Below are 57,671 nucleotides of genomic sequence, written 5' to 3'. Positions count from 1 at the left end.
TCGTCGAAGATGAACCCCGGATTAGTGCTTTTATTGAAAAAGGACTAAAAGCCAATGGCTACACAGTCTCAGTAGTTCGGGATGGCGATGAAGCTTTACTTGTAGCCAATAGCAAAGATTTTGACCTCATGATTCTCGATATAGGGCTACCGCGACAAGACGGTTGGACGATATTATCAACATTGCGCGGTCAAGGAGAATATTTACCGATCGTCATTCTCACTGCTCGCGACGATGTGAATGATAAAGTAGCGGGACTAGAGGGAGGCGCTGATGACTATATGACCAAGCCATTTCGGTTTGAAGAATTGCTGGCGCGGGTGCGTTTGCGGTTACGCGACAAAACTCAGAGCGTTACGAAGGAGATTGCGGAACTCAAAGCAGGTAATCTTGTCCTAGATTTGCGGCTGCGACAAGTTAGAATTGGCGATCGCTCGATTGAACTTTCTGCAAAAGAATTTACGTTGAGCGAAACATTTCTGCGGCATCCCAATCAAGTCCTCAGCCGCGAGCAACTCCTCAGTGCTGTTTGGGGTTATGACTACGATCCTGGTTCTAATATTGTTGATGTTTATGTTGGCTATTTACGCAAAAAAATCAGTTCTCACCTGATTGAAACCGTCCGAGGTATGGGATACCGTTTCGTTAGTCAGCAGTGAACAGTTGTCAGTGTAGAGACGTTACATGTAACGTCTGTACATAGTTATCAGTTATCAGTCAATTCCGACCTACGACTTACCTGTTACTCTCATAAACTGTAAATTTAATTATGCGTTTAATTCTTAGCTCGATCGCCGCGATCGCTTTTCTGGCATTGCCTACAATTGTGGCAGCGCAATCTACCTCTCCTAACTCAGACAACAATCCTTCTTTTGAACTTCCACAACGCACTCCTAGAAATCCTAGCAGACCTGCCGAACCACCAGAACCACCAGAAGAATACAAAAAGAAAATTGAAGGCATTCAAGATTTAGTCAACAGTAATAAGCAGGTAAAAATAATTTGTGCCAACTATATGAACGATATAAAGTATCAGTTTCTCAGCAATAAGTTGCAAATTGATGTTGGTAATAATAGCTGTACTTTTACCATTATTAAAGAAGTCATTCAGCCACAACTAACTGAAGGTAAAATTAGAACATATGAATATACAGGCGATCGCGAAGGGATAATTGTTACGTTCTAGTTCAATGCCTTAAAAAAAAGTGCCTAGTGATTAGTGTCTGGTCGCTAGAAAAAACTCTAGCCGCTAGCGGCTCACAAATGACAAATAACTAAAAAGCTTATGAATTTTATATATAGTCCCATATGACCAAGCTAATTATTCAAATTCCTTGTTATAACGAAGCAGAAACTTTAGGAATTACTCTCTCAGCTTTGCCGCGTGAAATATCTGGAATTAGCTGTGTAGAATGGTTAGTTATTGATGATGGTAGCACGGATAAAACCCTTGCAGTTGCTAAAGATTTTGGGGTCGATCGCATAGTAAGGTTGAACCACAACCAAGGACTCGCAAAAGCTTTTATGGCAGGAATAGAAGCCTGTCTAATCGCAGGAGCAGATATTATTGTTAATACTGATGCAGATAATCAATATTGTGCTGATGATATTCCTAAATTAATTGCCCCCATTTTATTAGGTAGAGCAGAAATTGTCATTGGCACGCGACCAATTTATAAAATTAAACACTTTTCCCCAGCTAAAAAAACTTTACAAAAATTAGGAAGTTGGGTAGTACGCCTTGCTAGCAACACGAACATTCCCGACGCACCGAGTGGTTTTCGGGCAATTAGTCGAGAAGCAGCAATGCAATTAAATGTATTTAACGAATATACTTATACGCTAGAAACAATTATTCAAGCTGGACAAAAAGGTATTCCGATTACTGCCGTTCCAATTAGAACGAACAAATATCTTAGACCTTCACGTTTAGTTAAGAATATTCCAACTTACATCCAGCGATCGCTATTTACAATTTTACGCATTTTCATGACATATCAGCCCCTAAAATTCTTTACAATTTTAGGCAGCATTCCTTTTAGTTTGGGTACATTCCTGGGAATTCGATGGCTGATATTTTTTCTGGATGGCACGACTCGTACTCGGATTCCCAGTTTAATTTTAGCAGCAATTTTAATTATTATTGGCGTACAATTGTGGCTTTTTGGCTTAGTTGCCGATCTCTTAGCAGTCAATCGCAAAGTATTAGAAGAAATTCAATTGCGACAGCGAAGGGCGGATATTGAAGGGAGGCGGGAGCGCACGAGCAGTGACCAGTGACCAGTGACCAGTTATCAGTGACTAACACCAAACTAACAACTAACAACTAACAACCAATCACCAATTATCCGTGTCAAATAAAAACCTGTTTGCTAAAGAAGCGATCGCTCAAATTCCTAAAATTCTAACCCTAATGGATCGTAATGTTCACAGCCCTACTTATGGATGCTGCGATCGCAATTTTTGGCATTACAAAATTATTGATTTTCCGAGCGGGATGGCGCAAGAATTTGTCTTACCTCTCGCTTTAGCATACGATACAGATTTACCAAATAACCCTTTTTATCGGCAAAATATCATTCCTCAGTGGGTAGAAGCAGGAATTTTATATGCTGCTCGTAGCGCTCATAAAGATGGTTCCTGTGACGATTATTTTCCCTACGAACGAGCTGCTGGTGCAGCGGCTTTTTCTCTCCTTGCCTGTATTGATAGCTACACCCTATTAAAACTCAATAATCCTATTGCTCTGCAATTTTTTACTAAACGTGCTAATTGGTTAGCAAAACATCATGAAAGTGGTAGACTCACCAATCACCAAGCCTTGATTGTTTTGTGTTTTGAATTACTTTCAAACTTATTACAAACCTCTCAGTGGGATCGAGCAAAAGTTCAGCGTTTAGAACGAGTTTTAGCTTGGCAAAGTAGCGAAGGCTGGTTTCAAGAATATGAAGGTTGCGATCCTGGTTATCATACTTTAACTATTTCTTGTTTAGCGCGAATTTATCAACTTAAACCCGATATTCGCATCAAAGAGGCATTAATCAAAGCGGTTGAATTAGCTGCTCAGTTTGTCCATCCTGATGGTTCATACGGGGGAGAATATACTAGTCGTAATACATACAATTACTTCCCTCATGGTTTTGAATTAGTTGGACGATGGTTTCCCGATGCTTTAAGAATTAATGATGCTTTTTTGGTTGGATTAGCGAACGGTTTAGCACCTTGTTACAGTGACGACCATATTATCGGACATCATACTTGGAATTACTTGTTGGCTTGGCGTGATTTTGTGCCTCAGCGTCCTTTATCTCAATCTCGTCCCACAGGTAGAATTTGGCTGCCCGAAGCAAGAATTTTAATAGATCGACTCCCTAGTACGGGCGCACAGCCGTGCGCCCCTACCAACTCTCCAACGTATGAACTCTACTTAGCACTGAATAAGGGAGGTACGTTTAAACTATTTCGTAACAACCAGTTGATAGCTTCAGATACGCAGTTTTCACTTTTGGTTAAGGAAGGTAAAAAAATTAAGAATGCGGTTGGACATTTAGTAGGAAATTATGCGATCGCTCTAGAACAAAACAAAATTACAATTCAAGGACAGTTGGGATGGGCAAAACAAAAACAAATGACACCTACCAACTTGATATTATTACGAATAGTCATGCTGGGCTTTGGACGATTTTTTCCTAATTTGATTCGGAAGCTGTTACAAAAAGTGTTGATCGTTGGCAAGAAAGACGCACCATTTTGGTTTCAACGTCAACTGTTTTGGGAAAATGGTAAATTACAGATAATTGACGAACTAAAAGCTCAGAATTGGGAAAATGTTATAGCTGCTGATATTGGCTGCGATCGCACTTCAATTTATGTTGTTATGAGTCGAACTTTTCAAATTGGTCAGTTGCAACCTGAATGGAATTTAACTGAAGAAGTCAAACAACTCGCCCCAGGTGAATCGCTAAAATTAGAACGGTATTTTTAAAATTTATTTTTGATATATCGTCTCTACAAGAACAGGAGTTACGCACTTGAAATCTGAGATTTCGATTTCCCCTAGTTCCCTCCTTCTAAAAAGGGGGAACTCAAAGCCCCCTTTTTAAGGGGGTTGGGGGATCGACTGCGTAAGTTTTGAAGAAATTGAATATTTTTTAGTTCTAGATATGAAACGAATAATTTCTATTGTAGTTAGCTTAATAATTTTAGTAATTATTTATTGGAAAATCGATTTTACTAATCTCATCGAAATATTTCAAAACTCAAACATTTACTGGATGATAGTCAGTCTATGTATGGTTGTACCCATAACAACTATTACAGCATGGCGATTGCAGCAACTAGCTCCTAAACAAGCTCAATTAAGCTTTGGAGAAGCAAATAAATTAATTTTAGCTGCTAGCGTGCTGAATATGGTCTTACCTTCAAAGATGGGCGATATTGCTAAAGCTTATTTTATGCGGCAGCAAGGGCATTTGACTGGTTCTTTGTCTTTATCTTTAGTTGTTTTTGAGAAAACTTGCGATTTACTATCATTATTATTATGGTGTGTTTTGGGTTTAATTCTTTATCCTTATAAAAATTGGTTATTTTGGCTAATGACAGTAAGTGTGGGTTTGGGATTAACCCTTGGCTTACTCTTACTCAGTTCTCGTAAATTTGCCCAAATATTTTTTGTTTTCAGTAAAGCGATCGCAACCAAAAAACTGAAAGTTAAAATTCAAAAAATGCAGTTTTCTTGGGAGGAAATGCACAATTACTTTTGGCGCGATCGCGCCAATTTGTTAAAAATAGCCTTAACTTCTATTTTTATTTGGTTTTTACACCTATTACAAATTTGGTTTTTCATTCTGGCTCTCAAAGCCTGGACACCATTTTTAGCTAATCTCGCTCTCTCTCCATTAGCGATTTTAGCAGGATTATTACCACTGACGTTTGCTGGTGTTGGCACTCGTGATGCTGCATTAATTGCATTCTACCAACCATATTTTAATGCTTCTACGGCAGCTGCTTTAGGTTTACTTTGCACATCTCGCTACTTGCTACCTGCAATTGGTGGTTTACCTTTTTTGGGACAATATTTAACGACTGTACGCAACCTTTCTCAAGAGAAGTAAAAATGAGATTTTTCTCATCTTAAATTCACAAGTTTGTTACTTTTATAGAGTAGTCTTGCACCTGTGAAGAAAATTCATGTATATTCTATTGAGTGTTTCTAGTCGCAGGGATTGTGTTACAGATTATTAGCAATAATATTCGTACAAGCATATTTGTATTTGGTGCAACGCTGGCACTAACAAATAGCGTATTTGCCAGCGAATTGAAGCAAGAAAACACAGATTTAGAGCGAGCAAATAACTTATCTTCTAGTTTTAAGGAGAGCGCACCTTACGAAGCTAACAGTCTCGAGCGGATAACGCCTGTTTCCCAACTCGACAATATTAGCGCTCGCGATTGGCAGTGGCAAACATTAAAATTTCTTAGCCAACGCTATAATGTGACAATTGATTTTGATGGCGATCGCAGCTTCACACGTTATGAATTTGCCTCTACTTTAGATGCTGTTTTAACTGAAATTGCAAGACTAGTTAATATAGGTGATGCTGAACGAGTGAGTCAAGCAGATATTGCCAAATTGCAAAGATTGCAAACAGAATTTGCTGCTGAATTAGCTAATCTACAAACAAGACGAGTAGAAGGATTAGAAAGTCAAACTCAACAGCTTGAAGCACAACAATTTTCTACAACTACAACTCTTTCAGGTCAAGTTATATTTGCCGTCAGCAGTGCTTTTGGTGACGAAAAAGCCGATGGTAGTAGTGAAAAAGTAGATAGCAATTTGGTTTTGAGCGATCGCGTGCGACTGACTTTTAATACTAGTTTCATGGGGGAAGATCGTCTGAGGGTGCGCATACAAGCGAATAACTTCCCCGGAGTTGAAGATGCGACTGGGACAACAATGGCGCGGTTGGGATTTGAAGGGGATAGCGAGAATCAGTTTGAGTTAACTCGCATCGAGTACCGCTTTCCGGTTGGCGAACAAACTACAGTTTATGCTGGGGTCTTCGGTAGCGGAATAGATGACTTTGCCGATACAGTCAATTCTTTCCTCGATAGTAGCAGTCGGGGGGCAGTATCTCGCTTTGGCAGACGCAATCCGATATACAGACAAGGTTCGGGTACGGGAGTAGGTGTTGAATACGATTTGACTGAGAAGATTTCTCTGCAACTGGGTTATGTCGCTGAAGATGCTAACGAACCGGAATCTGGAATTGGTGGTAGTGCTTACGGCGCGATCGCGCAATTGTATTTTGAGTATAGCGATCGATTTGAGTTAGGTTTAACTTACATACATTCTTACAACCAGCTAGATACAGGTACGGGAAGCGAACTAGCCAACGATCCTTTTGATGAAAACAGCGATGCTATCCGAGCAAATTCTTATGGTGTTGCTACAACTTGGCAGATTAATCCTAAATTTGCGATCGGTGGATGGATGGGTTTGACAAATGCGACAGCCGCAGATTTACCAGGTAATCCAACCGCAGAAATTTTTAACTATGCTATCACCCTTGCCTTTCCTGACTTAGGGAAAGAAGGTAGCTTAGGTGGAATTGTTATCGGTCAACCACCAAAGGTTACTAACAGCGATCTCAGCACAGATTTTCAAGACCGCAATACAGCTTGGCATTTTGAAGCATTCTACCGCTTTAAATTCAGCGAACAAATTTCAATGACTCCAGGTTTCTTAGTCATTATCAATCCCGAACACGATAACAATAACGATACTTTATATGTTGGGACAATTCGTACTACTTTTGAATTCTAATTAAGAGTTCTAATTTAGACTACCGAACTACGAACGAGCTATAGCAATCCAAATTGATTTGTAAACGTTTCCCGTGTAGAGACGTTACATGTAACGTCTCTACACGGGCAATCGATTTCACGATTATCTAAGAGCGCTATATCTGTAGATTTGTTATAGATAAAAACTTCTCATATCCTGCTTGTAATTGGCGCTTACCGTCACGTTCGATAATACTGCCATGAGCCATAATGACTCGATCAAAATCCCAGCACAGAACTTTTTGAATTGACTGTTTTACCCGTTCTTTATCGCGAGAAGCAAGTTTTTCTAATAATGTTGGTTCCAACTGGCGATCGCCTCCTATAATTCTGAAAACTAATTGTGTTTGCCAAGGAAAACTAGCATCGACATGAAATGCTGTATCTGTCAATACCAAAGTTTGGCTTTCTCGATGCCAAAATACAATTTCATTTAATATTCCCGAATTGCCGATACCTATAGTTTGAAATCCCGCAAATAAAAGATATTCAACTTCATTCAAATCGCCGATTTTACCACATTCGCTAAGGATGCGATCGCTCTTTATATCTGGTCTTTTCAAGTCTAAACCTGGAGCAATCCAAATCTCGGCATTAGGATAAATCGACTTGAAGTTGTTGAGAAAAAGATGATGATAGCAATTTGGCGCGATAATTGTGGTGACGTGACCCAGTGCGTTAATTTGCTGAATAGTTGTTTCATCAACATCAATGGGAGAAATAATTATAAGTTCGCCATTGTCAAGGCGAATTACTGTCATTCTCGTTCCCACTTCTAGACCTAAAAACTTAAGTTGCCGTTCGCCAACCCAGATATTTCGATCGATTTCTCTCAGCATAAGCTTAGGGTGTGGGGTGTACTGAATGCCATAATTAGCGATCGCCCTTCTAAACGTGAGGAATCCTCATATTTGCATAATCTGAGAAATCCTCACGTTTGTCAAGAGAGACAGATAAACCCGACCGTACGATTATCGATCCATGACTTCCAGGCATTTACCGCAACAATCCCGTAGCAGAAAAAGATTTGAGCAAATTCTGCAAGCCGCCGCCGCAGTGTTTGCCGAAGTTGGCTATGAAGCAGCTTCTACGGAGGCGATCGCACAACGGGCAAATACTTCTATTGGCTCGCTTTATCGCTTTTTTCCAGATAAATCTGCGGTTTTATACGCCTTGGCAGAGAGATATGCCGAGCAAATGCGGGATTTATTTGTCACTAAGTTCAATTCCTCAACAGTAGATCGACCTCTGGCTCAGGTGGTCAGCGATACAGTCGAAGCGTTTGATGATTTTTTCACGACCGTACCAGGGGCGCAAGCAATTATGTTGCGATCGCGAGTTTCTCCTGAGTTACAGGCGGTGAATCAACGTGCCGATCGCGAAATTGTGGCACATTTAGAAGCTTTTTTTGCCTTGCGACAACCGCAGATGGAACCAGAACAACGCCAGCTAGCGGCTTTAGTCAGCGTAGAAATTACTGGAGCGTTACAGCTATTATCCCTTGCCCAAACAGAACGGTTACGACAGCAGATCGTGACTGAAACCAAACACATTTTAATTCGCTATCTTCAACCGCTTTTTCCCGATTGCGATCCGACAAATGAGAAAGTTGGGAGCTAATACTAAGGCGATCGCATAACCCAGATAAGCGCGATCGTCCTAATGCTAAATACTCCCATGTAGGATTATCATGAAGTCATTTGCAAGATAACTTAAGGAAACTTATCTGAGTGAATAAATGAAGAAATTTTTTATAATTTAGCAACAAAAAAGTAGGGTCAGTATTACCCACCCTACTAATAGCCAGTCACTGGTTACAAGTCGTAAGTCGTAAGTTGAAATTAACTGGTCACTGATAACTGATAACTAATAACTGATAACTGTTAAACAAAGCGATCGCCTTTACCACCTTTACGGCGAATGCCGATTACGGAAGGACGGGGTGGTCCATAAAGATCTCCAGCTAAATTGCTGGGCCAATTACTACCGCGTGGGACAGTTCTGTTTTGCGTAAACAGAGTTCCATCTAAATTCAGCATTTCAATGTCGCGATTGAGACTTTGAGGTGGATTGAAAGGAACGTTCTCCCCAGGGTGCTGCACGCAGATAATTAAGGTATCGCTGACAAAGGTAGGTCCTGTCATTTCGCAGCGCGGTGGACCGTAGGCAAAGGGTACGATCTGCCCTGCATTCTCACCATCTAGAGGAATGTAAAATAGCCAGTTATTACCGAAAACTCCAATTAAATCGGATGTTTGAATGTTGAGATCGGAGGACGCACCTTCTACCACAGCTCCAACTACTGTATGGTCGATGTTGAGTGGTTTTGCTGCTGCTCCTTCACCAAAACCGTTATGAGCGCCAGTGGACATATCCGTGACACCCCAAACGTTATTTTGGCTGTCGAAAGCAAGGTTATCCACGTTAGCAAAACCGTCTCCTGGCTCGGCTCCTGCTTCCCCACCTTTGGCTAAGCGTTCCCAACGGAAAGTTAGACCTGTATTATCGGAACTGTTTTCAGTAATCTTAAACAGTTCTCCTGAAGGCTGTCCGGCGTTGACATCTTTGCTGTACTTAGAGACAACAAATATCCGAGAATCTGGATAACCATCGCTACCTGGCGCACCATCGGTATAAGCGATGAAGACTTCCCTTGAATTGCGAGGATTGATTTCTAAATCTTCAGGACGAGCGGTAGGAGTACCACCAATCAAGTTAGCAGCTAAAAAGGCATCAACTAACACCGCGCCTTGACTGGTATAGAAATCTGAGAGTTTCTTACCTTGGTAGTCCTTTAAAGCCGTAGCTTCATTCTCAGTGGTGATGTTGTACTTACCACCGTCTTTTGTTTGTGCCGCAATGCCGTTGCGTCGCGGTAATGGTAGTAGTGCGTTGCGCGTTGCTTTACCCAAGGCTTGAATTTCCACCGAGCCAAGCGTGGAAGGGGAAATGGGATTGGTACTCGCACCAATCTCTAACGGTAGCCATTCACCCGTACCGTCAGGATTGTAACGAGCAGTGTAGAGCGTACCCGTCTCGAATAGTTCGCTATTTTTCTTGTCTTCAGGGGATTTGACCTTCCCTGCACTGACAAATTTATAGGTGTGTCCGCCACGGCGATCGTCACCCATATAGGCAACGAGTTTTTTGCCAGACTCCGCCACCATAGTGATATTCTCATGACGGAAGCGACCGAGAGCAGTATGTTTGCGCGATCGCCATTTGGGATCGGCGGGATCGATTTCGACCATCCAGCCGTATTTTTCCCCTACCATCCCGAATTCAGCTCCAGTCGTGCCTTCGGTGTATTCTGTCTGCGTACCGTTAGGTAGAACTGCTTCTGTAACTCCGACGAAGAACGCTTCACTAGCTTGGAAGTTCTCCTCTGCGGACACGATCGTTCCCCAAGGAGTCGTACCACCAGAACAGTTGTGTCCCGTACCGATGATTTTGCTCCCCAATCCATCGGTGTTGACGGCTTCAAACACGTCCTTAGCAGCCGTACCCGTACCGATGAGGTAGTTGAGATCGCCTTTCTGGTAGCTTTTTTCACCCCAGGATGTGACTTCTTTGTAAGCATCAGTGCGATCGCTATTGATTCCCAAGCCTGACAAGGTATGGATGCGACGGTTTTTCGGGTCTTTGACAACGCTGTAACGTCCGTCATTATCTTGACGAATTCTGACAATCGAGCCACCCATGTTGTAGAGAAACTCACCTAGCAGGGTGCGGTTTTTCTCGCTGATATTGATTCCTAAATAAGGGAAAGATTCGGAAAACCCTGCCAAGTCTTCTGGGGTTTCAGGCGCGAGCAGGGAAATGGGATAGGAAACGTATTCGTGATTCACCCACAAATAGCCGTCTTTAACAGCAATGCCGTCGTAGTGGATGCCATTACCAATGTCGTTCTCTTTTCCCCTAACTTTGGTTCCGTTAATTGGGACGAAGCCAGTGTAATCGCAGTTATAACCAAAATAATCGTCTGGGTTGGGGAAGACGCGATCGCCCCAGCCAACAATAACGTAACGTTCGTATTCTGGCGGTACGATGACATCATCGTACACAGTATATTTTGTCAATCTCGCATCTGCCGATGGTTGTAAAATTTCTCCTTTTTCACTGCCTGCTGGTAGGTAACTAGGCAGTTGTTGATAAATGGGTAACGGATGGGGCAATCGTACAGGGGTGAACGATAAAGCCTCAGCTGCTTGGGCAGCGTTAGAACCAGCACCAAACAGTTTATTCTCTAGCACGGGTGAGAAAGCAGCAGCACCAACACCCGCACCGAAGAAAACTAACAGCTGCCTCCGAGTAATTCTAGACATGAAACTCCCTCTTGATTCGGAATCGCCAGATCCTCAAGTTTGAAAACGTCTGTATTGCAATTATTAGTAGAGAGTGCAGAGTGCTATTAACTCTTGGTTCCTTCAGATTTCAGCGCGATAACTATGCTCGCGCCTTTTCTATTAGCTTATGTATTTTTAATTCCAAACATATTCAGACAAAAGCTTGATTTGAGCTGTAACCAAAAGACGCGCTCTCGCTTTTTCTCTACTACTAATTATTAAGACAGAGACTTATTTTCAAACAAATATTGTTGCCTCTGTTACGATAATCCCGCAACATTAAGGTGAGTTAATCGCCTGGTTAATACTGAGTCATTTTTTTACATTAGGTTGCTATAGTTAACTTTATATAGAACGCAGTAAGCAAATGTATCTAGTCATCAATATGCAAAATTTAGTTTGCTTGCTGAAGGCTATTTTCTCAATTCAGCTAGTAGTTTAAATGCGAGCCTATCGGATATACTTTGTTGTTTAAACAATTTTCTCCGCGCCACCTCTGCGATCGCAACGATAGATCGGTGTGTATAAAAAAATTGAAATTTGCAGAATTACGTATATTTCTCATTGCCATCAGTCATCGCGATAGGCGGGATCGTCTTCTTTTAACCTACGCGCAGTATTTACATTCGCAGGAGTACGCTGACTATCGGTTGCAGTTCCATTTGGCGATGAGGAAAAGCCTAACAAAAGCGCGGAATTGCTGAAGTATCTCGTCCAGTGACTCAACACGGGTTGCGATCGCCAATCGACTCGCGAGACTTTAGTATGGAGTAAAGGGACTTGTTGCCCATTGCGATCGCCTACTACCGTTACAGTGATTTCTGTAACTTTGGGTTTTCGCTCGAACTCTTGCTGAATTAACTTGCTAGTCTGTGACTCGGCTTGCTGCATCAAACGAGCAAAAGAAGGCATTCCCTCAGAACTGACGACGAGATTCAAAGATCTTGGTTGCGCTCTAGCTGGGGTAGAATACCAGCAGCTTACACACATTGTTGCGACTAAAATGATTTTTACTGGAATTGTTTTGACTGGGGCGATCGCTCCAGATAGTCGAAACTGTCGAAAAACACTCATTATCTTGACTAAATCCTTATTCTCTGCATAGTTACGAGGAGGAAAGGAGAAATGCAGACTGTTCCTAAGCTTAGCGATCGCATCATTAATAAGTCAGTAAGTCCAGGTTAAGTTTCAGTTATTAGTTATCAGTGACTCGTGGCTAGTGGCTGGTGATTAGAAAAGAATTCAGCCACCAGCCATTCACTCATGACCAACTACCAATTACCCATTACCATTTACCGACTACCGTGCCAATCATTAATAAATTCATTGAAATCGAAACCACTCAAGGAATTAATATTCACAATATTACGCCAGCAATTGAGAAAATAGTTTTTCATACAGGAATTAGCAACGGACAAGTTTTAATCTTTTCTCGTCATACTACGACCGCATTAGCAATTAATGAAGACGAAGAAAGATTACTAGAAGATATCAAAGTTTTTTTGAGCAAATTAGTTCCCGAATCAGAACGCTACTTGCATAACGACTTGCACTTAAGAAAAAATATCCCTGAAGATGAGCCGATAAATGCTCACTCGCACTTAATGGCGATGATGCTTAATAATAACGAAATTATTCCAATAGTCGATGGAAAACTTGGATTAGGAACCTATCAATCAGTTTTATTTTTTGAATTAGACGGCGCTCGTAAACGAACAGTTTTGTGCCAGGTTTGGGGCGAATGATAAAAGTAGGGTGGGTATTGTCCACCTTAATATAAATCAAAAACTGAGATTGTCTTTCCCTTCAGTAGAAGCCGCATCCTCATGCGTGATGGTAATTTTAGCTGCTACAGTAGAACGCCGCAGGTTACGAATTGCATCAATAGTATTTTTAATCGTACCAGCTAGGGGAACAGCTACAATTGCACCCAAAAAACCACCCATTTCAGCTCCAGTCAAGATAGCGATAAAAATCCAAATTGGGTTGAGTCCCGTAAAATTGCCCATCAATCTAGGTGCTAGCACGTTATCTTTAATTTGTTGCAACACAATTGCCGCCAAAGCAACTTGCAACCCCAGCAACCAATTTTGCACCATGACTAACAGCGTAACTGTACCAATGCCCAAGCTAGCGCCAATAAATGGGATGAGTTCAGCTACACCAATTAAAAGGGCAAACAATAGAGCAAATGGCACGTTGAGAACTACGAAAATTGGGGTTAAAGCGGCAAACATGAATAACCCCAGTAATAGTTGAGTCAGAAAGAAATTTTGAAAATTGAGTCGCAAGGAAGCACTAAACGGAAGTCCAATCTCTGGTGGTAGGAAGCTAATGAGACCGCGCCAGAGGCGATCGCCGTAGAGCAGCATGTAAAATGCCAGTACCACCACTAAAATTGTCTCGATTAACCACGACAGCGTCCCGAGGGCAACTCCAAACGCCTGTTCTGGTATAGATGGCAAGCGTCTTTCAATCGTATCGTTAACGCGATTGCTAAAACCGCTCAGATCGAGAGGTAGCTTTCTTACCCGCGCCCAGCTATCTAGTCTTCCCAACTGTGTTTGAATTGTATTTAACCAATCGGGAATTCTTTGAATCAATTCGATTGTTTGGTCGTAGACCAATGGCACTAGAGTTAGACCGATCGCCACCAACAAGACTAAACTCAAAAATAGAACGACAATGACTGCCTGAGAGCGGCTAAAGCCAACTCGCTCGAAAAACCGGACTGGGTAATTGAGTAGAAAAGCCAAAATAGCCGCGATCGTCAATACGGCGATCGTATGCTGAAAATATTGAAAAGCTTGACTCAATAACCAAATATTCAGAGCAATAACAGGACCGCTCAAACCGTAAATCGCTAAACGCTGCCAAGAGGCTGAACGGCGCATTTCTCACACCACCCACAATAGTTGCTCCACCACTAATCCTCGATTTTAGTGGCAAAATCTATTTAAGTGACAGGGTAAAGTTGTAAGTCGTAAGTCGTAAGTCGTAAGTCGTAAGTTAGACATCTAAATTTGCTTCTTACCTCTTGCCAACTACCAATTACCCATTACCAATTACCAATGACCATATATGACAACTGCTGCGATCGCAAATTTGGTGCTGGGGATCTTTCTCGGCTTAATGATTCTGCTATTTATCTTCCGCATCGTGCTGACTTGGTTTCCCCAAATAGACCTTAAGCGTTTTCCATACAACTTAATTGCCATGCCAACAGATCCCTTGTTAGTACCGATGCGAAAACTTGTACCACCCATAGGCGGTGTGGATATTACCCCCATCATCTGGGTCGGAATTTTTAGCCTGTTGCGAGAAATTCTGCTCGGTCAGCAAGGACTGCTGATGATGCTGATGCATTGAAATTTTATGTAGAGACGTTACATGTAACGTCTCTACCGATCTATTTCTTCAACATCACCTGCTCGACAAAATTGGTGTAAACCTCTGCCTTGAGAAACTCTGGAGTATCTAAAATCCGTTGGTGAAAGCCGATAGTCGTTGGTACGCCTGTGAGGGCGAATTCCCGCAAGGCGCGTCGCATTCGCCTAATTGCAGTCGGACGGTCTGGTCCCCAGACGATCAGCTTACCAATCAGAGAATCGTAGTAAGGCGGGATGCGATAATCGGTGTAAACGTGAGAATCCATCCTGACTCCTGGTCCTCCAGGAGCGAGATAGCCACTGATCCGTCCTGGTGCGGGACGAAAATCTCGGTCTGGATCTTCAGCATTAATCCGACATTCAATTGCGTGTCCCCGCAACTTTACCTGCTCTTGGGTGAATTGCAGGCTTTCCCCTTGGGCAACGCGGATTTGTTCGGCAATTAAGTCAAGTCCTGTAATCATTTCCGTGACGGGATGCTCGACTTGAATCCGCGTATTCATTTCCATGAAGTAAAATTCTCCAGTTTGCGACAGGAGAAACTCTACCGTCCCCGCACCGATGTAATTAATCGACTTTGCCGCCATTACCGCAGCTGTTCCCATTTTCTCCCGTAATTCGGGGGTTAAGGCAGGGCTGGGAGCTTCTTCTAATAGTTTTTGGTGGCGGCGCTGGATCGAACAGTCCCGTTCGCCCAAGTGGACGACATTGCCGTAGCTATCTGCTAAGATTTGAAACTCAATATGGCGCGGGCGATCGACAAATTTCTCGACATACAGACCAGGGTTGCCAAAGGCGGCTTCTGCTTCTCCTTGAGCCGCTAAAAATAATCGCCCTAAATCTTCATCGCTGCGAACCAGACGCATTCCCCTGCCACCACCGCCAGCAGTGGCTTTAATCATGACTGGGTAGCCAATTTGACGCGCGATCTCCCGCGCTTCTTTTTCGTCTCTGACTAACCCATCACTCCCAGGGATGGTGGGGACTCCTGCCGCGATCATCGTTTCCTTTGCCGTAGATTTATCGCCCATAGCTCGAATTGCTTCTGGGGTTGGTCCAATAAAGGCAAGCTGGTGATCGGCACAAATTTCCGCAAATTTCGCATTTTCCGCTAAAAAGCCATAACCAGGATGGATGGCAGTCGCGTTGCGCGTCAGAGCTGCGGCAATAATACTAGGAACGTTGAGATAACTTTTGCTACTGGGAGCTTCGCCAATACAAACCGCTTCATCAGCTAATTGGACGTGGAGCGCGTCGCGGTCTACGGTTGAGTGTACCGCGATCGTCGCAATTCCCATTTCTTCACAAGTACGGAGAATTCTCAGGGCGATTTCCCCTCGGTTAGCAATCAGAATTTTGTCAAAGCGCATCTTCCAGCAAAGGATGTCGGTATCATCAGCATAGGGGTTGGCAGAATTCGTAATTCGTAATTCGTAATTCGTAATTATTTTGGCACGAGCGATCGCCTCTTTTTTGTTCAACTTTGCTGGTCTTGCTCCACAAGTATGCTAAATTATATATCTGCAAGCGCGGATGTGGCGGAATTGGTATACGCGCACGTTTGAGGGGCGTGTGGCTTTGCCTTGCGAGTTCGAGTCTCGCCATCCGCATTTTTTCAGGGAGCAGGGACGAGCTGGGAGTAGGGAGCAGTGAAGAGTAGTTAGTGTTAAATCCTCTTCAGCCCTTCCAATTGCTCGTACCTGCAAGTCTTTCTTCTGACTCCTGACTCCTGGCTCCTGACTCCTGTTATATTAATAAGAAAGTCATGAATTTTTGTAAACAAATTGACTGCGACTTATAACTTTACAGATAAGCAGGTACTACCTAAGTCTTGGCATCGTCTCTCACCCATTTGGGAAGGCGATGAGAACACTATACAACCAGGCTTGCCTCATACTCGTCTTGCTCCAGCTTGGCAGTTACTTTTGTTAGGTGATGGTTCTCCTACACGCCATTTACAATTGCTAACTGGGGAACCCACGGAAGTTGACGTGATTGATATGTCAGTAGTTGGCATGGATTTAGATGATGCACCCAGTATCATCGAAGCTGTCCCAGGACCGAGATTGAGACGACAGGTGTGGTTGCGCAAACAATCGGGTCAACGTTTGGCATATGCCGCATCTTGGTGGGAAGCCAGTCACGTAGACGAATATTTACAAAATCGTTCTTTGCCAATTTGGGCTAGTTTAGCGCGTTTGCGGACTGAGTTGTATCGGGACGTGCAAGGAGTTTATTACGGTCACTCAGAGGCGTTAGAAGCAGGATTTCAACACCAGGGACCCTTTTGGGGTCGTCACTACTTGTTCTGGCATCATGGAAAGCCTTTGACGTTGATTTATGAGGTGTTTTCGCCTTATTTAACAAAATATCTAGGGTTGACACAAGTAGATTGAGGTAGTTGTCAACAAATTGCAAATCGGCGTGTGCGCGAACTACTAGCAACACATATTCAATGCATACTTTTGTCATATTCGATCTTGCCGTAATCTAATTTTACGATCCGGTCTGCTAAATCGAAATAGCGCTCGTCGTGGCTGACTACGACAACTGCATTGCCTTGATTTCTAAGTTCTGGTAAAAGTTGGGTATAGAAAATCTTTTTGAATGCCGGATCTTGGTCGGAAGCCCATTCGTCAAAGACGTAAATCGACCGATCTTCCAAATATGCTGTGAGGAGTGCTAGACGTTTGCGTTGTCCTTGAGAAAGTGCAGTACTGGAGAATACGCCACGATCTATCTTGACTTTGCCATCAAGATGTAATTTTTCGAGGTATTCTTGTGCTACGCGATCGCCGCTCTTTAAATTATCTAACCCCAAAAGGCGATCGAATAAATAGAAATCTGAAAACACGACGGAAAATTGCTGGCGATACCACTCTTGATTAGCATCGGTAATCGATTGACCGTCAAATTCTATAGTTCCAGTTTCAGGCGCGTATAGTCCAGTCAACAACTTCACGAGCGTTGATTTACCGCTACCGTTACCACCTACGATAAATATTAGTTCTCCAGGCGATAAAGTCAAACTGAGCGGTCCTAGAGTAAAGTGGTGGTCTTCTCGTTCTCCTTTATAGGCGTGGGTTACTCCAGTTATTCGTAACGATCGCCAACCAGGATTTTGAACCGCCACTGGCGATTCTTCTACCTCAGTACTTGGTGTATTTAACGAAAGTCCCAACGTATTAATTTTTTCTAATGCAATATTAGCTCGTAGCAGTTCGGGAAGCGTGTTGAGTAAGCCACGGAGGGGTGTCACCATGAAAATTAGCGTCAGAGCATAGCCAGACAACACCGCACTAGGAATCACAAATAACAATGGTACAACGAACAGAAATACTCCAATCAAGACGAACAGCGCCACTAATCCCCAACTACCACCGATCGCAAATGAATTGGCTGCGGTGATACGATAATGCTTAGACTGCACGGCTGTTGCTTGCAAGTCTTCTACTAAAAAAGCCTGTCTTCGCTGCTGGTGCAGTTTTAGTTCCTTAATTCCTTCAGTTACGGTGCGGAAGTGCTGAAACAACCTATCCTGTTCTTCACGAGCAAATTTTAAGAAATGTCTGCCGCGATAAATTAAGTATTGGTTGCTGAGAATAGCTAATGGCACTAGCACCATTGTTAAACCAAATAGCGGTAATGACAGCCAACTCAGATACAACAAGCAACCCAGTAGCAACGCGATGTTAGCACAAAGTGCGGCGATAGGAATAGATGCATTGGCGATTATCTCAATATCTTGCGTTAAAGCCGCCAGCAGTCGTGGTATGCCAATTTCTTCTAGCTGTCGTAAAGGACAAGCCAAAATTTGGCGAGTCAAATGCAGTCGGAGATCGAAAATAATCCGTTCTGCTAAACGAGCAATGTAGACTTGAGATGCTGCGGTTGAAATTAGTAGTATGAGGCAAAGTGCGATAAACCCAAGTGCTACAAATGGGTTAACACGATTTGTTTCGCGCAAAGATATGTTAATTAAGGCAATCATTCCAGCACTACTTGCACCGCCAAGCAATCCAGTCAGCACTGCTAGGGTAATACTTTGCCAAGAGGCGCTGAGAAAAAGGCGAATTAACTCCATTAACAGTTATCAGTTATCAGTTACCAGTTATCAGTAAAGAGCGATCGCAAAATAGTGAGGTAGCAATGTATGAGTTTCAGTATAAATAATCTCTAGTAAATATTTAACCGATTGCTGTCATCAACTCTTTTAAAATCTTTATTAGTAGATTGCGTATAATTATGATTCCTAAGCTAAATCTCAAGGATAATCTCAAATCCGAATATCTACTTTTCCTAGAGGCACTGGCGAAAACACCGTTTTCAGGAGGGATTCGTCCCGATTTTGCTAGTCGGTTAATGATGTCTACTGATAATAGTATTTATCAAATTTTACCGCAAGCAGTTGTTTATCCTAAAACTGAAATAGATTTAGTGCATTTATTTCAACTAGCACAGCAAGAGCGATTTAAATCTGTCACATTCTCTCCCAGAGGTGGAGGAACGGGAACTAACGGTCAATCGCTTTCCTCGGGAATTATTATTGATTGTTCTTACATGCACCAGATTCTGGAAATCAATCTGGAACAGGGATGGGTACGAGTACAACCAGGGGTAATTTTAGATAAATTGAATGCTGAACTAAAGCCTTATGGAATGTTTTTTGCCCCGTCTTTATCTCCTAGTAACCGCGCGACAATTGGAGGTATGATTAATACTGATGCTTGCGGTCAAGGTTCGCGAATTTACGGACGCACCAGTAACCATATTTTAGAATTAAGTTGGGTTTTACCAGATGGTACTGTAGGGCGATCGCATTCTGTTAACCTTACTACATTAACCCAACTAAAGCAACAACCCAGAATTGGGCAGATTTACACCCAAGTAAATGAAATTGTCACGACAAAGCAAGAACTCATCGAGCAAAATTTTCCCAAAATGCCTCGTTTCATGACGGGATATAATTTAGCAAAGGTATACTCTTCCCAAGACAAAACATTTAATCTGAATTGGCTTTTAGCAGGTTCGGAAGGAACGCTTGCTGTTATTACTGAAGCTAAATTAAAGTTAACTCCGATTCCTAAATATAAAAAATTAATAGCAATTCACTATAACTGTTTTAACGATGCTTTATTTGCCGCAGAGACTTTATTATCTTTTGCACCCGCAGCGATAGAAACCATCGATGAGAAAATTTTAAGATTAGCAAGGCAAGATGTAATATACGAAAAAGTCAAAGATTTTATTAGCGATGCAAATGCAATTAATCTAGTTGAGTTTAGTAGCGACGATTTAGCAGAACTAGAACAAAAAATTACTCAGATTTGCCAGAGTTTTGATAAAGGCAGAGGGTATTACTTGGCAAAGAATGAGATAGAAGCTGCTAGTTTATGGGAATTGCGTAAACGTGGTGTAGGATTACTAGGAAATGCAAAAGGCGATCGCAAACCGATTGCTTTTGTAGAAGATACCGCAGTTCCGCCAGCGTGCCTAGCTGATTATATTCGTGAATTTCAAACTTTACTCAATGCCTATCAGCTCGATTATGCCATGTACGGTCATGTAGACGTGGGCTGTATGCACGTTCGACCAGCCCTAGATCTGAAAGTACCACAAGATGAAGCCCTGATCAGAGAATTATCTGACAAAGTTGTGGCGCTAGTCAGAAAATATGGCGGCGTAATGTGGGGAGAACACGGCAAAGGATTTCGCAGCGAATATACTCCTACCTTTTTTGGCGAACTCTATCCCGATTTAGGCAAAATCAAAGCAGCTTTCGATCCTGAAAATCGCTTAAATCCAGGCAAAATTGTCGCACCAAACGCCAGTTATAACGAAGTGGTACGAGTCGAAGCACCTTTACGGGGACATTTCGATCGCCAAGTTGCAAAAGAGGTGCGATCGCAATACGAAGTTGCTTTTAGCTGTAACGGTAATGGCGCGTGCTTTAACTACAATCCCGATGATGTTATGTGTCCGTCTGCCAAAATCACAGGCGATGCCACAGGCGGTTCGCGAAGCGACCATCGCATTCACTCGCCTAAAGGTCGTGCCAGTTTGATGAGAGAATGGTTGCGACAAATAGCTCTAACTCAAAGTGAAGAAATAGAAAAATCTGGAAATTTTACCCTCAAGTTCTGGAATAATTTAACTAAGATCTGGGGAAGTTATGACTATTCGCACGAAGTTTACAACGGAATGCACGGCTGTCTTTCCTGTAAAGCTTGTGCTAGCCAATGTCCGATTCATGTAGACATTCCCAGTCTGAAAGCGCAATTTCTCGAACTTTACCACACCCGCTATCTGAGGCATTGGCGCGATTATTTCGTTGGGAATATTGAAACTCTCGCCAATTGGCAATCTCACGCACCTGTTTTATTCAATTTTCTGACTCAAAACTTAGTGACGCGCTGGTTAATTCAAAAATTCGTGCGAATGATCGATCCACCCGCAGTCAGCGCGCTGACTGTCAGACAAGGATTAAAACAAAGACAAGCACCAGTTTTTAATCTAGATACATTATCTACCCTTAGCCAGTTAGAACGAGAAAACAGCGTTATTTTATTGCAAGACGCTTTTACCAGCTTTTACGAATCGCAAATAGTTCTCGATACTTACGATTGCTTGCGCGAGTTAGGTTATATAGTGTACGTTCCACCTTTTTTTGTGAATGGAAAGCCATTGCACGTTAAAGGGTTTTTAAAAAAATTTCAAGCGATCGCGCAAAAAAATACTGACTATTTAAATCAATTAGCAAAACTAGAAATTCCCCTTGTAGGAATTGAACCTAGTATTGTCCTAACCTACCGAGATGAGTATATCAAAATTAAAGGTTTAAAAGCAAGCTTTCGAGTGCAGTTATTGCAAGAATTTTTGTGGGATAAACGGGAGAGATTAAAGCAAAAAATTGGCGATCGCATATCTGAATCAGATCGTTATTACTTATTCGGTCACTGTACCGAAAAAACGATTGCTTTAAACTCACAAAAACAATGGCAGCAGATCTTTCAAATGTTAAAAATTCCTTTGAGTTTAGTTGCTACAGGCTGTTGTGGCATGGCGGGTATTTACGGACATGAAGCCGAACACTATAATGAATCTCAAGGAATTTATTCTATGAGCTGGAGACGGCAAATTTCATCCGATGTAGAACAAAGAAAGTTTTGTTTAGCTACTGGTTACTCTTGTCGTTCTCAAATCAAACGATTTGATAGTTTCGTACCTTTACATCCAATTCAAGTTATACTTTTGCACTGTAAAATATAATTAATTTAACACAAATTATACCAATTACCAATTACCCTAATTATATGGACTGCATTCATCTAGAAAAAATTTGCTGTTATGGTTATACGGGATATTTACCAGAAGAACAGGTATTAGGACAATGGTTTGAGGTTGACGTAACGCTGTGGTTAGATCTATCAGTGGCGGGTAAGAGCGATGCTATTTAAGAAACAATCGATTATCGTAATATTATTAGTAAAGGTCAGCATTTAGTTTAAACTTCTAAGTTTGCATTAGTCGAAAAACTAGCAACAGCGATCGCGGAATCTATTTTAGCAGTGAAGGGGATAGAACAAGTTAAAGTAAAATTATCTAAACCCGCCGCACCCATACCAGATTTTAGCGGCAGAATTTCAATTGAAATTACGAGAAATGCTCGGGAATAATTTCCAATTCAATGTAGAGACGTTACATGTAACGTCTCTACATAACGTTTCTACATTGGAATCAAAACAGTAGACATATTTACCCATTCTGCATTTGCCAAAGCCTGACGCATTTGAGTTTCATCGGTAAACTTTTCATTTAAAACTCGCCCATCATAATTGAGTTTTACTTCATCTCGTTCAAATGCCCAAGGTTCAACTTTAATTTTGTCAAAATTATCATCTACAGGAATCAGAGTCAGAGTCATTTCCCCAGATGCAGTAGGAATATCATGAAATTGCCTTTCCTCTCGCAGTCCCATACATAAAGCAAGTGATAATAAATCCCAAATTGCTACTAATTTGCGATTGCGTTGAATTACTTCTGGAGTTGTATGATTTGCATAGTAAGAGTCATTCTGTAAATAATTAACGAGCTGTTTTTGATAAGCATATTCTTGCTGCAAATATGCTTCTACTAACTGAGTAGATTCAGGTGAATTTTCCCATTTTCGGAAGCGTTCAAATAATCCCGTACCGTGGAGCGAAACCAATAACGCTGCATATCTACCGTAAGACGAAGTTAGATGCTTGACACCAGACCAAATCTTGACCGAGATTTCTGAAGGGAGTTCCATAAAGTTATGGGGATAACCCGTCTGGAGATTTAAAGTAGGTTCGTTTTCCCAAAAAACCCAACCGATATCGTGTATCGCCGCACCCAGACAAACTTCTGCTTTTGGTGCGAAAGTGCCAAAATCTTGATTTCCCCAAGCTTGCGCCAGACAACCTGCAATCCAAGCGTGTGTTGGTTGTGCGATCGCAATTATTCCTGTTGGTGTTTGGCGGTGTAGCATCTCTCTGCGTTCTCGCTCGATTAACTTGAGATTAAATTAACATTTTCCTGTCTGTCGCCTAGCCATAGATATAGTCAATAGCTTCTGTTTTGGAAAATGGCAGGAATTTTCAACAGAGATGGATACAGGTGGCACGTAAAATACAAATGCGATCGGTATTTTGACTTTTAACTTTTGACTTTTGACTTGATAAAAAACAGCCACCTCCCCAAGGGAAGCAGCTGTATTCTTCACAATTGAGGTAAACAGTAGCCTACCTCTAACAGATTTTAGTAATCGAAATCTCCGCCACCCATACCAGCGCCAGCACCAGCAGGAGCGCCATCTTTTGGTTCGGGCTTATCAACCACGATGCACTCAGTGGTCAGTACCATACCAGCGATAGAAGCAGCATTTTGCAGCGCGGAACGAGTCACTTTAGCAGGGTCAACAATACCAGCGCTAAACATATCGACGTACTCGTTTTTAGCAGCGTCGAAGCCGATATTGAAGTCTTTTTCCTTGACGCGCTCGGCGATGACTGCACCGTTTTGACCTGCGTTTTCAGCAATCCGCTTCAATGGAGAAGTTAGAGCGCGAGCTACAATTGATGCACCGATTAATTCTTCACCCTTGAGGCTGCTACTTGCCCACTGTTCCAACTGAGGAGCTAAGTGAGCCAAGGTTGTACCACCACCAGGAACGATACCTTCTTCTACGGCGGCTTTGGTAGCGTTAATCGCGTCTTCCAGGCGTAGTTTGCGGTCTTTCATTTCGGTTTCAGTTGCAGCACCGACTTTGACCACAGCAACGCCACCAGCTAGTTTAGCTAAGCGCTCTTGTAGCTTTTCTCTATCGTAGGAAGATTCGGTTTCGTCCATTTGACGGCGAATCTGTTCGCAACGAGCCTTAACAGCTTGTTCGTTACCTTCAGCGACAATTGTGGTGTTGTCTTTGGTAATGGTGATCCGGCGTGCTTTACCGAGCATGTCTAGCTTGGTGTTATCCAGCTTCAGACCAGCATCTTCAGTAATCAATTGACCACCAGTGAGGATAGCGATATCTTCCAGCATAGCCTTGCGGCGATCGCCAAACCCAGGCGCTTTGACCGCAGCTACGTTGAGTACGCCACGCAGACGGTTAACTACCAAGGTTGCTAGCGCTTCTTTTTCAATATCTTCTGCCAAAATCAGCAGCGGACGACCAGAACGTGCAACTTGCTCTAGTACGGGGACTAAATCTTGTACCAAAGCAATTTTCTTGTCGGTAATCAAAATGAAAGGTTCGTCTAGAACAGCTTCCATCCGTTCGGGATCGGTAGCGAAGTAGGGAGAAATATAGCCTTTGTCAAAGCGCATCCCTTCGGTGATTTCTAGTTCGGTTGTCATGGACTTCCCTTCTTCTAGGGAGATGACACCTTCTTTACCCACCTTATCCATCGCTTCAGCGATCATGCTGCCAACTTCTTCATCGTTACCAGCAGAGATCGAACCGACTTGAGCGATCGCTTTAGAATCTTCTACAGGACGAGCGTGTTCGGCAATCTTTTCGACTAGGAAGTTAGCCGCTTTATCAATCCCACGCTTGAGGGAAATTGCATTTGCACCCGCAGCAACGTTACGCAAGCCTTCTTTAACAATGGCGTGAGCTAATACGGTTGCAGTGGTTGTACCATCACCCGCAGCGTCATTGGTTTTGGAAGCAGCTTGGCGAATTAGAGATACACCAGTGTTTTCTACGTGATCTTCTAATTCAATTTCTTTAGCGATGGTTACGCCATCATTGACGATCTGCGGTGCGCCAAACTTTTTCTCTAGCACCACGTTACGACCCTTTGGACCCAGCGTAACGGCTACCGCTTCAGCTAGAATGTCCATACCCCGTTCTAGGGCGCGACGAGCGTTTTCGTTGTAAATAATGCGCTTTGCCATAGTTGTCTTGCGATTTTGGATTTTAGATTTTGGATTTTAGATTTTGTGAATTGGTAGTTGGTAGTTGGTAGTTGTGAATCTTCCATCACCTATTACCCATTACCGATTAGCTAACAACTGCTAAAATGTCTTTCTCGGACAACAGCACGTACTCATCTGTACCTAGCTTTACGTCTGTGCCAGCGTACTTAGAGTAAAGAACTTTGTCTCCAACCTTAACTTCTAATTCTTGGCGAGAACCATCATCATTACGCTTACCAGGACCAATGGCGACGATTTCACCAACTTGGGGTTTTTCCTTAGCAGTGTCGGGCAAGTACAAACCGCCAGCGGTTTTCTCTTCTGAGGCGCTGACTTTGACAAATACGCGATCGCCTAGTGGCTTAACTGTAGAAACGCTTAAAGATACTGCTGCCATACAAATTCCTTGCCTTGTTAGCACTCTCAACTCCTGAGTGCTAATTTAGCCAAAAGATAGAGATCGTGGCAACAAATTCGATTGTACGGGTTTCCGAACTAGGGAGTCGGGAGTCAGGGGATAAGGGGGACAAGGGGGACAAGGAGGATAAGGAGGACAAGGGGATAATGAGGAACAAGACAATTTAAAATGCAATGTGTATGCGTGTAAATTATGTAACTTACCCGTTTCATTCCCTGAAGCTGAGATTTTCTCCCTCACTCCTCAAATGACCGACAACCTGACACCCCAAGATGAAACCTGTAAACCAAAAGATGATGAAGCTTTGGCTGTTTGCGTCCAGGCTTTAGGTTTACCGCAAATTCAACGCCATGTTTTTATTTGTGCCGACCAGACTTTACCGCAGTGCTGTTCTAAGGAAGCGAGCCTAGAATCTTGGGATTACTTGAAAAAACGCCTCAAACAATTAAAACTCGATAAACCAACGAGCGATCGCCCCAGTTGTATCTTTCGCACGAAGGCTAACTGCTTGCGCGTCTGTACTAATGGTCCAATTCTCGTAGTGTATCCCGATGGGGTTTGGTATCGTCAGGCAACCCCCGAAGTTATTGAACGGATTATCCAAGAACATCTCATCGGCAACAAAATTGTGCGCGAATATGCCTTTCTCGTTCATCCTCTTCCAGAACCGAGATCGGTCGCGATCGCAGATGACAACTAGTGCAGCATCAGAGAAGTCAATAGAATTGGCAAAATAACAGAAAAGCCATCAGTTCTTTTGCACGAGACCCCATCTCATCACAGTTTATTAAGGATAGTTACAAAGAATATTTGATTTAGCAAACAAAATTGACTGACTTTTCTCAGTACAAATTTTGGCGTTTGCTCCTACTCTAGTGGGTTTTACTGATTCTTTCAAATAAAGATAGGTATATTTTGCTATTGTATCAGGTTTTATACGACAACGCCGAAAAAAGAATATATAATGATATCGCCTAAGTTATACCAAATAGGGCGTATCATTAGGTGTCCGTACTAAGACTGAAATCTTTGCAGTTGCAGTGCAGCACTAAAGCTATAAATCTTCTTTGAAGATTAAAATGGCTTTCCGACTACAATTCAGCGAGACCGAGGTCAGTAAAATACCACCAAACCGATAAATTGCAAGAGAAACTGCTATTGAAAAGTTCGACTGACTCAATTGTGGCGAGTAAGCGCAGCATGAAGGAAACTAGCGTAAAAGAGCACAAGCGACTGCTATTAATAGATGATGACCCCAACCTCATATTACTCGTCAAGGATTACCTAGAATTCCGAGGCTATGAGGTCATCACCGCAGAAAACGGGCGAGAGGCTTTAGAAGTTCTGGAGCAGGAAATTCCAGATATGATTATCTGTGACGTGATGATGCCAGAAATGGATGGCTATCAGTTTGTCAATCAGGTAAGACAGGACGAACGCACCAGTTGGATTCCGATTCTATTTCTTTCTGCCAAGGGTCAAAGCCAAGACAAAATCAAAGGTTTAAACATCGGTGCTGATGTCTACATGGTCAAACCATTCGAGCCAGAGGAACTAGTGGCTCAAGTGGAAGCTTCTCTTAAACAAGCTTATCGCCAGAGACAACAATCAGGTGGCAACGGCGAAAACGAGACAAAAATTCAAGTTCCTTTTGACGTGCATCTGACGCAAACAGAGCTAAAAGTCGTGCAATATGTGGCGAGAGGTCTAGCTAATCGCGATATTGCCGAAGAACTGAATGTGAGTCAGCGGACAGTAGAAAGCCACGTGTCTAATATGCTTGGTAAAACGGGATTGCACAATCGTACTGAGCTAGCACGTTGGGCAATTGAAAATCAAATGGCATAACTCGACATGGAAAATTGGCGGCTGGAGACTGGGGAATTCAAGAAAAAATGTAGCAGATTATGGCAAGAATAACTATATAGTTGAATCAGCACGACTGGCTGATGCTGTATAGATTAAATCCTGCTGTCATCTGCCTCCTGCTTTCTTGAGCTAGTGTTGTCTCAGTAGTGATAAGTTTAGTTTAAGTTTCTTATTAGGCGATCGCCTAAAAGAAGGTAGCGAATACGCAATTAGCTGCCTATCATGGGTAATACCAAGCTAGTGAGGATGCGGCAGTAGTAATGTTAGACCTGAACCACTGCTACAGAGTACTTGGATTAGAGCCTGGAGCCTCCCTGGAAGAAATTAACCAGGCGTATAAGGACTTGGCTTTTATTTGGCATCCCGATCGCATTCCGAAAGAGAATCAGCGGTTGCAGCAAAAAGCGCAAGAAAAATTAAAAGAAATTAATCAAGCGCGAGAGCAATTGCGGGTAATTCAGACTCGCACGGGTAAATTTACTCCCGCGCAACCAAAACCAGAGTCCCGCAGTAGACCTAAACAGTCGCAGGCTCATTCTCAATCTCATTACTACTCAGCGTCACAATCGCGCCAGCAAAGTTATTCGCAGTCGAGCAGCAATAATTCTCAGTCATATTACGATTCAACCGCGCGATCGCGTCAACAGGCAAGTTCGCAATCGAACGGCAATAATTCACAATCTAGCTACAAACAACCGTCGCAATCACACTACGACTCTACTCAGTCGCACCAGCAGTCAAATTCGCAATCTAGCTATAAGCAACCGTACCAGTCAGATTACTACTCAGCTTCACAGTCGAGCTACAAGCAGCAATCACCTCCCTCAAGCTATTACTCGGGATCGCAATCGCCCCAACAGAGTAGTTCTCAGTCTTACTATTCTGCTTCTAAGTCGCCCCAGCAAGCCACTGCTTCATCTTCCCCCCATCAACCTTACCGTCCTCACTATCCCGATATGACTGGAGCCGATTTACGGGGTGCTGAGTTGAAAGAAAAAGATTTATCGGGGAGAAACTTGAGCAAAGCTAACTTAAGTAAAGCCGATCTGAGCGATTCTTTTCTACACAAAGTCAATTTACAAGAAGCAAATCTATCTCAAGCCAACTTATTTCGCGCCAACTTATTAGGCGCAAATTTAACTTCAGCCAATTTACAGGAAGCCAATTTAATTGGTGCTGACTTGAGTGGAGCAAATTTAAGTAAAGCTAATTTAAAAGGAGCCAAAGTAGGTACAAAAGACCGAATTATGGTCAAATTAACCGGAGCAATTTTAACTGGGGCAATTATGCCTGATGGCTCAGTTCATTCCTAGAAAATTTTCTTTGATTTTTGATTGTTGTACGAGTGAGCTTAGCAAATAGATTGACAGCTTTAGCTGAAGATCTTAGTAAAAACCCGTCCTTACAGTTTTTTAACTTTTAACTTTTAACTTTTGACTTTTCATCTTGGCTGTGCTGTTTGGTCGTATAAAGGTTGGGTAGGCGATTTTTATCCGACTGGAAGTCGTGTGGGTGAATTTTTAGGTTTATACAGCCAGCGTCTCACGACTGTTGAAGGAAACACCACCTTTTACGCTATCCCTGATGCCGATACTGTAGCGCGCTGGGCAGCAGAAACACCACCAGAATTTAAATTCTGCCTCAAGTTACCGCGAGACATTACCCATCAAGGCTTGCTAGAACCACATATTCCCGATGCTTTGAGTTTCATAGCACGAATGCAAGGTTTAGGCGATCGCTTGGGACCAATTTTTGCTCAACTCCCGCCACGATATAGTCCAGAAGCAATAGAAGACTTAACAATATTCTTAAACGCTTTGAGAGAAAAAACGTCGCTGGCTTTAGAGGTACGTCATCCAAGTTGGTTTCAAGAGCCTCACGCTAGTCAACTAACAACGCTTCTGAAACAATTAGAGATAGGTAGAGTTTTACTCGATAGCCGTCCGATATACGATGCACCAAACGATCCGCAGATTCACTCCGAACGCCGCAAACCTAAGTTACCAGTAGAATTTAGTATCGCTGCACCGTTTAGCTTAGTTCGTTTTATCAGCCACCCAAAATGGGAGTTGAATCAGCTGTTTCTTGAGGAATGGGTTGATTTTATCGATCGCAATCTAAGTCAAGGAACCCAGATTTATTTCTTTGTACATTGTCCCACAGAAGAGCGATCGCCGCACAATGCTCGGTCTTTTCACCAGTTATTGACACAAAAAGGGGTTGTGGTTCCGCCGCTTCCCTGGAACGATTTGCAGCCATTTCCTCAGCAACTCAGCTTGTTCTAGATTGACTTTCATCCGTCAGAAAGAGTGCGATTGGATTTGTTTGTCATTAATGTAGGGATAAGTCATATTAAGTTCGTTGCAATAACCAGAGTATTGCAAGGGTGGGTTTACCAGAATTCATTCTGACGGTATTTACGAGCGATTAACCGAACACGATATCAGAGATTTTTTCTTAGATTGGATAAAGTTTTGATTGTGTTTCACGCATTAGCCGAAGGCGAAGCGTTAGATGCAGAGGCGCAAAGAAGAAAGCAAAAACAATTCTTTTACTACAGTTCAGTTTTAGTAGCTCAATTTAGTAAGTGGGAGAAACAAAAGTGACTTTAAGTAATGAAGAAAAACAAAAAATCATGAACGATCTAGCTCAAGGTAAGCCAGGATTGGTTCATGAGGAAAAAACCCCGAATCTCGACCAGTATGACTCTAGTTTCGATGCTAAAGACTACGAGAACTTTGAGGATTTCGCTCAACGTCCTGTAGATGAGACAGGTACACCAACTTATCCACAAAGAAATATAGTCGAGCAAATTAGGACGCAAATTCGCTCCGAATTTGAGGAAGCAAAAACTACTGGACAGTTGCGATCGAGTAGGATTCGCGAAATCGTTCAATCTGCTATATACGATGTCCGCACGGAGATAAAAGCAGGTACTAGCGATATTCGTCAAATTTTCAGAGATACTATTTCAGCAGTTAGCGATAACTTTAAGGATAAGGGTAGCGAGATCAAAGAGGAAATCACTGCTGCGGTTGAAGGATTTATTGAAGGTTACAGTAGTGGCAAACGGCAAACTATTGTCAAAGATCAGGCAGAAGTTCACCAACTACAATCCAGAATTGACACTCAAGAAGAGGAACTACAACAAGAGATCGATCGCCTCTTGGTTGATGTAGAAGAAGTTGGTAAAGAATCAGATTCTAGTTTGAAAGATTCGATCCAATCCGCCATTAATGCCTTCAAAAATAGCGAAGAATTCGCTTTAATGAAGAAGCGTTACGCTCAACTCCAAGCACAATTGGCGATCGTTCGCGCCAATCTAGCCGCCCGCTATGGCGGACGCTACGAGGAAATCAAAGAAAGAATAGATGAGGCTACGCACTGGTACAGCCGCACCCGTAACAAAGCTGATGTCGGAGAATCAGTAGAAGGGCGATCGCTTGAAGATAGACTTAAAGAAGTAGGAGAAGCGATCGCGAAAGGAGAGCATCAACTACGCAAGATTCTGCACGATCTGCTCAAAGTTGCAAGTGATTTGCTCAAAGATAAAGAACCACCTGCTAGTAAATAAATTGGGTAAAGTAGGGGCGCACAGCCGTGCGCCCCTACCCCCATCAACCAGCAGCCTGCAATTCCAAAGATGGATAATCTGTATAACCCCTCTTGTCTCCGCCATAAAAGCTAGAGCGATCGTAGGGGTTTAATTGTGCGTTGAGAGCAAAACGCTGCGGTAAGTCGGGGTTGGAAATAAACAGTCTACCGTAAGCAACTAAGTCCGCATCTCTAGAGGCTAATACTGCATTTCCCGATTCGCGATCGTAGCCGCCAGCACTGATGAGAGTCCCTTTGTAGATCGGACGGAAGTATTTTGATGACAATTCTGAAGTAGGATTTTCTACTGTCTCGTTACCAGCAACTCTCGGCTCTACCAAATGCAGGTAAGCTAATTCAAATTGGTTGAGCGCATCAACTACATAGGTAAACAATGCTTTGAGATCGGAGTCGTAGACGCTACCAAAAGTACCGCTGGGTGAAAGTCTGACTCCTACTCTATCTGCGCCCCAAACGCTAACGACTGCTTCAGTCACTTCCATTAACAAGCGGGCGCGGTTTTCAATCGAACCACCATATTCATCTGTACGGTGATTGGAGCCATCGTGGAGAAATTGATCGAGCAGATAGCCGTTGGCGCTGTGAATTTCTACGCCATCAAACCCAGCCGCCAACGCATTTTTTGCCCCTTGGCGATATTGTTCTACAATACCTGGAATTTCTGCTGTTTCTAGGGCGCGGGGTGTAACGTATGGCTTTTCTCCTTCGTAAGTAGCTGCCATACCTTCTGATGGAGCGATCGCGCTAGGTGCAACGGGCAATGCTCCATCGACTTGCAAATCGGGGTGAGATATTCGCCCGACGTGCCATAGCTGGAGAAAAATTTTGCCACCGCGATCGTGTACGGCTTTCGTCACTAGCCGCCAGCCTTCTACCTGTTCTTGAGAGTGAATACCAGGGGTAAACGGATAACCTAAGCCTTGTGGCGACACCTGAGTCGCTTCTGTAATAATCAGTCCTGCCGAGACTCTTTGGGCGTAATATTCTGCATTCAATTCTCTCGGCACGTTACCCTCTCCCGCACGGTTGCGCGTTAAGGGAGCCATCACCATTCGGTTAGGTAATTCGTAACGACCGAGCCGAACGGGTGAGAATAGATCGATGTTGGTATTCATAGGCTTTACTAGGGTAAATGGATAAAAAGTGTATGAAATAATGTGGACTGTAGAAGCGCGAAATTTCACGCCTCTACAGATGTAATGTCTAAGCAGCTTGTCGATCTGCTGCTGGCTCTAACAAAGCATTCAACTTTTGCGCGATCGCTTTTGCCCCAACAACACCAACAACTCGATCTACAACCACGCCATTTTGGAAAAATAACAGCGTCGGAATTGCCTGCACCTGATATCGAGAAGCAATTTCTCCGTACTCGTCAATATTCAGCTTGCCTACTGTGGCGCGTCCGGCAAAATTGGCAGCAATCTCTTCCACGATTGGGTTAACTACCCTACAAGGTCCGCACCAGGCTGCCCAAACATCTACTAGCACTGGTGTTTTACTCTCAATGACCTCTGTTTGAAAATTCTCAGCAGTGAGAGTCAACGGCTTGACACGATCTGTCATACCTACAAGTCTCCTTCTTCATCAAAACCGGATTAGCCCAGGTAAGAGGCAACTAACAACTACCTATTACCAACTACCAACCGTAGGTTAAAATTTAAGTAGTTAAACAACCACTTGACTATTATGCTAGACAATATAAATTAAAAAGTCAAGTAGCTATTTAACTATTTGATAAGTAGCGCGATCGCGGACGAACGACAATGAAAGAGACTCATTCAGAAAAGCTCGTGTCCCTACCTGTAGCTGAAGTAGACGATAGCTGTCGTCGGGCAAAAATCTTTGCAGCCCTTGCCGACCCCACCAGATTGAAAATTGTCGAGTTACTCGCCCATGCTGGAGAATTGAGCGGTACGGAGATTGCTCAAAAATTAAGTATTAGCCTTGCCCTCTTCTGCCACCACTCTAAAACTCTAGCGGAAGCAGGGTTGCTCGATATTCGCAAGGAAGGGCAGACAAAATATAACTCTTTGAATTGGGAGTTACTCAATGCTTGCCTGCAAAGCTTGATGAGAGGGAGCAGGGAGCAGTGACCAGTGACCAGTGACCAGTTACCAGTTACCAAGAAGCCTCTTACCACGCACCACGCACCACGCACCATCCAACTACCAACTACCAACTACCAATTACCACTCTCTCCTTGATAAAACTCCAAATATCTGCATAAAACTTCAAGCTAATTAACTTTAATTTAGCTAATTCTTACGAGAAACTACAATTTTCATTCTTACGATTAAAGACAAGATAAGGTCGGATTAAAGACGGGATAATTCTCTACAACATTATCCATTGTCTACTCACGATCGTGCGGCTTCTCATAAAGGAATCCGCGTAGGAGGTTGTATGAATGAAAATGTCAGAGCGAGTACGCGCAATGTTGCAATTGTCGGTCCTTATTTGAGCGGAAAAACAACTTTGCTCGAAAGTTTGTTATCGGTCACAGGAGCTATTACTCGTAAAGGTAGCGTCCGCGACGGTAACACCGTAGGAGACAGTGCAGCGGAAGCGCGCGATCGCCAAATGAGTGTAGAAGTGAGCGCCGCTAGTACCGAGTATGAAGGTGTCCGCTTCACATTTGTTGACTGTCCGGGTTCAGTCGAATTTGCTCAAGAGACATATAACGCTCTCATGGGCGTAGATGCAGCAGTTGTTGTTTGCGAGCCAGCAAATGATAACAATGAAAACGGTTTGCGTCAGAAGGTACTTACCCTCGCTCCCTTATTTAAATTTCTTGACGATTGGGAAATTCCCCATCTCGTATTTATTAACAAAATGGATCGGGTTAGCAACAATTTCATGGATATGTTGCACGCCCTTAAAGCTGTTTCCAAGCGTCCGCTCGTACCGCATCAATATCCCATTATTCAAGACGAACAGCTAACTGGATTTATCGATCTAGTCAGCGAACAAGCATATCAATACCACTCTGGCGCACCAGCCGATCCGATTCCATTGCCAGCATCTTTAAAGGCACAGGAACAGGCAGCTAGAGCGGAAATGTTGGAAGAATTAGCCAACTTTGACGACCATTTATTGGAAGAACTTTTAGAAGAGATCGAGCCGCCTCAAGAAGAAATTCTGCAAGACTTGAAATTAGAATTAGGGGCAGATTTAGTCGTTCCAGTATTTTGTGGAGTTGCAGACCGAGATTTTGGAGTTAGACCGCTTTTAGAAGCACTGTTACGAGAAGCACCTGAACCACAAGACACTGCTCAACGACGAGGGCTTGGCGCTACTGCTGAAACTCCCATAGCCCAAGTATTGAAAACCTATTACACGCCCCAAGGAGGCAAACTTTCCCTAGTACGGGTATGGCAGGGTAAGTTAACCGATGGCATCGTATTGAATGGTACTCGCGCTGGCGGGATTTATCGGCTACTAGGACAACAACAAAACTCGATAAATGAAGCTGAAGCTGGTGAAATTGTTGCTCTCAGCCGTCTAGATGGCGTGAAAACTAGTGATACCATCTCAGCAAACGGACAAGCCACAGAACTACCTAAAGCAGATATACTCAGACCAGTTTATGCCTTGGCGATCGCCCCGGAAAAACGCAACGACGAAGTTAAACTGAGTGCAGCGTTGACTAAGCTATTAGAAGAAGACCCATCTTTAATGTGGGAACAGCACGGCGATACCCACGAAGTGATCCTGTGGGGACAAGGCGAAATTCACTTGCAAGTAGCCCTCGATCGCCTGCGTCGGAAGTATAACTTACCAATGGGGACTCATCTACCACAAGTACCCTATAAAGAAACCATTCGCAAGCCTGCTGCTTCAGTTCACGGGCGCTACAAGCACCAGTCAGGAGGACACGGGCAGTTTGGCGATGTTTACCTAGATATTAAACCGCTTGGACGCGGAGAAGGCTTTAATTTTAGCGAAAAGATTGTAGGTGGTGTGGTCCCGAAGCAATATATTCCTGGCGTTGAAGTTGGTGTGAAGGAATTTTTGGTACACGGTCCTTTAGGTTTTCCCGTAGTTGATGTTGCCGTCACCTTGACCAACGGCTCTTATCATACAGTTGATAGCTCCGAGCAAGCATTTAAACAAGCGGCACGGCTAGCTATGCAAACGGGAATGACTCAGTGCGAACCGACGCTATTAGAACCGATCGCCTCAATTGAAGTCAATACGCCCAGCGAATTCACCTCCAAGGTGATGCAACTGGTGAGCGGGCGACGGGGACAAATTCTCGGCTATGAAGGAAGATCTGATTGGTCTGGTTGGGACAAGCTGATTGCTTACTTACCTCAAGCCGAGATGCAGAACTTCATTGTCGAGTTGCGATCGCTAACTCTAGGTGTTGGTTCCTTCCAGTGGCAATACCATCACTTGCAAGAAGTTCCTGACAAGTTAGCCGAGCGAGTTTTGGCAACTGGCAGTAACGGTAACGGCAACCGTTGATGCATCAGGCTTGATTACCTTTGCTGAAAAGATCTGTCGTTTTCGATTAAATAAATTACACGATCTGTAGGGGCGCACAGCTGTGCGCCCCTACAAATATGCTCTTGTCTGCGAACAGCTTAGAATTGAGGATACCAGACAGAACAGCGCTCAACTTTTTTCTATGATGAATTCACAAACTTGGTTTATTGTCAAGCTAGCGGACGGTCATTGTCAAATTGTTTCTGACGAGCAAGTGAATATAGAGCCAGATGCAGAAGCAAAGGAACGTTGGGGACCGTTCCCATCTCAAGCAGAAGCGATCGCCCGTCGCGTTGGACTCATCCGTGCCGGAAAATGCCAGCCTATGTAATCGGTGGGGAGCAGCGATCGATTATCAGTTACCAGTTACCAACAGTCGCAAGTTGTCAGTTTGTTACTTTCGTTCCTATCTTGTCGCAGAGTTCCCCTTAGCCGCAATCTGCTTTTGTAATATGTCTAATGCTTTCGCATATTGCGGGTCTGATGGCGTACCAACTTTGTCGCGATTTTGTAGAAACAACGCCTGTTTTTCTTTATCCGTCAGCGATACTACTACATTAGGAGCAATCCCAGACTTATTGATGTCGCGTCCGTTGGGGGTAAAGTACTTCGCTATGGTTACAGCTAAGCCAGAACCATCTCCCAAGCTGCGTACCGACTGTACCAACCCTTTGCCAAAAGTTTTTTCTCCAACTAAAACCGCGCGTTTGTTATCCTGTAGAGCGCCAGACAAAATTTCACTAGCACTTGCCGAGCCATCATTCACTAGCACGACTAGAGGCTTATTTGTTAACGGTCGGTGATTAGACCTTTCAATATCTTGTTTTCCTTGTCGGTTCTTAGTGGAAACAATAACCCCGTCTTCCAGCCACATTTGAGCAATTTCTATGCTGGACAATAACAACCCACCAGGATTGTTACGTAAATCCAAAATATAACCGGATACCTGTTTCTTTTCTAAATTTTTAATTGCATCGCGCATTTCCGTGGCAGCATTGGCACTGAACTGATTTAAGCGAATGTACCCTATACCACCTGTTGGGCTATTCTGGTAGCTGTAACGCACTGGATGAATTTCAATTCGCGCCCGTTTTATCCGAAAATCCTTCTGCTGTCCGTTGCGCAAAATCGTGATTTGTACTTCTGTACCTGGTTGTCCCCGAATCAGCGACACTGCTTGATTCACATCCATTCCCTTAGTGCTTTTACCGTCGATTTTGACGATTGTATCCTTAGCAAGAATTCCGGCACTGAAAGCGGGTGTATCTTCAATTGGGGCAATTACAGTTAATAGCTTTGTTTTCTCATCTTGGGCGATTTGAATGCCAATTCCCGTTAGTTCTCCAGAAGTATCTACCTGCATATTCTTGAATTCTTCTGGATCCATAAATCGGGTATATGGATCTTTGAGCTTTTCTAGCATTTGTCGGACTGCTTTGTATGCATCCTCTCGATTGGCATAAGAGCGGCTCAAGTACTCTTTGCGTACAGCTTGCCAATTGACCTTGTTGAAAGTCCCGTCTACATACTGCCGATCGATTATTTGCCAAACTTCATCGACTAATTCTTTCGGACTTTCACGAAAGAAAGCTTGAGTTTGAGAGCGATCGCTAAAACTGGCAACTGCGGCAGTCGAGAGCATCACTGCTGTTGCACCCAAGAAAATTCCACGCTTATTCATGATCGTATTGACACTGCACAGCCGGAGAACAAAGCAAACCAAGTAAGCCCAATTTAACACAGGGCGCTCAGACAGTGACCAGTTTTGACAGTGACCAGTGACCGCAGCAGACAAACCTTGGTCACTGGTCACTGCTTACGGATCGACCCAGCGATCGTCTGCCTTAATCAAATTAATCAATTCTTCCACTCCTCGATCTTCAGGAACGCGCTTGATTTCTTCTCGACCGCGATAGAGAGAAATGTAACCAGGTTGCTTCCCTACATAGCCGTAGTCCGCATCCGCCATTTCCCCTGGACCATTGACTATACAACCCATAACGGCGATATCTAACCCTGTTAGGTGCTTAGTTGCCTCTCTAACTTTATGCAACACTTCCTCTAAATTAAATAGAGTGCGTCCGCAAGAAGGACAAGCAACGTACTCTACCATTGTTTTCCGCAAACCTAAAGATTGCAGAATGCTGTAACAAACGGGAATTTCTTTTTCTGGCGCTTCTGTCAGCGATACGCGGATGGTATCGCCAATCCCTTCAGCTAACAGCGTCCCAATCCCAGCTGTAGATTTGATTCGACCGTATTCGCCATCTCCGGCTTCCGTTACGCCTAAATGCAAGGGATAGTCCATGCCTAGCTCATTCATCCGCTTGACCATCAAGCGATTGGCAGCGATCATTACAGGCACTCGCGATGCTTTAAGCGAAATCACTAAGTTGCGAAAGTCCAGCGATTCGCAAATCCGAATGAATTCCAGCGCTGATTCTACCATTCCTTCTGGGGTGTCGCCGTAGGTAAACAGCATTCTTTCTGCCAAGGAGCCGTGATTCACGCCAATCCGCATGGCTTTACCCTGGTCGCGCAAGGAAATTACCAGTGGTTCCAAAGTTTGGCGAATCTTGTCTCCAATTTCCTCGAATTCTGTTTGACTGTACTCAGTGCGATTGGATTTAGGTTTTTCAAATACGTACAAGCCAGGATTGATCCGCACTTTATCGATGTGCTTGGCAACTTCCAAGGCAATTTTCATCCCATTATGATGCACGTCAGCCACGATTGGAACTGGTTGGTATGAGGCATACAACTTTTGTTTGATTTCTGCTAAGGCTTGAGCGTGTGCCATACTTGGTACGGTGACGCGGACTATTTCGCAGCCAATTTCATGTAGGCGACGAATAGCAGCAACGGAACCATCTATGTCCAGGGTGTCTTCGTTGATCATCGATTGCACCACCACTGGATGACTGCCACCAATCGTGACGTTTCCTACCTGAATCGGACGAGTCTGGCGGCGATGAATAGTAGTATCAGTGGAAAGTTCGCCAGAAGAAGATTTTACTGTAGCTGGGTTGGGGAGAGTCTGCATAACCTATTGGCTGAATTTTTGTAGCGAGATTATCAGATGAGTCTATCTGTCTCTCAGATTGCCACAAATTAGGGGCAGGGGGCTAGTTATCAGTTATTAGTTGTTTGTGAAGAGCGGTGATAGGTAGTTGTTGATTATTGGTTATTGGTCACTGGTCACTGGTCACTGCTTCTTGCTCCCTGAGTTAATAGCTGCTTCAAAGCTAGCCAGATAAACAGGGGCATGGTGGTAGTATATCTTTTCCAGAGTCTACGTGGTTCTTGAATTAATCTGTAAAACCACTCCAAACCAAAGTTTCTCATCCACAAGGGAGCGCGTTTGTGAATTCCTGCATACACTGGAAATACTCCGCCTACACCAATCATAACGGCATGAATTTTGTCTTTATGTCGATCCATCCAGTATTCTTGCTTCGGACATCCCAGAGCCAAAAATACAATGCCAGCTCCACTATCATGAATTTTTTGAATAACTGCTGCATCTTCTGCTCTCGTGAGCGGACGGAATGGTAGTGGCTCCATTCCAGCAATTTCTAAAGCGGGAAAGTCACGCTCTAAGTGCTTTCGCATCTGCTTTAATATGGAAGCTTCCGAACCAAGAAAAAAAACTTTTATCTGACGCTGGGAAGCCTGTTGGCAAATAGATAACATAATATCTAGCCCAGCAACGCGATTTTGATGTTGCGCTCCCATTAGTTTCATCATCCATACTAGGGGCATACCATCAGGAGTAATTAAATCTGCACGATTTAACACTGCATGAAATTCTGGATGCCAGTAGGCTTCTGCCAGCATATGGACGTTTGCCACGCATACAAATCGGCTAGCACGACTGCTAGCCCACTCCAACATCATTTCTATTTGGCGATCGAAAGGTGCGATCGTGACTGGTGAGCCAATAACACAAATTCTAATTTGAGGAATTTCAGCCGGAATAACTTCTAACTCCGATTTATTGACTGGAGTATGAAACGATTGAGTGATGGCTAGACCGGGAAAATCCGATGCTATTGGTTGGATTAACTCCACTGCTTCTACTTTATTTGTTGTATCAAATCTCATTTCCCTGAACTCTTCACTTGAGTCATTGCCATGAATGACAGTATAGTTTGAAAGTAATTTATAGCATCGCTAATCATTGATTATTTGCGTCTTTAACGATAAAAAAAGATTTCAAATCCCTCAAAACTATAGTTTTTACTAGAAAAACTTCGGAAAAATATTGATTCTCTTTTTACTATTTTGATAACTCATGTTTTAGTTGATTAAAATCCATCTGTATGTTAAACGAGACATAGAAGTGATGACAAAAATATAAAGATTACCGATTAAATAATAATCAACAGAAATAATAGCACCTAGAGATTTGAGAAATTGCTACACGTCTTCTCAAAGTACGGTGAAATTGATGAGAACTGCCCTGAACATTATTGATATGTCTAAAATTATACCAAAACTTACTGACAAGCAATAGTAGTTTAGCAACTTCATTAAAAAATAATAATTGCTCAGTCATGGTACGATCAGTCCCCAGCTATAGTAGCAGATTTGCTTCTATTTAATAGCTCGTAGATTGCTCGATCGCAAAACTCTGAAGATACAGAATTATGATAGCCGTCTCAAGCGATTAGTTTGCCATTGCAGACCAACAAGAATAGCCATAAAGAGCATGTAACCAGGTTCTTCTATTTGAGTGAAAATTAATCCAAAAACAAATATAGTTAGGAGAAAAAACCGAGAAAGATCGTCCGAACACAGCCTGCACCAAACAAGAAATGCAAGATAAAAATAAGCTCCTAACCCTAGCAGACCCAAATCTCCCCAAATTCCTGCCCAACCAAAAAACGGCGAAAACATGCTAGATTTATCGCCAAACCAGCTTGCTCCTACCACACTCCATACGGCTTCGCTCACGGAAAGTTGAGTTGCTCCTAAAGGGGAGAGCAGATCCCAATAATCACGCAGCATCCACCCCCCTAAACGTCCGATCGTGTGACCGGGACCAAGCCCCAATAAAGGGTTGAGCGGAGAATGATAGAAAGAAGGAATAATTGAGAATCCTACTAGTTTAAGCTTCATCCCCTCTAAAGTCATATCGACGCTCCAAGCGAGAAACCCATTATTTGCCAACCAAACTGCGATAAATACAGCTAAAATTGCTCCAATCGAGTATTTTACAAATTCTGTAATATCTTTTAATTTAGTGCAAAAAAGAAGTACGAGAGCAACTAAAAATACTGCTAGAACTTGTTTGGCATCTGATACTAATACGTGAACGATAGTAGTAATAAATACAGATGCTCGCAGCCAAAGTGGACGTTCTTTAGCAATACATAAATAGTACGTACCAAATGTTAATGAAACTGAAGCACCAACAACATGACCAGAACCTTGGTTTAAAAAAACTCCTTTAATATTGTCTTCTAAACCTTCCTGAAGATGTAAATTGAGAACAAAGCGCTGGAGCAAAGCAAGCAGGAGATTGATAAAGCCAAAACGCACTAACCAACAGTGCAGTTTTTCCGTGCTAGTTAAAGACATGGGAATGCAGGCGATCGCTACTAGAAGTAAGTACGGCTCGGCTAGCATTAAATAATTGAGAACTACATTAATTAATCCAGCATTATTGAGTAGTCCGCTAGCACAGATTGAGATGAAAAATATTAATAAACCTAAGAGCATTTCTTGGACGATGGTAAGCTGACGCTGGCTTTTAGAGCGAGCTTTGACAAGAGCAATACCACAGGCAAGTGGAACTGTAGCAAAGTGTAAAAAATTAATTGCTGCGGGTACTCCTAATGCCTCGATGATACGGGCAAAATAAGCAGTAGCAAATGCCAATAGTACAATTGTGGAACTTTTAATTAATCCCTTGCGTTGTTGCTGACACGCCGCCTCTACTTTCATAGATCGACCTCTAGATACAAGCACCAGAGCGCGCTGTATACTGCTACATGTAAGTTAGACATGAGGAGCTAAGGTATAAATTTCCATCATGCGACGATAGTTTTCCTCCGCAGTATACTTAGCCTCAAATTCAGCCCTAGCTGCTTGGCGCATCTGCATCAGTTCTTCTGGATGTGATAAAGCCCACTCTACTTGCTCTACAAGGTTTTGGGTGTTACCTGGAAGAAAATGAAGTCCGGTTTGCCCAGGCGTAACTAACTCGGCGATCGCACCAATTGCTGAAGCTACTACAGGAGTTCCCTTGGCAAAAGCCTCGATCGCAACTCTGCCAAAAGTCTCGTACCATTCAGAAGGAAAAATCAACAAAGCAGCTTCTCCCATTAACTCGTAAACCTCTTCCAACGGTCTGCGTCCTAGCCACTCCACTCCTGGTACGCGCTTTGTTGCCTCAATAACTTGAGGTGCTAACGGTCCATCGCCAACAATTTTCAAAGGGATTTTTCCGCCCAATTGTTCCCAAGCAGCTAGTAGCGTCCCTAAACCTTTTTCTGGCGAAAGCCGCCCGACAAAAATAGCGTATCCACCACGTCCTGTTCCTGGTGCGGGAGCGGGATGTAGAAAATTAGTTTTAAATTGAATTTTTTTCTCCGGTAAGCCACCTTGAACGAATTTCTGCAAAGCAAAATGGCTATACGCTACGAATACATTTACTGTTTTTGTCCAAGTACACATCATCGAGTGCAAGTTCACCATTGCCGCTACAACTCCACTCGCAGTTTGACTATCTCGGTAGCAACCGCGAACGATGCCAGGTATAGCACCGCATTTTCCCAAACAGTCTTCGCAAATCTTGCCATCGCGAAAAAACAGAGCATTGGGGCATAAGAGACGATAATTGTGCAAAGTTTGGACGACTGGTACACCTTCATCTTTCATGGCGTGATACGCGGCTGGAGAAATCAGAGGAAAAGTGTTGTGGAAATGAGCAACCTCCGGTCGTTCCTGGCGGACGATCGCCCGTAGGTCGCGGTATACATCGTTATTCCAGATTGTTTTTTTCGCCAGAGTTAGAGGATTCATTCCCTCAACGCGATCGTTATGAATCGTGTAGCGATGTACTTGATGACCGCGTGTTTCTAAAAGAGCTGATTCGGTAGCAAAGATTTGTTCTTCACCACCTGGTTGTTGGTAATAGTTATGAACTGTGAGAATACGCATGGGGAATTGTTTGTCGATTGAGAATGTTGTCGTAGCACTGAACTAACTGCTGACCCTTATTTGCCCAGTTGAACAGCTCGTTTGCCCTCTTCTGTCCTGCCTTGCCCAATTCGGCACTCAGTTCAGCATCGTTTGCCAGACGAGACATAGCATCAGCAATACCTGCAACAGCTTGCTGAGGTTCGATTGCGGGGACTTTAAAACCTGTTGCCTCGGTGACCTGAACCGCTGGTCCACCTAAATCGAGACAGACAACCGGACGACCTGCTGCCATTGCTTCTAAGCAGACAAATCCTCCAGATTCGTGCAAACTAGGATGAATCAATGCTCGTGCATCTGCCATCATTTGCCAGATGCGTTCGCGGGACATCTCAGGGCAGAACATGACTTGAGAGATAATCCCTAACTCTTGGGCGAGAATTTGCAGCCGTTTCCGTTCGGGTCCGTCTCCCACAATCCAATACTCGGCATCAGAGGGTAAATCTGCTTGAGCAAAGGCACGTAGTCCCAGGTGAAAACCCTTCCAATGCAGCAATCTACCAATAGAAATAAATCGGACTGGGCGATCGCTAGAAATATAACTCTGACTCAGACGGGCGATCTCTTCTGGGAGTAAAGCGACTTGGGAAAGGACTTTGACGTTTTTCGCTCCCATTTGAGAGAGTTGTCGCGCCGTATCCTCAGTAGTTGCCCAAGCTAAGACAGAGCGTCTGGCTGTCAAACGAGCAAACGGATCGAGTTCTCCTAAACGACGAGAGAAGTCACGCAGTATTTCGTAGACCTTACCTTTCCAGCTAAAATCTTGCCAAAAAGCCTTTGGTGCAGTTTCGCCGCCGCCCACAGGACCCCAAATGAAGGGAACTGGTATCAGAGAGAGGAAACTAGGACTAGAGTACTTAACAAAAGTAACGTGCTGAATTAAGTCGAAGCCAATTTGACGATGCAGTTGACGGGCAACAAAATAAGCTTGAATCTGCCAGAGATAGTAGTGGATTTGGAAAGCTCCATTGCCCCACTTCCAACCGCCACCCCAGATTGGTAAGGTGAAATAGATAAAATGCAGGTTGGAGACTGGATGACGGACTAACTCTGCTTCAATTGCCTCGCGACCGTCATCAGGTCGAGTTAGTACCCAAACTTGATGATATTTGGCAACCTCTCGAACTGTGTTCCAGCCTACCCCTAGTTCAGTTCCTCGACCTGGTTCGCAGGCATAGGCAGACAATAGAATCTTCATCGACACAGTACCTCTTGGCGGACTAACCCAGTGGTAGAGAAATCTAAATATTGCTGAGCGATTTTCAAATACTGAAAGTCTCGCGCCCGTTTACGCGCCTGGTTTTGATAATGCTGCTTGAGGCTGGAGTTGCTGAGGATTTGCAAAATTCCTGTTGCCAGTGCTTCTGAATCTCCAGCAGCTACCATCATTCCGTGCTTCCCATATTCGATCAGATCCTTCGATCCGCCCGGGGCATCGTTGACGACAACAGCCGCACCGCAAGCCATTGCTTCTTGTAAAGCGATCGGACATCCTTCCCAAGCGGATGCGAGTACGAATACGTCACAGGCAGACATGTATCTGTAAGGGTTGCGGTCGTATCCCGGCATCGCTACGCAATCTTCAATTTGGAGTTCGTAGCACAGGTTTTCTAGTTGCGATCGCAAGGGTCCTTCACCCAAAATCAACAATCTGGCAGGCTGAATCTTGACAACGCGGGCAAAAGCACGCAGCAATACATCGAGTTGTTTTTGCTTGGCTAGACGAGCTACCGTAACGATGGTTGGTGTTTCAGAGTCTAGAAACCAGGGGTGATCGGTTGGTTTTTTCGCTAGTTGTTGCACGCGATCGAGGTCAATGGGGTTGAAAATGACCCGCATCGGAATACGCGGTGGCACTTTAATTGTTTCAACTAAGTCGGCGATCGTATCTTGAGAAACGGCAATTAAGCCATCACCATAGGGATACGTGTACCGCATTAGCATCGGCAGAGATTGCAGGTGCAGTTTATCTTGATGCTCGATGCCTGTTTCTAAGCTAATAATATTGTGTTCGCCAATAATAATTTGGCTATCAATTCCTGATAGATACCTTGCCCAGATTGCCGTGATATTAAAATACCAAGGCATTGGAAAGATAACATCTGGTTTACTTTGTTTGAGATAGCGAACAGTTGGGAGTAGAGAAAAAGCCGTGCGTTGAGTATTGAGAGTAACTATATTAATGTCTGGATATTGCTCTTTTTCTGCTTGAGTTGCCTTTAAAACCACAAACTCACAATTGATTCCTAATTCCTGAAAGCCGCGCGAGAGGGCAGTTCCTAAGCTAGTGAACGCACCACCTCCAATATCATGCGTCAGGATAGCAACTTTTTTCATAGTCATAAATTTCAATTATTTAAAACTAGATTTGTCACCTGAGCTAAGCATTTTGATGCTGCTTCTGGGGTATATTGACACATGATTTGTTGCGATTTTTTACCCATGTCTGCGATCGCAGTCGGGCGATTGATAAACTGACACATGAGTTCGGCTAGTTTTTCCGGCTGAGTAGGATCGAATACATAGCCATTCTCACCATGCACTATAAGTTCTGACGTTCCCGCACCTGTAGAACATAAAATTGGTTTACCCATCAGCATTGCTTCTAGTACCACCACACCCCAAGTATCTTCTAGCGTTGGTAGTACGAAGATATCAGCATTGTGAAAATAAGCACTGATGAGGTTGTAATCTACTCTGCCTACCCACTGGATGCGATCGGTTAAATGATGTTCTTGGCTGAATTTTTCTAATTCTTCTCGTTGCGAACCATCACCAATAATCTGTACGGTATATTCTCGATATCCCTGTTGCTGAAGAATCTTGCAGGCTTCTAGCAAAATCTGCAAACCTTTTCTGGGAATAATATGTCCGACGAAAAGAAAAACTGGTCGCTGGAGTTGAGAATTATCTAACTCAAGATTTTCCTGAATTGCTAAAGTTTTGGTATCGGGAATTTCGTAAGGCTGAACGAAAACGCGGCTGTCTTTAGCGTTAAGAATATCTACTAGATAGGCTTTTCCAGCATGACTGTTGGTAATGCAAGCATCGGCAAGCTTAACCATTAGTCGCCGAAACAATAAACGTAATGCTGAATTGCGATAGTCTACACTAGGCGAACTACCTTCATAGGCAATGATGACTCGCCAGCAACAAAGCGGTTTTAATAGGAGTGCTAGAATTGTCCAAATGCCAAAAGAACTAGAAAATATGGCATGAGGTCTAAGCCGAAGCAAGTGGAAAATAATATTGGGAGACAGATATGTGAAATTAGATCCGTAGCTTGTCGTTTCTCGCGCCATTTCTAGCACATGAAATTTACCGATAACTTCTACTACAAATGAGTTGTCAAATCCTCGTGCAAAACCAGGAAAAAGTCCGGTAAATACTTTAGTTTGAGGAAATATCTGTGTAAATTGGCAAAGCGCTGGCTGCCAATAAAACCACGCAACAGGCAACAACCACGCAATCCGAAAATTATGACTACGATCCACCTAAGGATACCTCTAGAAATACAAATATCAACTGCAAAGTGCAGCCGGAGAAGATTACTACCTAGCTGATTTGAATAACTTTGAATAATATCTTTGCATCTGTCTCTGATGGCGTTTTTAAAGATGTCATCAGAAGATAAGACTTAAAAATATATTTATAATGTAACTATCTTTACACCGATCGGCTTGTGTTTTTACCAATTTTACGTAAAATTTGAATTTTACGAGAATATACGTAGCATTCTTAAAGAAGAAGTAAAATTTGAACTATATCATGTACGGGAAGCCGATGGCGATCGCCACAAATAACTTCTGTAGGCTGCATAGGCGATCGCTGTTTGTACTTGGTTTAAGTATTCCAGTTAATAAAACGCGCGTAAATATATGCAACTAACTCATTAATCAATTTCCGCACACCTGCACTGTAGCGCCACCAGTATTTTGGATCGTAATCGATGGGTGGCATGGCAATAATACCGACTTTAGTATTGGTTGAAGCTAGTGCTTGACGATACAGCAGCCAGCTTCGTCTAGCATGTAAATCGAGTGTTAGTAAATCGATCGATTTTATTGGTGTATTTGCCTTTTCTAACCACTGTTTAAAAGCAATAGCAGAAGCATAAGTTCGGTCTTTACGTACTTCTGGTGTCGGGACGGGAACGATTTTTTCTGACTCTAATCCTAACGTTTTTAAGGTTGCTGCTGCTAGCTCGGCATAATTTTTATATTCAGCTAAGTAGCATCCTCTTTCAATTGGAATACCTGTAGTCACGATCTGGCGATAGGAACCGCGTTTAAATCTAGCTAGTGCCTCTTTAACTGCATAGTCTGGTAGCCAGCCTTCAATGACCAAAACTTCAGCGTTAACTGGTTGATTAACAGCTAGAAATGAAGGTAAGTTACTAATACTGACAGTCAATAAAGTTAAAGTCAATAAGATCAAAAATAACCATCCCCATACCGTAGGTAACCATATTTCTTGTTGTCGAATGAGAGTGATATTTAGTATTTTGAATTGCGATCGCTTTTTAGCAGCCATTAAAAATGTAGTTTTGCATAGCTTAGGGTGTAGAATCTACTTTAATCCAAAATTCGATTTCAGTCGTAAACTCTTCAAACTTAGCAGTTTTGAGCGAAGAGAATTCGCGACTAGACAAACTAAGTCCGCGCAGGCGGACTACAGATATAGCCTTTTTCAATTCGATGAAATACAAGATCTGTAGGGGCGCACAGCTGTGCGCCCCTACGAATGTATCGCATCATAACAAGAATCGCTATAAGTGAGTTTCAAACCATGTTTTGTGAGTTTTTCTAGCGCAGGGGTAACTTCTACTGGCTATCTACTGTTGCTGTCTTTTGTGCCTTTAAATAAGCAAATACGGATTTATCACCGATGTCAGGTGGGATTGGTTGTACTGCTTTACGAATGGCAAAGATAACGAATAGTACAGCCCATGTACCAAGCATGATTTGTTCCCAGTGGAGCGGTAAGATTCCGCTTAAATGTCCTAACAATAGAAGTGGTACTAGAGGTGTGAGAAATTTGGTTTCAAACCGATTAAAACAAAATGCTTCTTTGAAGTAAATTCCTGTGAGCGCTGCAAAAATAAAGCCAACACCCAATAAAGTCACTGGATGTTCGTAAACTGTGACAGCTAGCGGCGTACTATTGGTTAATGCGATCGCGACTGCGGCGATCGTCCCGATCGCCCAAAATATTTGTAGGACGCGATGCAATACTGCCAGATATATATGAATAGTTAGTAAGCTAACACCCAATGCACCGCAAAAACAGAAAAATAGGGGTGTGAGTGCTGGAAAAACACCGGGATGAGGGTTCGACAGAACTAGAGTACTACCAATTGCAAAGCTGAGGGCGGCGATCGCTAAGCCAGTTCGATAGATAATAACACCGAGGCGATCGCTTTTATCGATTGTAAACTCACCAAACTGACCTTGATATGTTTCGGATACTATTTGTTGAGTCATAACTTACCTCTCACTAATAACCACTTCTACTCTATCTCCCCAATGCTGCTGCAATTGTAACTGGGCATTGCCGCAATTGATGGCAATTTCTACCCAGCCATGACTACCAACTAAGGCGAGTGCCGCTTCAGGAGGGACGTTGCTGTATGTTTGACACCCTGGGACGATTCGTTCGCCTAATCGTACTGTCCAAGTTTGATTTTCCACGTCGCTACCAGGAATATTGGTGACTAAATTACCAAAGCGATCGATATATTGGATGCAACCAATTATTTCTGTAGGAGTATAGATTAACTGGGGTAAGTCTAACTGTAGTAGCGTAGTCAGATCGATTGTTTTACCCAATTCTCTTAGGGGAACTCCACTCGCAAGATGCGCCCCTACTGGGGCAAAAATATCTCGTCCGTGAAAAGTCTTTGAGAGTTGGGGAGTGCGCCAGTATTGAGAATGAGTCAGTTCTACAACGGCGATCGCAGGGCTTTGACTCAATATGCCGCTAAAAATTCCATTATCTGGTCCCACTAGGAATCCATGCTCGAATTCTATGGCGATCGCGCGTCTATTGCTACCTACCCCAGGATCGACTACAGCCACATGCACTGTTCCATCAGGAAAATAGCGATAGGCATCCAACAAGCAAAATCTAGCCGCGGCGAGATTCTGGGGCGGGATCTCGTGAGTAATATCGATAACTGTCAGCTTAGGGTTCACTTGGGCGATCGCGCCTTTCATGACTCCTACATACATGTCACTGAAGCCAAAATCACTGGTTAAAGTCAAAATCCGGGTTGAATTCATCTGTATTACAGGCATTTGCTGGAATATGTCTTAAAAATGTTTAAATTTATTTCTGTAGCTATTGTTACTAAAATCTCTCTATGTTAGGATAAATCAACATAAACAAGATAAGTAAAAATAATGTTCTCTATGAGCAGAAATAAACAACAAGCTGTAAAACAAGCTGCCGAAGCTCACCGTCAGAATATTCAAAAAAGTCTACAGCATCGTCTGGATGTTGCCAGAGCTAACGGAGATGAGCATCTCATCCGCCAGTTAGAAGCAGAAATGAGATACTTCAACTGAAGCTGCAACTAAGTTTTTGTCACAAGGTTTGATGCCACTGACTTGATAAATTACAAACAACCGATAAAATACTGACATTCGCAGGATGCATCTTAAGTGCATCCTTTTTGTTTTCATATCCTTTGTTTAACTATCCGCGCGATCGCACTCAGAAGGCTAAGCACTAATTGGGAATAGCTATACTGGTTGGTTAAAGTTCCTACTCAAATACCAACTTAACTGAGGATATGCCCATGCCCGCGGATCTATCAACCGTGATGACAGATGTATGGCACGTACTAACTAAAAACAATCGTTGGATGAGCTGGAATTTGTTTCTAGCTTTTGTTCCTTTAACTTTGAGTGCGTGGCTATTTCTCAGAGGAAGCCAAAAGCGGCGTTGGCTATTTTGGCTATTATTTTTAAATTTATTGACTTTCTTACCGAGTGCGCGTCATGTTTTAACTAACATATTACGTTTCAGTACGAGTATCGTTACATCTGAGCTAATATGGGTCGTACCCTTAGTTTGTATTCCTTTATATCTCTTATTTATCTCATCCGGTAGAGAGCATTGGCAAACTTTTAACTGGTCGATTTTATTTTTAGTATTTTTTGCTTTTTTACCGAACGCACCGTATGTTTTAACTGATATCATTCATTTATATCGAGATATTAGAGATATTCACTCAGTTTGGCTAATTACTTTGGTTCTCATACCAGTATATGTATTATTTATGGGAGCAGGATTTGAGGCATACGTACTCTCATTAATTAATCTAGGTTCTTATTTACAAAGAATTGGTAAAAGTACGTGGATTTTGGGTGCAGAACTCATCACTCACGCTTTGTGTGCGGTAGGAGTTTATTTGGGAAGATTTTTGCGGTTTAATAGTTGGGATTTCATCACCCAACCCGATACTTTAGTAACTGCTGTGGTTGAAGATTTATTTGGCAAACGTCCGGTTGTCATTATGATTGTTACCTTCGCTGTTATTACTGGTTTGTACTGGTTGATGAAGCAGGTTACGCTTAGAGTTATGGGGAAAAGTGATTTAGAAGCTATTTCTGCTGGGGAAGAGGGCAAAATCGATCTGTTGTAAAGAAAAGACGCAAGATTTCGTCTTTTTATAGCAATCATAAATAATTTAAGAACAACAGATACTTTGACAATAAGGTGGGCGTTGCCCACCATACATCTAAGTTTGTCTTGAGAAATTCATTTTACAAAGGCACTAATTCAGGAAAATGTAGTAATAGTTGATCGTTTGTCAGTTCTTCGCCAAATTGGGCGGGAGAAAACTGTACTTGAATTGCCCACAATCTTTTTTGATAGTGAAGATTAATCAGGGCTTTTAATCCAGCTTTCATCGCATTTATATCTGCCAGATTAGTTTCTAATTCTGGCACTTCTCCGTCATAAACTACACTCAGCATGACGACTAAGTTACGGGTAACGGGCAAGGAAAAAGATTCATCTGTAGTGGCGGGTGAACTTAAATCTGGTTCGCTTAAGTAGCGTTGGGCAGAATCAGTAAATAATTCGTTGAAATAGTCGCTGGCTGCACCTTCATCCCAGAATACATCGCCTTCATTTGCCCCAGAGAGCCAATACTCGTCATATTGCAGCAAGCTTTGACAAATTTCTGCCAAACCTTCGCCTACGACTTCAATATCGCCGTCAGCGTCTATGGCTTCCCTTGCCTGACGGTTGAGAATTCCTAATAGCGGTGCTACTTCTTGCCCTGCAAGATGGAGAAATATCCGACAGCCAACAAAGCGAGTCCGCCCTGACATCCGATTCATCCGATCGCGCCATGAACTCATGATCTTCCCTCCATATCCTCTTACTCAATTTATCGCGCTCTCACAAATCTTTCTCCCCCTCGATCGCTAGATTTAAGGGAATTGACGGTAAGATCGGAAGCAAAATTGTCAAGTCATGAATATCGGTATTATCGGACTGGGGTTGATTGGAGGCTCGTTGGGCTTAGACTGGCGATCGCAAGGACACAAAGTTTTCGGTGTCAGTCGGCGCGAATCTACTTGCGCCCAGGCGATCGCTTGTGGTGCTGTCGATCGGGCTAGCGCCGATCTTGCCAGTCTCAAAACCGCAGAAGTTATTTTTATCTGCACTCCTTTGGCAGCGATTCGCCCTACCGTAGAACAACTGATTCCCCACATAGATCCAGCAACAGTTTTAACCGATGTCGGTTCGGTAAAAGCCCCAATTGTAGATGCGATCGCCCCTTTGTGGCACAATTTTGTCGGCGGACACCCAATGGCTGGTAAAGCCGAAAGTGGTATTGAAGTTGCCCAAACAGGATTATTTATCGGCAAACCTTATGCGATCGCCGCGATTGATACTACACCACCAACAGCCGTGAAGGTTGTCGAGCAATTAGCGCGATCGCTCCAAGCTACTATATATCATTGTCACCCAGCCGATCACGACCGCGCCGTCAGTTGGATTTCTCATTTACCAGTCATGGTTAGCGCCAGTTTAATTGCTGCTTGTGCCAGCGAACCTAACCCAGCAGTTCTGGAATTGGCACAACAACTTGCTAGTTCTGGATTTCGCGATACAAGTCGCGTTGGAGGTGGGAATCCTGAATTAGGAGTGATGATGGCGCGGTACAATCGCCCAGAGTTGTTGCGATCGCTACAACAATACCGCGATCGATTAGATGAGATCGCGCAATTAATTGTACGAGAAGATTGGCAAACCCTAGAACAACAATTAAATTTAACTCAGCTAGCCAGACCAAAATTTTTACGAGAGTAATGTCACACTTTTGAGTTGCAAGATATTAGGTAAAATTTTAGTCTATTTTGGTAGATCGTCAATTGAACTACCATTTCCACAATTGCTCAATATAGAGATGAGTGTTATTTCATCTCTATATAGCAATCCTATTTGATTCATGAATGTGGAGCAGGCTAGAAGCCTACTTTACAAATCATTTAGAACTGCTATATTTATTTCTGATTTCTACTCATTAAAGATAAGTTAAATCCGCTCGGAAGCTATAGAAAGTACTGGGCGAGATCGGCAATAGAAGAAATTTGGCAGCGATCGCAAATAGTTTCGGTTGACTGCTAAAAGCTCGATGGTAGATTGCAGGTTGCAATTATATTGTATTCCTAAGAATGCTTATATAACTACATAAATATAAATCGATACGTGTATTCTCGAAAATGCAGGAACATAAAAAGAGGGTAGGAGGTCTTAAATTTGGGAATGCTTTGTCTCCCATCTTCTGTATTCTTAATTTAGTAATTTATGTATATTGCAACACTGAAATTTACAGATAAATAATAGTAAATCTAAGGTTTATAACTCGTAGCGAAAAGTTATAAATCTACCTAGTATGTTTACATAGCTTAATGATATAGTAAGTATTTGTACTGCTGAGGGTAACTTCAATGCTAGACCCTGCTTTATGCGCTCGTCCTCTGAGCCAGTGGCTTGTCTTGAAGTCAACGCTTTCCCACTGGCTGATGACTCCCGTACTGGTTGTCATACCGCTAACAGCTTTCATTCTGCTAATCAAGTTTTTTCCCAAATGGCGTTGGAAGCGTTACATGTTGGTGATGGGAAGTTTATCGTTAGTAGCTTACTTTCTTGTTAGTTTTCCGGCTACAGTCGCGATCGCCAGTAAGGGATTAATTGCCTTTTTACCTGAAGATCCGGGTAGGAAAGCAGATGCGATCGTGATTTTAGGTCGCGGTGCGTACATGAGAAAGTCTAGAGTAGAGGTTGCGGCTGACTTGTGGAAAAGCAAACGCGCTCCCCTAATTTTTGCCAGTGGTGCAGGGGATGGAGCAGATATTGTGAAGATGCTCAAAACGGAAGGAGTCCCCAAGTCAGTATTGAAAGCCGAAAGTTGTTCTCAGACAACAGAAGAGAACGCACTATTTACAGCGGCGATGTTGCAACCGATGGGAGTGAAGCGAATCGTTTTGATCACGGACTCGCCACATATGATGCGATCGCTATTAACGTTTCGCAGTCTAGGGTTTACTGTTTTTCCCCGTCCTACTCCTTTGCCTGCAAACTTGCCACCCACAAGAAGGGCAATGATGATTTTCTACGAATACATGGGTTTATTTAACTATGGCATCAAAGGGTACTGGCAACCTCAAAATGCAGAAATGGAGCAAAACCCGTACATAGCTCAACAGCAAGCAGCAAACGGTTGACAGTTATCAGTGACTAGTGACCAGTGACTAGTGGCTAGTGGAACCAGAATCGCTCCTCCGCTCTGCTCCCCTGCTTCCTCTGCTCCCCTGCTCGTGCGCTCCCTACTCCCTGCTCCCTTCATAAATCAACTGTACCGTTAATGTTGCCCCCATACCCTCACCGTGGCTCTCTGCCCAAATTGTACCGCCATGTAACTCAACTAATTGACGAGCGATCGCTAAACCAAGTCCCAAACCGCCGTGGGCGCGAGTCATGCTACTGTCTGCCTGTCGAAAATATTCAAATATGTAGGGGAGAAAATCTGCACTAATGCCTTTACCTGTATCGCTCACTTGGATTTGGGCGTAGTTGGTAGTTGGTAGTGGGTAATGGGTAATGGGTAATGGGTAATGGGTTGTGATTCTCCCCTGCTCCTCTGCTCTCTTCCCCCTGCTCCCTGCTCGTCCCTGCTCCCTGCTTCCTGCTCCTTGCTCCCTACCCGTGTGAGCGAGATCTCTATCTGTCCGCCAGATGGGGTAAATTTAACTGCGTTAGAAAGTAAATTCCATACAACTTGCTGGAGGCGGCTGCTATCACCCCGCACCATTCCTACATTAGGGTTCAAACTGAGTCCAATCTGAATTGATTTTGCTTCTGCTGCCAGAACTACGGTATCTAAGGCAGATGTAATTGTATTTGCCAGATCGACTATTTCCCAATTAAGTTTCAGCTTGCCCCTCAGAATGCGGGAGACATCTAATAGATCTTCGATTAATTGTGCTTGTAGCTTGGCATTGCGTTCGATGGTATCGAGAGCGCGATCGATTGTTGCAGGATTTAACTGATTTGTTCGCAACAGTCGCGACCAACCTAAAATTGGGTTGAGAGGAGACCGAAGCTCGTGGGAGACGATCGCCAAAAACTCGTCTTTAACGCGGTTTGCTTTCTCTGCTGTTTCCTGAGTTACCAATGCTCGATCGCGCATCTGGCGATATTCTTGGACTCTAAATGTGAGATCTGTCACATCTTGAATTGATAATAGGGCGTAAAACTCATCCCCCTCTAAAGCAGGTAACGAGGTGACAGTTGTATGCTGAATGCGCATTTGCCCCTGGGGTAGAGAGGCGGGAATGACGTGTTTGTGTAACTGAGAAGAAAAGATGGTGGGGGGTCCGCCTTGAAATATTTGCTGCAAGCGGTTGGCATACTGAATTTGATGAAAGTGGGGGTAGCGATCCCCGATACAAGTCCCTAACATTTCAGCTCTAGATAGCTTAGTCCATTCTTCTAAGCAGCTATTCCAGAACAAGATCGTTAGATCCGAACGCAAAATACAAGCCCCCAAAGGCACTTGGTCTAGAATACTAAACTTCTGCTGGGCTTGCTTCAGTTGCTCCATACTCAAAAATAAATAGCGATCGCAAAAACTTCAGCGCTAAACTATCATCTCTAACACAACTATGCTACTTCTCCGATCGCTGTAATGAGTTGGTCAAACGTTTGTAATTCAAATATTAAAATTAGATCGCCAATTACTTGAAGCTGTTCGATTGTAAAACTTGCTTGCGCCAATACAATTGTGAAGTCATCCGTTTTGCCATTCCTCAAGCAAGCATTCAAGAATTGGTACAACTGGAAGTAGAGGCATCTTGGCTTGAGATTGAAACATTCTACGATATTCCTGTATATAGGTTGCGTGGTAAATTATTGCCTTTGGTTTATCTAAATCAAACATTACAACTACAGGCAGTAAGAGCCAATGTAGATATTATTAATATAGTTGTCATCAATGTGGACAATTACTACTTTGGTTTAGTTGTTGATGAAATTCAAGATATCCAAGATATTGCCGTCAAACCTTTAGGAAAACAACTACGAGATGTCTCAGCTTTTGCTGGAACAATAATTCTCGGTGATGGCAAAATAGCATTAATTATCGATGCCGTCGGTTTAGCAAATTGTGCTGGTGTTACTTCGCAATTACAGCAGCAACTGGCGATCGCTACAGCTACAGCAGTAGAAGAACGCACGGGCGATTGCCAGTCGATCTTGCTTTTTCATGGCGGATCGGGCGCACGCATGGGACTGCTGATGTCTCAGATTTTCCGTTTAGAAGAATTCGATCCGATTGCGGTGGAAATTGTGGCAGATCGACCAGTGGTGCAATACCGAAATACAATTTTGCCTTTGATTTACTTGCATCAAATATTTGGTAATTCTGATGTTTCTAAAAGCAGATCCCCCCAACCCCCCTTGACAAGGCAGGGCTGTTTCATTGTAAAAAGGAAAATAGACGACTCAGATCGTGAGCTAAATGACGTAGCCCTTTGACGAGCGAGTCAAAGCCATTGTAGCGGAAGAGATTGAGTGCAATAGTTCGCACAATCGCAAAATTGACAGGGGCATGACCATCACATCAGGGAGAGCGATCTTCCTGAAGCACCACATCTTTAATCCAATGGAGGCGATTTTCAATCTGCCAGTGAGAACGAATTAACTTGGCAAACTCAGCAGCATCAACTGCTAAAGAACTGATATAAAACATCGTTTCGCTGAAGGGCTGGTTTGCTCTTGTGCCAGCACGTTCGACCCGAATCATGCGTTGTATCCCTACCCAAGAAGACTCGATGCCGACAATCGAGTCCAAAACACTCACCGTCCTTTGGGTGTATCGGTCGCGGCACTGTTCGGTTTGAATGTCTACACTCACAGGGGGAATTAGCGCAAACTGAGTCCTCAAATACTCCAGCAAATTCGGTTGGTTGCCTTTAACGGCAATCACATAGTCATTTTCACTACTGACGAGCTGCTGGACGGTTTTTTTGGGTGTGTAGCGCATCTAAACTGAAGCACACACCCTTCAATTCCAACTTATCCAACAATAGCTCAACTGTTTTGATTTCACTAGTGTCATGATTTCGCATCGACTCCAAGCCCAGCACCACACCTTGAGCGACACTAAAGGCAGATACCACACTGACAAAATCTTGATAGGCGGAGTCGTAATCACTCAGACTGGCTTTGATACTTTTGCCATCGATAGCAATTTGCTCGTTGGGCATTGGTGCAAACGCCTCTTGTGCCCAAGCATTGAACGCTTGGGTGAAAGACTGATAATCCACCCTGACCATCACGCGGCGAATTGTTGATAAGCTGGGTAGTCGTTGATTCGGCAACCTCAACAACTCCAACAATACCAATTGGTGGCGTGACACAAAGTCGGCTCACGGACGATATCCATTGCAACCGCTCATCGTACCCATAATTACTAACACCAACACTACCCATAAGGGATAGCGCGGTTGTGTGCGGAAATCCCGTACTCCTTGAAGATGCTCAATCAGGCTCATCCAACCAAAAATTCGGTAAAACTACTCCTCCATTATTTATTTTCTACAGCCAATAGATCAGCCCTGCCCTTGACAAGGGGGGCAATATCTCATCAACTGTCCTGGGCAAGGGAGGTTATAAATGGGAAAGATGATAAACTGCAAGTCATTGTTGTGGAGCTAGATCGAGAGCGCAGCCTTGGTTTGGTAGTAGAACGCATTCTCAATATTGTTGAGGAACCATTGGCGATCGCGGGTCATGCGACTCGATCCGGTATCCTGTATTTGGCAGCTATTCAGGGTCAAGTTACCGAAATTCTCGACCTGCATACAATAGTTCAAATTGCCTATCCGTATTTACTTCAATCAGTTAACAGTTATCAGTTATCAGTGACAAACAACTAAATGCTTACATATGACCAATGACTAATGACTAATGACCAATAATAAATATTTTACGAATTAAATAGAGTTATATAAACATGACTGAAGTTCAGCAATATTGTACTTTTTTTATTAACAAAATTCATTTTGGGATTGACATCAAACAGGTAGAAGAAGTCATTCGGGTTCCTGAGATAACTCCCGTACCCCTTGCGCCTATTGATATTTGTGGTTTAATCAATCTGCGGGAAAAATTGTGACGATAATCGATAAATCAATCTCATTCATCCGTGGTTATCAATGCCAGCAATGGATGTTATCTTCCTGCGAAATGTGTTGATTTACTTTGATACTGATACAAAGAAATCCACTCTCAAAAAAGTTAGACAGCAATTAAGACCGGATGGCTACTTATTTCTCGGTGGTAGTGAAACCACAATTTATCTAGATGAATCGTTTGAACGAATACAGCAGGAAGGAGGCGTATGTTATCGTTTGCGGTGAACATTTATCAGGGAGCAGGGAGTAGGGAAGAAGCAGTCTCTTATTCACATCTCCGACCCCACCACGAAGCCAGCAAAAATCTCGGATGCCGTCTTCTTCTTGAAAA

Annotated in this window: 51 protein-coding genes, 1 tRNA gene and 3 pseudogenes (1 of these 55 running past the window's edge); 30 read left to right on the top strand and 25 right to left on the bottom strand. The window is 43.2% G+C overall.

Annotated features, from left to right (window positions below):
• The 6 genes from C7Y66_RS06630 to C7Y66_RS06605 form a co-directional block, all read left to right on the top strand.
• Positions 1 to 659 carry the 3' portion of a response regulator transcription factor gene (locus tag C7Y66_RS06630; RefSeq protein ID WP_106544959.1) on the top strand. 16 nt of this gene lie to the left of the window's left edge, so 659 of the gene's 675 nt are visible here — the last part of the coding sequence; its start codon lies off the left edge, out of view; it ends in the stop codon at positions 657 to 659.
• Positions 660 to 769: 110 nt separating this feature from the next.
• Positions 770 to 1,186, top strand: coding sequence for a hypothetical protein (locus C7Y66_RS06625; protein WP_106544958.1), 417 nt, complete (start codon positions 770 to 772; stop codon positions 1,184 to 1,186).
• A 122-nt stretch (positions 1,187 to 1,308) separates the two neighbouring features.
• The gene (locus C7Y66_RS06620; protein WP_106544957.1) at positions 1,309 to 2,280 is read left to right on the top strand and encodes a glycosyltransferase family 2 protein; all 972 of its coding nucleotides are present in this window, start codon (positions 1,309 to 1,311) and stop codon (positions 2,278 to 2,280) included.
• A gap of 133 nt (positions 2,281 to 2,413) precedes the next feature.
• Positions 2,414 to 3,985 carry a hypothetical protein gene (locus C7Y66_RS06615; RefSeq protein ID WP_106544966.1) on the top strand — a complete coding sequence of 524 codons (1,572 nt, stop codon included), beginning with the start codon at positions 2,414 to 2,416 and terminating at the stop codon, positions 3,983 to 3,985.
• Between the two features lie 178 nt (positions 3,986 to 4,163).
• On the top strand, positions 4,164 to 5,114 hold the full coding sequence (locus C7Y66_RS06610) for a lysylphosphatidylglycerol synthase transmembrane domain-containing protein (RefSeq protein ID WP_106544956.1): 951 nt from the start codon (positions 4,164 to 4,166) through the stop codon (positions 5,112 to 5,114).
• Between the two features lie 113 nt (positions 5,115 to 5,227).
• On the top strand, positions 5,228 to 6,826 hold the full coding sequence (locus C7Y66_RS06605) for an iron uptake porin (protein WP_233222556.1): 1,599 nt from the start codon (positions 5,228 to 5,230) through the stop codon (positions 6,824 to 6,826).
• 136 nt (positions 6,827 to 6,962) lie between these two features.
• On the opposite strand, the gene C7Y66_RS06600 is transcribed toward C7Y66_RS06605, so the two are convergent.
• The gene (locus C7Y66_RS06600; protein WP_106544954.1) at positions 6,963 to 7,685 is read right to left on the bottom strand and encodes a DUF4336 domain-containing protein; all 723 of its coding nucleotides are present in this window, start codon (positions 7,683 to 7,685) and stop codon (positions 6,963 to 6,965) included.
• 142 nt (positions 7,686 to 7,827) lie between these two features.
• Here C7Y66_RS06600 and C7Y66_RS06595 point away from each other — a divergent pair, with 142 nt between their 5' ends.
• Positions 7,828 to 8,466 (top strand): TetR/AcrR family transcriptional regulator, encoded by a 639-nt coding sequence (locus tag C7Y66_RS06595; protein ID WP_015152668.1) that lies wholly within the window; start codon positions 7,828 to 7,830, stop codon positions 8,464 to 8,466.
• 263 nt (positions 8,467 to 8,729) lie between these two features.
• Here C7Y66_RS06595 and C7Y66_RS06590 read toward each other — a convergent pair whose 3' ends face one another.
• Positions 8,730 to 11,171 (bottom strand): PhoX family phosphatase, encoded by a 2,442-nt coding sequence (locus C7Y66_RS06590; RefSeq protein ID WP_106544953.1) that lies wholly within the window; start codon positions 11,169 to 11,171, stop codon positions 8,730 to 8,732.
• Positions 11,172 to 11,762: 591 nt separating this feature from the next.
• The gene (locus C7Y66_RS06585) at positions 11,763 to 12,266 is read right to left on the bottom strand and encodes a hypothetical protein (protein WP_106544952.1); all 504 of its coding nucleotides are present in this window, start codon (positions 12,264 to 12,266) and stop codon (positions 11,763 to 11,765) included.
• 230 nt (positions 12,267 to 12,496) lie between these two features.
• On the opposite strand from C7Y66_RS06585, the gene C7Y66_RS06580 reads away from it, so the two are divergent.
• The gene (locus C7Y66_RS06580) at positions 12,497 to 12,937 is read left to right on the top strand and encodes a secondary thiamine-phosphate synthase enzyme YjbQ (protein WP_106544951.1); all 441 of its coding nucleotides are present in this window, start codon (positions 12,497 to 12,499) and stop codon (positions 12,935 to 12,937) included.
• 36 nt (positions 12,938 to 12,973) lie between these two features.
• On the opposite strand, the gene C7Y66_RS06575 is transcribed toward C7Y66_RS06580, so the two are convergent.
• Positions 12,974 to 14,086, bottom strand: coding sequence for an AI-2E family transporter (locus C7Y66_RS06575; protein WP_015152672.1), 1,113 nt, complete (start codon positions 14,084 to 14,086; stop codon positions 12,974 to 12,976).
• 187 nt (positions 14,087 to 14,273) lie between these two features.
• On the opposite strand from C7Y66_RS06575, the gene C7Y66_RS06570 reads away from it, so the two are divergent.
• On the top strand, positions 14,274 to 14,561 hold the full coding sequence (locus C7Y66_RS06570; protein WP_015152673.1) for a YggT family protein: 288 nt from the start codon (positions 14,274 to 14,276) through the stop codon (positions 14,559 to 14,561).
• A 40-nt stretch (positions 14,562 to 14,601) separates the two neighbouring features.
• On the opposite strand, the gene accC is transcribed toward C7Y66_RS06570, so the two are convergent.
• Positions 14,602 to 15,951 (bottom strand): acetyl-CoA carboxylase biotin carboxylase subunit, encoded by a 1,350-nt coding sequence (gene accC, locus C7Y66_RS06565; RefSeq protein WP_015152674.1) that lies wholly within the window; start codon positions 15,949 to 15,951, stop codon positions 14,602 to 14,604.
• Positions 15,952 to 16,110: 159 nt separating this feature from the next.
• Here accC and C7Y66_RS06560 point away from each other — a divergent pair.
• Both C7Y66_RS06560 and C7Y66_RS06555 read left to right on the top strand, forming a co-directional pair.
• Positions 16,111 to 16,191, top strand: a tRNA-Leu gene (locus C7Y66_RS06560).
• Between the two features lie 174 nt (positions 16,192 to 16,365).
• A complete protein-coding gene (locus C7Y66_RS06555; protein WP_106169138.1) occupies positions 16,366 to 16,977 on the top strand; it encodes a chorismate lyase in 612 nt (203 codons plus the stop codon).
• 56 nt (positions 16,978 to 17,033) lie between these two features.
• On the opposite strand, the gene C7Y66_RS06550 is transcribed toward C7Y66_RS06555, so the two are convergent.
• Complete coding sequence (locus C7Y66_RS06550; protein WP_106544950.1) at positions 17,034 to 18,665, bottom strand: cyclic peptide export ABC transporter; 1,632 nt, start codon at positions 18,663 to 18,665, stop codon at positions 17,034 to 17,036.
• A gap of 161 nt (positions 18,666 to 18,826) precedes the next feature.
• Between C7Y66_RS06550 and C7Y66_RS06545 the strand changes: the two genes are divergently transcribed.
• Together C7Y66_RS06545 and folB are read left to right on the top strand one after the other, a co-directional pair.
• Positions 18,827 to 21,850, top strand: coding sequence for an FAD-binding and (Fe-S)-binding domain-containing protein (locus C7Y66_RS06545; protein WP_106544949.1), 3,024 nt, complete (start codon positions 18,827 to 18,829; stop codon positions 21,848 to 21,850).
• A gap of 44 nt (positions 21,851 to 21,894) precedes the next feature.
• Positions 21,895 to 22,257 (top strand): annotated as a pseudogene (folB, locus tag C7Y66_RS32310) (dihydroneopterin aldolase).
• A 50-nt stretch (positions 22,258 to 22,307) separates the two neighbouring features.
• On the opposite strand, the gene C7Y66_RS06535 reads toward folB, so the two are convergent.
• From C7Y66_RS06535 to groES, 3 genes are all read right to left on the bottom strand, one after another.
• The gene (locus C7Y66_RS06535; RefSeq protein WP_106544948.1) at positions 22,308 to 23,093 is read right to left on the bottom strand and encodes a DUF3891 family protein; all 786 of its coding nucleotides are present in this window, start codon (positions 23,091 to 23,093) and stop codon (positions 22,308 to 22,310) included.
• A 269-nt stretch (positions 23,094 to 23,362) separates the two neighbouring features.
• Positions 23,363 to 25,003, bottom strand: coding sequence for a chaperonin GroEL (groL, locus tag C7Y66_RS06530; RefSeq protein WP_015152680.1), 1,641 nt, complete (start codon positions 25,001 to 25,003; stop codon positions 23,363 to 23,365).
• 106 nt (positions 25,004 to 25,109) lie between these two features.
• Positions 25,110 to 25,421: a co-chaperone GroES gene (gene groES / locus C7Y66_RS06525; protein WP_039713348.1), complete on the bottom strand. Its 312-nt coding sequence runs from the start codon at positions 25,419 to 25,421 to the stop codon at positions 25,110 to 25,112.
• 268 nt (positions 25,422 to 25,689) lie between these two features.
• Between groES and C7Y66_RS06520 the strand changes: the two genes are divergently transcribed.
• From C7Y66_RS06520 to C7Y66_RS06500, 6 genes are all read left to right on the top strand, one after another.
• Positions 25,690 to 26,142 carry a ferredoxin gene (locus C7Y66_RS06520; RefSeq protein ID WP_106544947.1) on the top strand — a complete coding sequence of 151 codons (453 nt, stop codon included), beginning with the start codon at positions 25,690 to 25,692 and terminating at the stop codon, positions 26,140 to 26,142.
• 500 nt (positions 26,143 to 26,642) lie between these two features.
• Entirely contained in the window at positions 26,643 to 27,290 is a 648-nt protein-coding gene (locus tag C7Y66_RS06515) for a response regulator transcription factor (RefSeq protein WP_015152683.1), read from the top strand.
• A gap of 281 nt (positions 27,291 to 27,571) precedes the next feature.
• Entirely contained in the window at positions 27,572 to 28,624 is a 1,053-nt protein-coding gene (locus tag C7Y66_RS06510) for a pentapeptide repeat-containing protein (RefSeq protein WP_106544946.1), read from the top strand.
• A gap of 120 nt (positions 28,625 to 28,744) precedes the next feature.
• Positions 28,745 to 29,596 carry a DUF72 domain-containing protein gene (locus C7Y66_RS06505; protein WP_106544945.1) on the top strand — a complete coding sequence of 284 codons (852 nt, stop codon included), beginning with the start codon at positions 28,745 to 28,747 and terminating at the stop codon, positions 29,594 to 29,596.
• Positions 29,597 to 29,791: 195 nt separating this feature from the next.
• The gene (locus C7Y66_RS32835) at positions 29,792 to 29,917 is read left to right on the top strand and encodes a hypothetical protein (RefSeq protein WP_255409939.1); all 126 of its coding nucleotides are present in this window, start codon (positions 29,792 to 29,794) and stop codon (positions 29,915 to 29,917) included.
• Complete coding sequence (locus C7Y66_RS06500; protein WP_199197268.1) at positions 29,914 to 30,885, top strand: histidine kinase; 972 nt, start codon at positions 29,914 to 29,916, stop codon at positions 30,883 to 30,885. Before C7Y66_RS32835 ends, C7Y66_RS06500 begins: the two co-directional genes overlap by 4 nt.
• A 43-nt stretch (positions 30,886 to 30,928) precedes the next feature.
• On the opposite strand, the gene C7Y66_RS06495 is transcribed toward C7Y66_RS06500, so the two are convergent.
• The gene (locus C7Y66_RS06495; protein WP_106544944.1) at positions 30,929 to 32,041 is read right to left on the bottom strand and encodes an alkene reductase; all 1,113 of its coding nucleotides are present in this window, start codon (positions 32,039 to 32,041) and stop codon (positions 30,929 to 30,931) included.
• A gap of 88 nt (positions 32,042 to 32,129) precedes the next feature.
• Positions 32,130 to 32,489 (bottom strand): thioredoxin, encoded by a 360-nt coding sequence (gene trxA / locus C7Y66_RS06490; RefSeq protein WP_106544943.1) that lies wholly within the window; start codon positions 32,487 to 32,489, stop codon positions 32,130 to 32,132.
• 200 nt (positions 32,490 to 32,689) lie between these two features.
• Between trxA and C7Y66_RS06485 the strand changes: the two genes are divergently transcribed.
• The 3 genes from C7Y66_RS06485 (at position 32,690) to C7Y66_RS06475 (ending at position 35,745) form a co-directional block, all read left to right on the top strand.
• On the top strand, positions 32,690 to 33,019 hold the full coding sequence (locus C7Y66_RS06485; protein ID WP_106544942.1) for a helix-turn-helix transcriptional regulator: 330 nt from the start codon (positions 32,690 to 32,692) through the stop codon (positions 33,017 to 33,019).
• 310 nt (positions 33,020 to 33,329) lie between these two features.
• Positions 33,330 to 35,393, top strand: a complete 2,064-nt coding sequence (locus C7Y66_RS06480; RefSeq protein WP_106544941.1) for an elongation factor G — start codon at positions 33,330 to 33,332, stop codon at positions 35,391 to 35,393.
• A gap of 163 nt (positions 35,394 to 35,556) precedes the next feature.
• A complete protein-coding gene (locus tag C7Y66_RS06475; protein WP_041462750.1) occupies positions 35,557 to 35,745 on the top strand; it encodes a hypothetical protein in 189 nt (62 codons plus the stop codon).
• Between the two features lie 75 nt (positions 35,746 to 35,820).
• Here C7Y66_RS06475 and ctpC read toward each other — a convergent pair whose 3' ends face one another.
• The 11 genes from ctpC to C7Y66_RS06420 all read right to left on the bottom strand — a co-directional run bounded on the left by ctpC (position 35,821) and on the right by C7Y66_RS06420 (position 48,901).
• A complete protein-coding gene (gene ctpC / locus C7Y66_RS06470) occupies positions 35,821 to 37,095 on the bottom strand; it encodes a carboxyl-terminal processing protease CtpC (protein ID WP_106544940.1) in 1,275 nt (424 codons plus the stop codon).
• A 135-nt stretch (positions 37,096 to 37,230) separates the two neighbouring features.
• Positions 37,231 to 38,457, bottom strand: coding sequence for a (E)-4-hydroxy-3-methylbut-2-enyl-diphosphate synthase (gene ispG, locus C7Y66_RS06465; RefSeq protein ID WP_106544939.1), 1,227 nt, complete (start codon positions 38,455 to 38,457; stop codon positions 37,231 to 37,233).
• 155 nt (positions 38,458 to 38,612) lie between these two features.
• Positions 38,613 to 39,518 (bottom strand): WecB/TagA/CpsF family glycosyltransferase, encoded by a 906-nt coding sequence (locus C7Y66_RS06460; RefSeq protein ID WP_199197267.1) that lies wholly within the window; start codon positions 39,516 to 39,518, stop codon positions 38,613 to 38,615.
• A 543-nt stretch (positions 39,519 to 40,061) separates the two neighbouring features.
• Positions 40,062 to 41,363, bottom strand: coding sequence for a hypothetical protein (locus tag C7Y66_RS06455; RefSeq protein ID WP_015152695.1), 1,302 nt, complete (start codon positions 41,361 to 41,363; stop codon positions 40,062 to 40,064).
• A gap of 54 nt (positions 41,364 to 41,417) precedes the next feature.
• Positions 41,418 to 42,581 (bottom strand): glycosyltransferase, encoded by a 1,164-nt coding sequence (locus C7Y66_RS06450; RefSeq protein WP_106544938.1) that lies wholly within the window; start codon positions 42,579 to 42,581, stop codon positions 41,418 to 41,420.
• Positions 42,559 to 43,818 (bottom strand): glycosyltransferase family 4 protein, encoded by a 1,260-nt coding sequence (locus C7Y66_RS06445; RefSeq protein WP_106544937.1) that lies wholly within the window; start codon positions 43,816 to 43,818, stop codon positions 42,559 to 42,561. Before C7Y66_RS06445 ends, C7Y66_RS06450 begins: the two co-directional genes overlap by 23 nt.
• Positions 43,815 to 44,963, bottom strand: coding sequence for a glycosyltransferase (locus tag C7Y66_RS06440; protein WP_233222555.1), 1,149 nt, complete (start codon positions 44,961 to 44,963; stop codon positions 43,815 to 43,817). Before C7Y66_RS06440 ends, C7Y66_RS06445 begins: the two co-directional genes overlap by 4 nt.
• A gap of 5 nt (positions 44,964 to 44,968) precedes the next feature.
• Positions 44,969 to 46,114, bottom strand: coding sequence for a glycosyltransferase family 4 protein (locus C7Y66_RS06435; protein ID WP_106544935.1), 1,146 nt, complete (start codon positions 46,112 to 46,114; stop codon positions 44,969 to 44,971).
• A gap of 349 nt (positions 46,115 to 46,463) precedes the next feature.
• Entirely contained in the window at positions 46,464 to 47,153 is a 690-nt protein-coding gene (locus C7Y66_RS06430) for an ElyC/SanA/YdcF family protein (RefSeq protein WP_106544934.1), read from the bottom strand.
• Positions 47,154 to 47,443: 290 nt separating this feature from the next.
• Positions 47,444 to 48,103: a DUF2301 domain-containing membrane protein gene (locus C7Y66_RS06425; RefSeq protein WP_106544933.1), complete on the bottom strand. Its 660-nt coding sequence runs from the start codon at positions 48,101 to 48,103 to the stop codon at positions 47,444 to 47,446.
• 3 nt (positions 48,104 to 48,106) lie between these two features.
• Positions 48,107 to 48,901: an S-adenosyl-l-methionine hydroxide adenosyltransferase family protein gene (locus C7Y66_RS06420; RefSeq protein WP_233222554.1), complete on the bottom strand. Its 795-nt coding sequence runs from the start codon at positions 48,899 to 48,901 to the stop codon at positions 48,107 to 48,109.
• 129 nt (positions 48,902 to 49,030) lie between these two features.
• Between C7Y66_RS06420 and C7Y66_RS31600 the strand changes: the two genes are divergently transcribed.
• Both C7Y66_RS31600 and C7Y66_RS06415 read left to right on the top strand, forming a co-directional pair.
• Positions 49,031 to 49,186 carry a hypothetical protein gene (locus tag C7Y66_RS31600; RefSeq protein WP_199197274.1) on the top strand — a complete coding sequence of 52 codons (156 nt, stop codon included), beginning with the start codon at positions 49,031 to 49,033 and terminating at the stop codon, positions 49,184 to 49,186.
• A 233-nt stretch (positions 49,187 to 49,419) separates the two neighbouring features.
• Complete coding sequence (locus tag C7Y66_RS06415) at positions 49,420 to 50,268, top strand: DUF1361 domain-containing protein (RefSeq protein ID WP_106544931.1); 849 nt, start codon at positions 49,420 to 49,422, stop codon at positions 50,266 to 50,268.
• 121 nt (positions 50,269 to 50,389) lie between these two features.
• Here C7Y66_RS06415 and C7Y66_RS06410 read toward each other — a convergent pair whose 3' ends face one another.
• A complete protein-coding gene (locus C7Y66_RS06410; protein WP_106544930.1) occupies positions 50,390 to 50,992 on the bottom strand; it encodes a DUF1517 domain-containing protein in 603 nt (200 codons plus the stop codon).
• A gap of 115 nt (positions 50,993 to 51,107) precedes the next feature.
• On the opposite strand from C7Y66_RS06410, the gene C7Y66_RS06405 reads away from it, so the two are divergent.
• Positions 51,108 to 51,950: a prephenate/arogenate dehydrogenase gene (locus tag C7Y66_RS06405; protein WP_106544929.1), complete on the top strand. Its 843-nt coding sequence runs from the start codon at positions 51,108 to 51,110 to the stop codon at positions 51,948 to 51,950.
• Between the two features lie 641 nt (positions 51,951 to 52,591).
• Complete coding sequence (locus tag C7Y66_RS06400; RefSeq protein ID WP_106544928.1) at positions 52,592 to 53,368, top strand: YdcF family protein; 777 nt, start codon at positions 52,592 to 52,594, stop codon at positions 53,366 to 53,368.
• Positions 53,369 to 53,494: 126 nt separating this feature from the next.
• Here the strand turns inward: C7Y66_RS06400 and C7Y66_RS06390 are convergent.
• Positions 53,495 to 54,747 (bottom strand): annotated as a pseudogene (locus C7Y66_RS06390) (ATP-binding protein); the annotation flags it as partial.
• Between the two features lie 164 nt (positions 54,748 to 54,911).
• On the opposite strand from C7Y66_RS06390, the gene C7Y66_RS06380 reads away from it, so the two are divergent.
• Positions 54,912 to 55,679 carry a chemotaxis protein CheW gene (locus C7Y66_RS06380; protein ID WP_233222553.1) on the top strand — a complete coding sequence of 256 codons (768 nt, stop codon included), beginning with the start codon at positions 54,912 to 54,914 and terminating at the stop codon, positions 55,677 to 55,679.
• Positions 55,680 to 55,764: 85 nt separating this feature from the next.
• On the opposite strand, the pseudogene C7Y66_RS33305 reads toward C7Y66_RS06380, so the two are convergent.
• Positions 55,765 to 56,563, bottom strand: a pseudogene (locus tag C7Y66_RS33305) (ISAs1 family transposase).
• Positions 56,564 to 56,680: 117 nt separating this feature from the next.
• Between C7Y66_RS33305 and C7Y66_RS06365 the strand changes: the two are divergent.
• The 3 genes from C7Y66_RS06365 (at position 56,681) to C7Y66_RS06355 (ending at position 57,565) form a co-directional block, all read left to right on the top strand.
• A complete protein-coding gene (locus tag C7Y66_RS06365) occupies positions 56,681 to 57,082 on the top strand; it encodes a hypothetical protein (RefSeq protein ID WP_199197266.1) in 402 nt (133 codons plus the stop codon).
• Between the two features lie 77 nt (positions 57,083 to 57,159).
• Positions 57,160 to 57,321: a chemotaxis protein CheW gene (locus C7Y66_RS06360; protein WP_199197265.1), complete on the top strand. Its 162-nt coding sequence runs from the start codon at positions 57,160 to 57,162 to the stop codon at positions 57,319 to 57,321.
• A 13-nt stretch (positions 57,322 to 57,334) separates the two neighbouring features.
• Positions 57,335 to 57,565, top strand: coding sequence for a CheR family methyltransferase (locus C7Y66_RS06355; protein WP_370143917.1), 231 nt, complete (start codon positions 57,335 to 57,337; stop codon positions 57,563 to 57,565).
• The last annotated feature ends 106 nt before the right edge of the window (positions 57,566 to 57,671 follow it).

The organism is Chroococcidiopsis sp. CCALA 051 (assembly GCF_003015105.1).
GTDB lineage: Bacteria > Cyanobacteriota > Cyanobacteriia > Cyanobacteriales > Chroococcidiopsidaceae > Chroococcidiopsis > Chroococcidiopsis thermalis.
This window is presented reverse-complemented; position numbering and strand designations above follow the sequence as displayed.

What these genes read in the sequence shown, in the direction of transcription:
- C7Y66_RS06450 (WP_106544938.1), bottom strand. Translation starts at nt 42,581, where the DNA reads ATGCGTATTCTCACAGTTCATAACTATTACCAACAACCAGGTGGTGAA.
- C7Y66_RS06475 (WP_041462750.1), top strand. Translation starts at nt 35,557, where the DNA reads ATGATGAATTCACAAACTTGGTTTATTGTCAAGCTAGCGGACGGTCAT.
- C7Y66_RS06515 (WP_015152683.1), top strand. Translation starts at nt 26,643, where the DNA reads ATGAAGGAAACTAGCGTAAAAGAGCACAAGCGACTGCTATTAATAGAT.
- C7Y66_RS06600 (WP_106544954.1), bottom strand. Translation starts at nt 7,685, where the DNA reads ATGCTGAGAGAAATCGATCGAAATATCTGGGTTGGCGAACGGCAACTT.
- ctpC (WP_106544940.1), bottom strand. Translation starts at nt 37,095, where the DNA reads ATGAATAAGCGTGGAATTTTCTTGGGTGCAACAGCAGTGATGCTCTCG.
- C7Y66_RS06400 (WP_106544928.1), top strand. Translation starts at nt 52,592, where the DNA reads ATGCTAGACCCTGCTTTATGCGCTCGTCCTCTGAGCCAGTGGCTTGTC.
- groES (WP_039713348.1), bottom strand. Translation starts at nt 25,421, where the DNA reads ATGGCAGCAGTATCTTTAAGCGTTTCTACAGTTAAGCCACTAGGCGAT.
- accC (WP_015152674.1), bottom strand. Translation starts at nt 15,951, where the DNA reads ATGCGCTTTGACAAAATTCTGATTGCTAACCGAGGGGAAATCGCCCTG.
- C7Y66_RS06360 (WP_199197265.1), top strand. Translation starts at nt 57,160, where the DNA reads ATGACTGAAGTTCAGCAATATTGTACTTTTTTTATTAACAAAATTCAT.
- C7Y66_RS06570 (WP_015152673.1), top strand. Translation starts at nt 14,274, where the DNA reads ATGACAACTGCTGCGATCGCAAATTTGGTGCTGGGGATCTTTCTCGGC.
- C7Y66_RS06585 (WP_106544952.1), bottom strand. Translation starts at nt 12,266, where the DNA reads ATGAGTGTTTTTCGACAGTTTCGACTATCTGGAGCGATCGCCCCAGTC.
- C7Y66_RS06365 (WP_199197266.1), top strand. Translation starts at nt 56,681, where the DNA reads ATGCTCAATCAGGCTCATCCAACCAAAAATTCGGTAAAACTACTCCTC.
- C7Y66_RS06425 (WP_106544933.1), bottom strand. Translation starts at nt 48,103, where the DNA reads ATGACTCAACAAATAGTATCCGAAACATATCAAGGTCAGTTTGGTGAG.
- C7Y66_RS06440 (WP_233222555.1), bottom strand. Translation starts at nt 44,963, where the DNA reads ATGACTATGAAAAAAGTTGCTATCCTGACGCATGATATTGGAGGTGGT.
- C7Y66_RS06575 (WP_015152672.1), bottom strand. Translation starts at nt 14,086, where the DNA reads ATGCGCCGTTCAGCCTCTTGGCAGCGTTTAGCGATTTACGGTTTGAGC.
- C7Y66_RS06460 (WP_199197267.1), bottom strand. Translation starts at nt 39,518, where the DNA reads ATGAGATTTGATACAACAAATAAAGTAGAAGCAGTGGAGTTAATCCAA.
- C7Y66_RS06595 (WP_015152668.1), top strand. Translation starts at nt 7,828, where the DNA reads ATGACTTCCAGGCATTTACCGCAACAATCCCGTAGCAGAAAAAGATTT.
- C7Y66_RS06550 (WP_106544950.1), bottom strand. Translation starts at nt 18,665, where the DNA reads ATGGAGTTAATTCGCCTTTTTCTCAGCGCCTCTTGGCAAAGTATTACC.
- C7Y66_RS06620 (WP_106544957.1), top strand. Translation starts at nt 1,309, where the DNA reads ATGACCAAGCTAATTATTCAAATTCCTTGTTATAACGAAGCAGAAACT.
- C7Y66_RS06590 (WP_106544953.1), bottom strand. Translation starts at nt 11,171, where the DNA reads ATGTCTAGAATTACTCGGAGGCAGCTGTTAGTTTTCTTCGGTGCGGGT.
- C7Y66_RS31600 (WP_199197274.1), top strand. Translation starts at nt 49,031, where the DNA reads ATGAGCAGAAATAAACAACAAGCTGTAAAACAAGCTGCCGAAGCTCAC.
- C7Y66_RS06625 (WP_106544958.1), top strand. Translation starts at nt 770, where the DNA reads ATGCGTTTAATTCTTAGCTCGATCGCCGCGATCGCTTTTCTGGCATTG.
- C7Y66_RS06455 (WP_015152695.1), bottom strand. Translation starts at nt 41,363, where the DNA reads ATGAAAGTAGAGGCGGCGTGTCAGCAACAACGCAAGGGATTAATTAAA.
- C7Y66_RS06520 (WP_106544947.1), top strand. Translation starts at nt 25,690, where the DNA reads ATGACCGACAACCTGACACCCCAAGATGAAACCTGTAAACCAAAAGAT.
- C7Y66_RS06415 (WP_106544931.1), top strand. Translation starts at nt 49,420, where the DNA reads ATGCCCGCGGATCTATCAACCGTGATGACAGATGTATGGCACGTACTA.
- C7Y66_RS06545 (WP_106544949.1), top strand. Translation starts at nt 18,827, where the DNA reads ATGATTCCTAAGCTAAATCTCAAGGATAATCTCAAATCCGAATATCTA.
- C7Y66_RS06495 (WP_106544944.1), bottom strand. Translation starts at nt 32,041, where the DNA reads ATGAATACCAACATCGATCTATTCTCACCCGTTCGGCTCGGTCGTTAC.
- C7Y66_RS06405 (WP_106544929.1), top strand. Translation starts at nt 51,108, where the DNA reads ATGAATATCGGTATTATCGGACTGGGGTTGATTGGAGGCTCGTTGGGC.
- C7Y66_RS06420 (WP_233222554.1), bottom strand. Translation starts at nt 48,901, where the DNA reads ATGAATTCAACCCGGATTTTGACTTTAACCAGTGATTTTGGCTTCAGT.
- C7Y66_RS06535 (WP_106544948.1), bottom strand. Translation starts at nt 23,093, where the DNA reads ATGCTACACCGCCAAACACCAACAGGAATAATTGCGATCGCACAACCA.
- C7Y66_RS06410 (WP_106544930.1), bottom strand. Translation starts at nt 50,992, where the DNA reads ATGAGTTCATGGCGCGATCGGATGAATCGGATGTCAGGGCGGACTCGC.
- C7Y66_RS06615 (WP_106544966.1), top strand. Translation starts at nt 2,414, where the DNA reads ATGGATCGTAATGTTCACAGCCCTACTTATGGATGCTGCGATCGCAAT.
- C7Y66_RS06480 (WP_106544941.1), top strand. Translation starts at nt 33,330, where the DNA reads ATGAATGAAAATGTCAGAGCGAGTACGCGCAATGTTGCAATTGTCGGT.
- C7Y66_RS06485 (WP_106544942.1), top strand. Translation starts at nt 32,690, where the DNA reads ATGAAAGAGACTCATTCAGAAAAGCTCGTGTCCCTACCTGTAGCTGAA.
- C7Y66_RS06510 (WP_106544946.1), top strand. Translation starts at nt 27,572, where the DNA reads ATGTTAGACCTGAACCACTGCTACAGAGTACTTGGATTAGAGCCTGGA.
- C7Y66_RS06610 (WP_106544956.1), top strand. Translation starts at nt 4,164, where the DNA reads ATGAAACGAATAATTTCTATTGTAGTTAGCTTAATAATTTTAGTAATT.
- trxA (WP_106544943.1), bottom strand. Translation starts at nt 32,489, where the DNA reads ATGACAGATCGTGTCAAGCCGTTGACTCTCACTGCTGAGAATTTTCAA.
- C7Y66_RS06430 (WP_106544934.1), bottom strand. Translation starts at nt 47,153, where the DNA reads ATGGCTGCTAAAAAGCGATCGCAATTCAAAATACTAAATATCACTCTC.
- C7Y66_RS06445 (WP_106544937.1), bottom strand. Translation starts at nt 43,818, where the DNA reads ATGAAGATTCTATTGTCTGCCTATGCCTGCGAACCAGGTCGAGGAACT.
- ispG (WP_106544939.1), bottom strand. Translation starts at nt 38,457, where the DNA reads ATGCAGACTCTCCCCAACCCAGCTACAGTAAAATCTTCTTCTGGCGAA.
- groL (WP_015152680.1), bottom strand. Translation starts at nt 25,003, where the DNA reads ATGGCAAAGCGCATTATTTACAACGAAAACGCTCGTCGCGCCCTAGAA.